The sequence below is a fragment of the Gabonia massiliensis genome, assembly GCF_001403595.1.
Classification (GTDB): Bacteria; Bacteroidota; Bacteroidia; order Bacteroidales; family Coprobacteraceae; genus Coprobacter; species Coprobacter secundus.
The window spans coordinates 1,604,711-1,662,381 of record NZ_LN877940.1 but is presented as its reverse complement, the minus strand read 5'-3'; the positions used below and the strand labels follow the sequence as shown (position 1 = coordinate 1,662,381).

General features: G+C 46.0%; 34 protein-coding genes, 2 tRNA genes, 3 rRNA genes, 2 pseudogenes and 1 riboswitch (1 of these 42 cut by a window edge). Of the genes and pseudogenes, 3 read left to right on the top strand and 38 right to left on the bottom strand.

The window, feature by feature from the left end; genetic code table 11:
- The 11 genes from BN2628_RS16260 to BN2628_RS16205 all read right to left on the bottom strand — a co-directional run.
- On the bottom strand, positions 1–1,405 hold the 5' portion of the coding sequence (locus tag BN2628_RS16260; RefSeq protein WP_021929341.1) for an alpha-L-fucosidase. 503 nt of this gene lie to the left of the window's left edge; the window shows 1,405 of its 1,908 coding nt (coding positions 1–1,405); it begins with the start codon at positions 1,403–1,405; its stop codon lies beyond the left edge, outside the window.
- Positions 1,406–2,031: 626 nt separating this feature from the next.
- Positions 2,032–2,412: a GxxExxY protein gene (locus BN2628_RS16255; protein ID WP_021931575.1), complete on the bottom strand. Its 381-nt coding sequence runs from the start codon at positions 2,410–2,412 to the stop codon at positions 2,032–2,034.
- Between the two features lie 377 nt (positions 2,413–2,789).
- Entirely contained in the window at positions 2,790–5,891 is a 3,102-nt protein-coding gene (locus BN2628_RS16250; RefSeq protein WP_154668504.1) for a glycoside hydrolase family 2 TIM barrel-domain containing protein, read from the bottom strand.
- A gap of 40 nt (positions 5,892–5,931) precedes the next feature.
- A complete protein-coding gene (locus BN2628_RS16245) occupies positions 5,932–7,482 on the bottom strand; it encodes a sulfatase family protein (RefSeq protein ID WP_021931577.1) in 1,551 nt (516 codons plus the stop codon).
- 112 nt (positions 7,483–7,594) lie between these two features.
- The gene (locus BN2628_RS16240) at positions 7,595–9,907 is read right to left on the bottom strand and encodes a beta-N-acetylhexosaminidase (protein WP_055100095.1); all 2,313 of its coding nucleotides are present in this window, start codon (positions 9,905–9,907) and stop codon (positions 7,595–7,597) included.
- A gap of 13 nt (positions 9,908–9,920) precedes the next feature.
- Positions 9,921–11,498 carry a sulfatase family protein gene (locus tag BN2628_RS16235; protein WP_055100093.1) on the bottom strand — a complete coding sequence of 526 codons (1,578 nt, stop codon included), beginning with the start codon at positions 11,496–11,498 and terminating at the stop codon, positions 9,921–9,923.
- Between the two features lie 231 nt (positions 11,499–11,729).
- Entirely contained in the window at positions 11,730–13,562 is a 1,833-nt protein-coding gene (locus BN2628_RS16230) for a RagB/SusD family nutrient uptake outer membrane protein (protein ID WP_055100090.1), read from the bottom strand.
- A 12-nt stretch (positions 13,563–13,574) separates the two neighbouring features.
- Positions 13,575–16,787 carry a SusC/RagA family TonB-linked outer membrane protein gene (locus BN2628_RS16225; RefSeq protein WP_055100089.1) on the bottom strand — a complete coding sequence of 1,071 codons (3,213 nt, stop codon included), beginning with the start codon at positions 16,785–16,787 and terminating at the stop codon, positions 13,575–13,577.
- 18 nt (positions 16,788–16,805) lie between these two features.
- On the bottom strand, positions 16,806–19,058 hold the full coding sequence (locus BN2628_RS16220) for a LamG-like jellyroll fold domain-containing protein (RefSeq protein WP_055100085.1): 2,253 nt from the start codon (positions 19,056–19,058) through the stop codon (positions 16,806–16,808).
- 315 nt (positions 19,059–19,373) lie between these two features.
- A complete protein-coding gene (locus tag BN2628_RS16210; RefSeq protein ID WP_021931583.1) occupies positions 19,374–20,360 on the bottom strand; it encodes a hypothetical protein in 987 nt (328 codons plus the stop codon).
- Positions 20,361–20,538: 178 nt separating this feature from the next.
- Entirely contained in the window at positions 20,539–24,495 is a 3,957-nt protein-coding gene (locus BN2628_RS16205) for a hybrid sensor histidine kinase/response regulator transcription factor (protein WP_021931584.1), read from the bottom strand.
- Positions 24,496–24,799: 304 nt separating this feature from the next.
- Between BN2628_RS16205 and BN2628_RS16195 the strand changes: the two genes are divergently transcribed.
- Positions 24,800–25,546 (top strand): nitroreductase family protein, encoded by a 747-nt coding sequence (locus BN2628_RS16195; protein ID WP_021931585.1) that lies wholly within the window; start codon positions 24,800–24,802, stop codon positions 25,544–25,546.
- A gap of 903 nt (positions 25,547–26,449) precedes the next feature.
- Here the strand turns inward: BN2628_RS16195 and BN2628_RS17835 are convergent.
- From BN2628_RS17835 to BN2628_RS16185, 3 genes and pseudogenes are all read right to left on the bottom strand, one after another.
- Positions 26,450–27,007 (bottom strand): XAC2610-related protein, encoded by a 558-nt coding sequence (locus BN2628_RS17835; RefSeq protein ID WP_407065492.1) that lies wholly within the window; start codon positions 27,005–27,007, stop codon positions 26,450–26,452.
- Positions 27,008–27,457, bottom strand: a pseudogene (locus BN2628_RS17685) (WG repeat-containing protein); the annotation flags it as partial.
- 628 nt (positions 27,458–28,085) lie between these two features.
- The gene (locus tag BN2628_RS16185; protein WP_044230994.1) at positions 28,086–28,754 is read right to left on the bottom strand and encodes an HAD family hydrolase; all 669 of its coding nucleotides are present in this window, start codon (positions 28,752–28,754) and stop codon (positions 28,086–28,088) included.
- Positions 28,755–28,841: 87 nt separating this feature from the next.
- On the opposite strand from BN2628_RS16185, the gene BN2628_RS16180 reads away from it, so the two are divergent.
- A complete protein-coding gene (locus BN2628_RS16180; RefSeq protein WP_021931589.1) occupies positions 28,842–30,209 on the top strand; it encodes an MATE family efflux transporter in 1,368 nt (455 codons plus the stop codon).
- Between the two features lie 788 nt (positions 30,210–30,997).
- Here BN2628_RS16180 and rrf read toward each other — a convergent pair.
- The 16 genes from rrf to thiD form a co-directional block, all read right to left on the bottom strand.
- Positions 30,998–31,108: ribosomal RNA gene (rrf, locus tag BN2628_RS16175) — 5S ribosomal RNA — on the bottom strand.
- 99 nt (positions 31,109–31,207) lie between these two features.
- Positions 31,208–34,086 (bottom strand): 23S ribosomal RNA (locus BN2628_RS16170).
- A 125-nt stretch (positions 34,087–34,211) separates the two neighbouring features.
- Positions 34,212–34,285, bottom strand: a tRNA-Ala gene (locus BN2628_RS16165).
- 15 nt (positions 34,286–34,300) lie between these two features.
- Positions 34,301–34,377: transfer RNA gene (locus BN2628_RS16160), tRNA-Ile, on the bottom strand.
- 146 nt (positions 34,378–34,523) lie between these two features.
- Positions 34,524–36,051: ribosomal RNA gene (locus BN2628_RS16155) — 16S ribosomal RNA — on the bottom strand.
- Together the 16S, 23S and 5S rRNA genes with 2 tRNA genes alongside form the textbook arrangement of a ribosomal RNA operon.
- A gap of 515 nt (positions 36,052–36,566) precedes the next feature.
- Positions 36,567–37,124 carry a DJ-1/PfpI family protein gene (locus tag BN2628_RS16150; RefSeq protein WP_055100070.1) on the bottom strand — a complete coding sequence of 186 codons (558 nt, stop codon included), beginning with the start codon at positions 37,122–37,124 and terminating at the stop codon, positions 36,567–36,569.
- A 244-nt stretch (positions 37,125–37,368) separates the two neighbouring features.
- Positions 37,369–37,815: a large-conductance mechanosensitive channel protein MscL gene (mscL, locus tag BN2628_RS16145; protein WP_021931775.1), complete on the bottom strand. Its 447-nt coding sequence runs from the start codon at positions 37,813–37,815 to the stop codon at positions 37,369–37,371.
- Positions 37,816–38,110: 295 nt separating this feature from the next.
- The gene (locus BN2628_RS16140) at positions 38,111–38,812 is read right to left on the bottom strand and encodes a HesA/MoeB/ThiF family protein (RefSeq protein ID WP_021931774.1); all 702 of its coding nucleotides are present in this window, start codon (positions 38,810–38,812) and stop codon (positions 38,111–38,113) included.
- Entirely contained in the window at positions 38,809–39,939 is a 1,131-nt protein-coding gene (gene thiH / locus BN2628_RS16135; RefSeq protein WP_021931773.1) for a 2-iminoacetate synthase ThiH, read from the bottom strand. Before thiH ends, BN2628_RS16140 begins: the two co-directional genes overlap by 4 nt.
- Positions 39,940–40,003: 64 nt before the next feature.
- A complete protein-coding gene (gene thiC, locus BN2628_RS16130; protein ID WP_055100061.1) occupies positions 40,004–41,728 on the bottom strand; it encodes a phosphomethylpyrimidine synthase ThiC in 1,725 nt (574 codons plus the stop codon).
- 23 nt (positions 41,729–41,751) lie between these two features.
- The gene (locus BN2628_RS16125; protein ID WP_055100059.1) at positions 41,752–42,519 is read right to left on the bottom strand and encodes a thiazole synthase; all 768 of its coding nucleotides are present in this window, start codon (positions 42,517–42,519) and stop codon (positions 41,752–41,754) included.
- 149 nt (positions 42,520–42,668) lie between these two features.
- Positions 42,669–42,872, bottom strand: coding sequence for a sulfur carrier protein ThiS (thiS, locus tag BN2628_RS16120; protein ID WP_021931769.1), 204 nt, complete (start codon positions 42,870–42,872; stop codon positions 42,669–42,671).
- 9 nt (positions 42,873–42,881) lie between these two features.
- The gene (locus BN2628_RS16115) at positions 42,882–43,508 is read right to left on the bottom strand and encodes a thiamine phosphate synthase (RefSeq protein WP_021931768.1); all 627 of its coding nucleotides are present in this window, start codon (positions 43,506–43,508) and stop codon (positions 42,882–42,884) included.
- A gap of 20 nt (positions 43,509–43,528) precedes the next feature.
- On the bottom strand, positions 43,529–44,119 hold the full coding sequence (locus BN2628_RS16110) for a thiamine phosphate synthase (protein ID WP_021931767.1): 591 nt from the start codon (positions 44,117–44,119) through the stop codon (positions 43,529–43,531).
- Between the two features lie 134 nt (positions 44,120–44,253).
- Positions 44,254–44,454 carry a sulfur carrier protein ThiS gene (thiS, locus tag BN2628_RS16105; protein ID WP_021931766.1) on the bottom strand — a complete coding sequence of 67 codons (201 nt, stop codon included), beginning with the start codon at positions 44,452–44,454 and terminating at the stop codon, positions 44,254–44,256.
- 30 nt (positions 44,455–44,484) lie between these two features.
- Positions 44,485–45,330 (bottom strand): bifunctional hydroxymethylpyrimidine kinase/phosphomethylpyrimidine kinase, encoded by an 846-nt coding sequence (gene thiD / locus BN2628_RS16100; protein WP_055100659.1) that lies wholly within the window; start codon positions 45,328–45,330, stop codon positions 44,485–44,487.
- An 84-nt stretch (positions 45,331–45,414) separates the two neighbouring features.
- A riboswitch (TPP riboswitch) is annotated at positions 45,415–45,505 on the bottom strand.
- Between the two features lie 934 nt (positions 45,506–46,439).
- Between thiD and BN2628_RS16095 the strand changes: the two genes are divergently transcribed.
- Positions 46,440–48,596, top strand: a complete 2,157-nt coding sequence (locus tag BN2628_RS16095) for a S46 family peptidase (RefSeq protein WP_055100051.1) — start codon at positions 46,440–46,442, stop codon at positions 48,594–48,596.
- A 476-nt stretch (positions 48,597–49,072) separates the two neighbouring features.
- Here the strand turns inward: BN2628_RS16095 and BN2628_RS16090 are convergent, their stop codons facing one another.
- From BN2628_RS16090 to dnaA, 8 genes and pseudogenes are all read right to left on the bottom strand, one after another.
- Entirely contained in the window at positions 49,073–50,182 is a 1,110-nt protein-coding gene (locus BN2628_RS16090; protein WP_055100046.1) for an ABC transporter permease, read from the bottom strand.
- A 7-nt stretch (positions 50,183–50,189) separates the two neighbouring features.
- Positions 50,190–51,236, bottom strand: a complete 1,047-nt coding sequence (locus tag BN2628_RS16085; RefSeq protein ID WP_021931760.1) for an ABC transporter permease — start codon at positions 51,234–51,236, stop codon at positions 50,190–50,192.
- A 21-nt stretch (positions 51,237–51,257) separates the two neighbouring features.
- A pseudogene (locus BN2628_RS16080) lies at positions 51,258–51,986 on the bottom strand (ABC transporter ATP-binding protein); the annotation flags it as partial.
- 7 nt (positions 51,987–51,993) lie between these two features.
- Positions 51,994–52,908, bottom strand: coding sequence for an ABC transporter ATP-binding protein (locus tag BN2628_RS16075; RefSeq protein ID WP_021931758.1), 915 nt, complete (start codon positions 52,906–52,908; stop codon positions 51,994–51,996).
- The gene (locus tag BN2628_RS16070) at positions 52,905–53,792 is read right to left on the bottom strand and encodes an HlyD family secretion protein (protein ID WP_021931757.1); all 888 of its coding nucleotides are present in this window, start codon (positions 53,790–53,792) and stop codon (positions 52,905–52,907) included. The genes BN2628_RS16075 and BN2628_RS16070 overlap by 4 nt, the downstream gene beginning before the upstream one ends.
- On the bottom strand, positions 53,789–55,072 hold the full coding sequence (locus BN2628_RS16065) for a TolC family protein (RefSeq protein ID WP_055100039.1): 1,284 nt from the start codon (positions 55,070–55,072) through the stop codon (positions 53,789–53,791). Before BN2628_RS16065 ends, BN2628_RS16070 begins: the two co-directional genes overlap by 4 nt.
- Before the next feature lie 2 nt (positions 55,073–55,074).
- The gene (locus BN2628_RS16060; protein ID WP_021931755.1) at positions 55,075–55,707 is read right to left on the bottom strand and encodes a TetR/AcrR family transcriptional regulator; all 633 of its coding nucleotides are present in this window, start codon (positions 55,705–55,707) and stop codon (positions 55,075–55,077) included.
- A 400-nt stretch (positions 55,708–56,107) separates the two neighbouring features.
- Positions 56,108–57,505, bottom strand: coding sequence for a chromosomal replication initiator protein DnaA (gene dnaA, locus BN2628_RS16055; protein WP_055100031.1), 1,398 nt, complete (start codon positions 57,503–57,505; stop codon positions 56,108–56,110).
- Between the last annotated feature and the right edge of the window lie 166 nt (positions 57,506–57,671).

Below are 57,671 nucleotides of genomic sequence, written 5' to 3'. Positions count from 1 at the left end.
GGGCAGACGTTACGCACACCCTCAACGCCGAAGCCTCACATTCAGGAAAACGCAACAGCCTCTTATATCCGACCGTCGTCCCTTCGGCCACACGCTTCCACTCGCCATTCACTTGGGCATCCACAGCAAACGCCTCCACGCGCTGCCCCTTAGCCACATCCTCGCACAACATCACCGTATTCACCGTAGCACCCTTCCCCTGCACTTTATACATTTGGGGCGTCCCCACAGTCAGCACCCTGTACTTGTCACCGTCAGCAAGCAAGCTTCGCGACAAGTTCCGGGACACATAAGCATTCAATTCCCGGATACGGGCCGCGTCCGTCTCATGTATCAGCCCCCTCTTATCAGGAGGAATATTCAAGAGAAGCACCGAGTTCCGCCCCACCGAAGTAAAATAAATATCCACCAGTTTCGACAAAGACTTCACCTGGCTGTCCTCCCGGTCATGGTAGAACCACCCCGGACGTATCGACACATCCACCTCCGACGGATACCAGAACAACTCCTTCGCCTTCGCTATCAACTCTAAGCTTCCCAGCTCCTTCGCTGTCCCATATATGCCCAGCCTTTTGTTCTCGGCATCAGCACGCTCATATCCGCCCGGTACAAGAGCCGTTGCACTCCATTCCGTCTCACGGCCTTCACCCTTCTCATTACCTACCCAGCGCACATCATCACCCATGATAGCAGTCACGGCATTAGGCTGTAGCCGGTGTATCGTTTCATAAAAACGGGCCCAGTCATACACCTGCTTCTTCCCGTTGGGACCCTCGCCGCATGCCCCGTCAAACCACACCTCATGCACCTCACCGTAGTTGGTCAGCAATTCGGTCAACTGGTTTACAAAAAAGTCGTTATAACGAGGCGAGTCACCATAACACTCCGCATTACGATCCCACGGAGAAAGATACACCCCGAATTTCATCCCGTATTTGTCACAAGCATCCCTCAACTCCCGCACGACATCGCCCTTGCCGTCTTTCCAAGGAGAAGACGCCACCGAATGAGCCGTCGTCCGAGTAGGCCACAGGCAAAAACCGTCATGATGCTTCGCCGTAAGAATCACCATCTTAAAGCCGCCCTCCTTCAACGTCTTCACCCACTGCTCCGCATCGAGCTCCGTCGGATTGAACAACTTCGGGTCTTCCGAGCCATCGCCCCACTCCCGTCCCGTAAACGTATTGATGCCGAAATGCAGGAAAGCCGTCATTTCCAGCTCCTGCCAAGCCATCTGGCGGGCATTGGGAACCAAGCGCGAAGCCATATCTATCTTCTCGGGAATAGTCGCCCCCGGTGGGAAAGCCAAATGCTTCACATAGTACTTTTCGCCATTCTTCGCCACCGTCAGGCCCCCCAAAGAAAGCAAGATAAATAAAGACAAAATTCGACTGAAATATTTCATATTTAACAGGTATTATTTTAACAAAAACAGGTACAAACCTCTGAATTCCAAATCTTAACTAATTTATAAACAAACACTTTAAAAAACACTCGCACACAGCCATACGCACCATGTCGCCTCCATTCATCACCAGCACCCAAAAGATGTTACCACCTGCCCACAAAAGGCCTCCGGCCCTTTCCGCCAAAGCTCAACCACCTTTCCTGGCTCTACGCTACAAAGATAATATTTTTATTAACAATTAAAAATTTCAGCCCCACTTTCACACTCCCCCACCGGACAATACAAAAACAAAGCAAGTTTCTATTATCTTTAGACAGAAGAACAAAAGAACATAAGATTTATTTATACCAATCCTCCTATTCTAATATCCTCTTTTGTCCTTGTGTTCTTCTGTCCCAAAAAAACAGTTCGCGACAGACAAATTCTTATTATCTGTAGACAAAAGAACTGAAGAACAAAAAAATTTATTTCTACCACCCCCTCTAATTTCTATATCCTTCTCTTTTGTCTTTATGTTCTTATGTCAAAAAAATAATACCCCTTTTGTCCTTGTGTTCTTCTGTCTGAAAATATATGTCCTTCTCTCCAAAAAATTATATCTGAAAAAAACAACATATTCGTTCCTATGCATTATTTTTATACTCTCTGAATTTCCTTTTTATCTCAATACGTTCACCCCCGAAATTTATTAATAAGCCGTGGTCTGTATGAGTAGCAGTCAAATAATTTACCAATTGAGTCTCATGTATAGGAAGAAGATGCTGTACCGCTTTAAGCTCAATGATTATTTCTCCCTCCACGATAATATCCGCCCTGAATTCGCCCACAATTTCATTTTTGTAATACACATTTATAGGCATTTCCATATCTGCTCGAATACCCTTTTCCTTTAATTCTATCAACATTGCTTTCTGATAGACACTCTCAAGAAAACCCGCAGAAAGCTGAGTCCTCACATCATAAGCACACTGAATAACAGCCTTTATCAGACTCTCTATCTCCATACCTATCCTATATCTTTATGTTCTTCTGTCCAAAAAAATAAGACAAAAACAAAAAAGCAACCCACCTGATATCAATAGACAGAAGAACATAAGAACAAAAGAACAGTTTTTACCAATCCTTCCATTTCCATATCACCTTATGTTCTTCTGTCCAAAAATAAAACAACAAACCCCTATCCTCAAAATATATATCTTTTGTCCTTTTGTTCTTCTGTCCAAAATTTACCTGTAAGTCGTTATGCAGGGCACATAAAACCGTCCGGTAATCCTCGGTCATCCACCTTGTACAAAAATAGCACTTTTCCCTCTATTTTCCGCTATATTGCTCCAAGATTTCTATCCGGTTTTACCGCAAAAATAAACAAAAGCAATCGGTGCTATTTCACAACCGGAACAAAAGTAAAGTCAAAACGATACGTTTCCAGAGGCAACCGGTACGAAGGCAATACTCCGGGCCCGCAAGTAGCAGTGCCCACACCCGTTTGGGCCGCATCCACATGTACCGTTATCGACCCGTCGGCAACCAGTTCGTTGAGATGCGTAGCCGCATCGAGATTCCTGTCCGAATAAGGGGTTGCACTGAACTGGAACGGACGCTTGGCAACCACCTTCCAGCCACAGCCGTCCTCACCGGTCAACGTCACCCATCGGGTATCTATACGGTTACCCGTAGCTTGTGGCACCACATAACAGTGGAACATCTCATCCGGAGAAGTCTTGTAAATACCTATCCGCCCGGCGGCCCGGTCTGTATAATTCTCGAAATCGCCCCGGCCCAAATACGTCACATTACGGCAAGCCGTCTCAGGCATACGGAAAGTCAGGCCCACACGCGGCAACGATTTCACAACACTCGTATCGGGAGTAAACACTGTATTTACATTCAGTACCCCCTTCCTATCCAGAGTATAAACATAACTGGCAGTACCTATCACTTTTCCCTTGGCATTGGTAAGAGAAACATGAGCCGTAAATCCGTTCTTGGAAGCCTTCACCGACGTCACGTTCTGAGTCACCCCGTCCAGTCCGGCCTTTTTCCATAACTTCGCACCATACTTGTCCTTCTTGTCATTCTCCGTCACAGGACGGTACAAGGACAATTGCAACGGCTCACTCAACAACTCCTTTCCCTGATATTTATACGATACCAAAGCTCCCGTTTCGGTCGAGAACGTAGCCGCTACTCTATCATTCGACCATGTATATCCATCCTTCTTCAACGAAGACCCCGAAGGCAAATCCACCTTCTCCGCATACTTCCGGTTAGCCTCCAGTACAAACTGGTCATAAGCCACCTCATCGCCCTGACCTATAAACGCTGACGCACGATTCGGCGTCCAGCTCAGATTCAGATAAGCCTCTCTCGCATCACGAGACAATTTCACTTTGCCCAGCACGATATCCACAGTCTGGTGCGGAGCACAAGACACAACCTTCTCCCCTTGCGCCAATACAGTCCCGTTATCGGCCGTCACATTCCAGTGCAAAGTATAATCCGCCAGGTCAGTAAAGTCATACCAGTTCTTCACCGATACCGTCAAGTTCTCCGCATTCGTCAGGCGGGCCTTGATATACTGGTACACCTTCTTCACCTCAAACAGATGAGGATGAGGCTCGCGGGCGGCATTCACCAGACCGTTACAACAAAAACTCCCAAACGAAGGAATACCCTCGGGCCCATAATCCCCGCCATAACTCCAATACCATTTGCCGTCGGCATCCACCTCGCGGAAAGACTGGTCTACCCAGTCCCATATACAACCACCCTGCGCCATCGGTTCAGACTCGAAAACATCCCAGTAATCCTTCAGTCCCCCCACGCTGTTGCCCATGGCATGAGCATATTCGCAAAGAATAAAAGGCCGGTAAATATCCGGCTGTGCAAGGTACGCCTTTATCTCATCTATGCTGCGGTACATACGGCAATAAATATCCGTATTGAAATTCTGTTCCGCACGCTCGTACTGTACAGGGCGGTTTGTCTCCACCGACTTTAGCCATTTGTATGTCTCCTCAAAATTGACACCGTTACCGGCCTCATTGCCCAACGACAATACCGACACCGAAGGATGATTCTTGGTCCGCTCGTACATCCTCTGCGTGCGGTCCATATGGGCTTTCAGCCAAGACGTATCCTTAGCCAGTGTCGCCGGGCCGTAACCCATTCCGTGAGACTCTATATTCGCCTCGTCTATTACATACAAGCCATAACGGTCGCACAACTGGTACCAATACGGATGGTTCGGATAATGAGCACAACGCACGGTATTGATATTATTCTGTTTCATCAACTGTATATCTTTCAGCATCAGCTCCTTGCTTACCGTACGACCCCGGCTCGAAAACTCATGCCGGTTTACCCCCTTGACCAATACGGGCACTCCGTTTATACAAAAACGCCCCTCCTTAATCTCCGAAGTCTTAAATCCCACCGGACAGCCCGTCGTCTCTATCACACCCCCCTTGTCATCCTTCAAATACATGACCAGAGTATAAAGATAAGGATGCTCGGCACTCCACGGTTTCACATCGGAAATCACCCTTTTGAAAGAAACAGTGCTGTCCTGTCCCTTCAACGCTCTCTCATCACGCGCCACGATACGGTTATCGGCATCGCGCAACTCATAATATACTGCCAATTTTCCCTTTCCGTCCAAGCCTCCGACATGTACGTCGAGAGAAAATTCGCCATCCTTATACTGCTTCCTGTCAAGTGGAGATACGACCTTATAATCAGCGATAAACTCCTTGGGAGTACTGTAAAGATACACATCCCGTTCTATCCCGCTCAACCGCCACATATCCTGGCATTCCAGATACGAGCCGGCGCTCCAGCGGTACACCTCCACCGCCAAGACATTCTCACCCTTCTTCACTTTATCCGTAATATCCCATTCGGCAGGAGTCTTGGAACCCTGGTTATATCCCAAAAGCTCCCCGTTGAGCCACACATAATAAAACGACGTGACCCCTTCGAAACACAAAACGATGCGCCGCCCGTCCCACGAATCCGGTACGGCAAACGTACGCCGGTAAGACCCTACTTCATTCTCCTCATAAGGAACCAGAGGCGGGTTCTTTTTGAAACGAAACATCGGGTCGTCAAACTCGTACGTCTCATTCACATAAATAGGGACACCGTATTTCTGGCACTCCCAGTTGCCCGGAACCTCTATATCATTCCAATTTCCCGTATAATAATCAGGACGATAAAAATCCGTCGGACGCTTGTCCGGATTACGCACCCAGTTAAATTTCCAAGTCCCGTTCAAGCTCATATAATAAGGCGACTGCTCGTAATTCTGTTCACGAATGCCATCTATATCACCGTTCTTATACGGCCATACATACGCATGAGGTTTCAACTTGTTCAGCCCGATGGCATACTGGCTCTGCCACTCCGGTTGTTTCGTTTCGGCATGAGACCATCCGAACGGTAACAACAACAGACAAGCACAAAATAGAATGTTATTTTTCATCATCTAATATAAGTATGGTTAACAAATTCACGTTCATTTATCATTCGAGCGGAAGCCCCACCCGGTTGTCCTTTATCTTCTCCAACTGCCTCGAAAGCTTTTTCACCTGCTTCGGGTATTTCTCGGCAACATTCTCCTTTTCCCCCAAGTCCTTATACAGGTTATACAACTGAGGATACGGGCTGTTTCCCGTCTCGATACCCACATTCTTGTTAAACGGTTGCCCCTCGCCGGGCTCTATATACTTCCACTCCCCGGTAATAATAGACAAATTGTTTTGGGCATTCTGTTCCACCAGATACGAGCGTCCTTGGGTATCCTTGCCCAGCCACGCATCCAGACAATCCTCACTGTCGGGAGCAGCCCCCTCCGGTAGGTCGATACCCAGCAACGAAGCGAAAGAAGCCATCCAGTCGATTTGGCAGACCAGGGCATCCGTAACCGCAGGTTTCACCCGCCCGGCCCAGCGGAGTATACAAGGTACACGCGTACCGGCCTCGTACGAACTATACTTCCCGCCCCGAAAAGGGCCTCCGGGCTTATGCTCACCCAATAACTCCACTGCATTATCCTTATATCCGTCATCAACGACAGGCCCGTTGTCGCTCGACAAAATCACAATCGTATTCTTATCCAGTCCCAAGCGTTTCAATGTAGCCATAACCTCGCCTACGCTCCAGTCAAATTGTAACAACACATCACCTCTGGGGCCCATGCCCGACTTCCCGGCAAACCGCTCGTTCGGTACACGAGGCACATGCGCATCCTGCGTAGCAAAATAAAGGAAAAACGGCTGGTTCTTATGTTCCTCGATAAACGATACCGCCTTATGCGTCAGTTCATCGGCAATCTGGTCATCCTTCCACAAAGCCGATTTCCCGCCTTTCATAAATCCGATACGGGAGATGCCGTTCACTATGCTCTGATTGTGCCCGTGGGAAGGTTGCATCACCAACAGCTCCGGATTGTTCTTGCCCGTAGGCTCACCCGGAAAGTTTTTCTTATAACTGACATAAATCGGGTCATTCGGACTCAGATTCACAACCCGGCCATTCTCCACAAACACACACGGAACCCGGTCGCCCGTAGCCGCCATGATATAAGAATAGTCAAACCCTATATCAGACAAGCAGGGCTTCAGTTGTCCGTTCCAGTCCTGAGTCCCCGTCTGGTCACCAAGCCCCAGATGCCATTTGCCGATAGCCCCTGTAACATAACCCGCCTCATGGAACATATCCGCCAACGTATATCTTTCGGGACGGATTATCATCCCTGCATCACCGTCGGCAATACCCGTTCCCTTCCTGCGCCAGGCATACTCCCCGGTAAGCATCGCATACCGGGCAGGAGTACTCGTAGCCGCAGCACTATGGGCATTCGTAAATCGTACCCCCTCGGCTGCCAGCCGTTCCACATGAGGAGTACATATTGTTTTAGCACCGTTACAGCTCAAATCGCCATAACCGATATCATCAGCATAAATAAATATGACATTCGGACTTTGAGGCATCTCCGCCTTCTCCCGCTTTTCGGCATGCACCAAAGAAAGCGGGACAGTAACTAAAGGTAATATAAACGGTATCGATTTCATCTCGTTCTCATTTTCATTTATAAATCAAAATTTTTCATCCTCCGCCTCTCCCCCGAAAGAAAAACCAAGGAAAAGGCAACTTCGGGCAAGGTTACACAACCACCCGCAAAAATCATTCGACCATCAACTCGTCAAAATACATCCATACTTTCTGCCCCTCTCGCACATCACCCGCAGGACAAACCCCGGGATTTTTCATCTCCAGCTTCAAATAACGGGCATTCACATCCAGACCTTCAAAAACAGCGTCCTCTACAGCAGTCCGGTTTCTAAAAATATCCTCCGGAGCATACACAATCTCCCCAGCCGGAACAAACTTTTTCCCATTATTCGAGACGGACAAACGAATGGAAACAGGCTTATGAACAGCCATCCCCGAATTGGTAATACATCCCAGCCTTACCTTGCTTACCGATGTCTTCTTGCCCAAATCCAGTACAAACGAAGCATCCTGGTCGTACCAACCGGCCCACTCAAAATCCGTATGGCGCAAGCTGCCCCGTATTCCGTTTGTCAGTACATAACCCTTCTCATTCGAGGTCAGCACCTTTTTCCCCGTAGCCTTATTCCACGACATATCCAGAGACAAAGTCTGTCCCATTTTCTCACTGCCTGCAAAAGTCGACGCCTTTATGCAAGTCGTACCCTCCACCGTCAGCGGAGCAGTATACAACAAGGACGATGCATCCGGTTCCGTCCCGTCGGTCGTATATCGTATCTCTACATCAGGACGGATGCAAGACAACTCCACCGACAACCGGTTCTTCATCGGAGTAACTGTATGGTCGATATTATACATCGACCGCGCACAAGTAATGCCCATCTTCTCGATATGAGGCAATACACCATCTATCCTTTTCAGAAAATCCGGCCAGTCTTTTCGGTTCTTCTGTCCCCAAGCAATATCCGACAGAGCCAGCAAGCGGGGAAACAATTGATACTCCACATCCTCCGGTTTGCTGCAAAACTCCGTCCACATTGAAGCCTGCACACCCAGCAACAAATTCTCATAAGCCGGATTCCACTCCTTCTGTACCGGCTCATACATATACACATCCTTCAACGTATTATTTCCGAAATAAGTCAAAGGTTCGAACCATTGCGGTCCCTGATAACGAATCAGATACAGGATTCTCGCAGGAGTCATGACAAACCGGTGTCCCTGCTCGGCAGCTTTCAATGCAGCCTTGCCCAGCCCTTGCCAGCCATATATGATAGCTCCTTCAGGCAAAGTACTGTTCGTCAACTCATCCCAGCCCATTACTTCCTTGCCTTTGCTCTTTACATAACTACTCATACGAGTCATGAAATAACTCTGCAACTCCTCGATATGTTCGATATGCTCGGCTTTCATCCGGGCCTGGCATTTAGGACACTTCGCCCAATTCACTTTCGAAGCCTCATCGCCCCCCAGATGGATATACCTCGACGGAAACAACTCCGCCACCTCATCGATAACTCCCTCTAAAAAAGCAAACACGCTGTCGTTTCCGGCACAGTAGACTATCTCCGCATTTTTTCCGCCGCCACCCGGCAGCACCCCGATAAAACGGTCTACCACCGGACAAGCCAGCTCAGGATAAGCCGCCAGAGACGAATTGGTATGCGCCGGCATCTCTATCTCCGGGATAATCTCTATCTGACGCGAAGCCGCATAGCGGATTATTTCCTTCATATCCTCCTGAGTATAATATCCCCCTACCGGTACAGGCTCACCCCTCTCCGGATTCCTCCGGTTCGGAAAAGGCTCGTCACGTTTCACCCGCCACGCACCCACCTGAGTCAGTCTGGGATACCTCTTTATCTCCAGCCGCCAACCGTTGTCGTCCACCAGATGCAAATGTAACTTATTTATCTTCAAGAACGATGCTGCATCTATAATCCGCAGCAAATTTTGCTTCGGCATGAAAAAGCGGGACACGTCCACCATAAGTCCCCGATACCCGAAACGCGGGCGGTCACTTATCGTTACGGCCGGAACCCGGCAATCCATCGCCATATCCAGCCCGTCCCCCTCTACCGCAGGAGGCAATAACTGCCGAAGCGACTGCAAAGCGTAAAAAAATCCGGCATCGCTCGACGCCTCTATCCTTATCTTTTTCGTCGTCACTGCCAGATGATACGACTCGTCCGGCAACGACACATTCGTCACCATCCGCACATCAGCTCTGTCATCCCCAATTTTGACCCCGGGTACAAAACCGGCAGCCCTGAACAGCGACACAAAATCAGAAACCATCCGCAGTTGTGACTCGTTTTCGATACCGAAAGTCGTCTCCGGACCGAAGATGAAATACCCCTCACCGGCCGAGTACTCCGCAGGACACGGCACCACCGGCAGAAAATCCCCCTTCTCCGGGACTCCCGCATATATCGAAAAACAAAACAAAAAATTAAATGCAATCAGTATACACCTCATCTTCATAATACAAACTCGCTTATTCGTTAATTGGATACTCTTTCAAAATAGGGTCATCGTATTGCACTTGTAACCGCTTCAGTTCCCGCATCAAATCAGAAGTTATCTCCTCAGTCCCCTTCTGCCCGAAAATATTGTGCATTTCGTACTTGTCATTCTGCAAATCATACAACTCCCACTCATCTATATCATTATAAAAATGAATCAGTTTATAACGGTCGGTTCTCACGCCATAATGACGCTTCACCATATGCTCTGCCGGAAATTCGTAAAAATGATAATACATCGACTTTCTCCAGTCCGCCGGCTCCTCGCCCCTCAACAACGGAAGCAAAGAAACACCCTGTATATCCGACGGTACGGATACTCCAGCCAGTTCGAGAAAAGTCGGAGCATAATCGATGTTCTGTACCATTTGGGAAATATCCCCCCGCTTGTCAAAACCCTTTGGCAGACGCATTATCAAAGGCGTATGCATCGATTCCTCATACATAAACCGTTTGTCAAACCACCCGTGCTCACCCATATAAAACCCTTGGTCAGAAGTATACACCACAAGAGTATTGTCGAGCAAACCCTCCTTTTCCAGATAGTCGAGCACACGCCCCACATTATCGTCGAGCGACTTCACCGTCTTCGCATAATCGCGCATATACCGCTGATACTTCCAGCGGACCAGCTCCTCACCCTTCAAATTATCCTTATAAAACTTGTCTATGATAGGCGTGTAGAACCTGTCCCATGCAGCCTTTTGTGCCGAGTCCATACGTCCGTAAAACTGTTCGTACAGAGACTTCAGGCGGCTATTCTTATCCGCACGCAACATCTTCAAGTCATAAATCAAGTCCATGTCCCTCCCTATGCTCATTTCTTGGGCAGCGGCAGCCGGACGTCCCTCGTACGTATCGAAGAAATTGTCTGGATAAGCAAATTCCTTATCCTCATACAACGCCAGATGGCACGTATCCGCCATCCAGTTCCGGTGTATCGCCTTATGGTGGATAAAGAGGCAGAACGGTTTACTCTTGTCCCTCTTGTTCTGCAACCAGTCGAGACTCTCATCCGTGATGATATTGGTCACATACCCCTCTTTACGCACAGTGTCGTTTGTCTCCGTTATAAAATCAGGATTATAGTAGTCGCCCTGTCCCGGCAGAATCTCCCAGAAATCAAAACCCGTAGGCAATGTTTCGAGATGCCATTTTCCCACAATAGCCGTCTGGTAACCCGCCTTTTGCAACAATTTGGGCATCGTCTGCTGAGCCCCGTCAAACTTGCAAGTCGTATTATCGGTAAATCCGTTTTTATGACTGAATTTTCCCGTCAGCATGCAAGCCCGGCTGGGACCGCTGAGAGAATTAGTGACAAAACTGTTGGTAAATCTCACCCCCTCACGCGCTATACGGTCGAGATGGGGAGTCTCTATAAAACGCGAATCATAACAACTCATCATCTGGGCCGTATGGTCATCGGTCATGATATATACGATATTCAGCGGTTTTTGCTCCTCCTTTTTCTTGCTCTGGCACGAAGTGGCAACCCCCAATACAGCAAAAGATGCTGCGGTGTAAAGTAAATTAGGATTTATCGATTTCATAAATAAGCATTATAATAGTGGGACTAATGTTTTCATGTACCGCAAATATAGAAAAGACGTCAAGACCGGCACATTCGATTGCGTCCAAATAATATTCAATATTGTCTAAAACTCTCCCCCGATACTCCGTGACAACAGGAAAATACCGGTTACAATAGATAAATATCTGAAATAACAAAATAATGAATGACAAGCTCCCTGAGTGTCATCCATTATTCTGCATACCGGAAATCAATATCCGTAATTTTGGTCTGCTGCCGACATACCGTCATTCGAACTCAACTCAGAATGAGGAATAGGCAAATGCAAATTCTTTTTCAAAAAGTTCTCATCAGTTACCTTTCCGCAGAACGTAGCATCTGCTCCGAAGTAACGGTCACGGAAACGCTGGTCGGGATTTTGTTTCTGTTTCTCTCCCTCACTATGCTCGTAAGTTATAGCATGGCGGTTCACGATTTCCAGAGCCATTTTCAAAGTCTTCGTTCCACCCCGGCGTATATCGATATACATTTCAGGCTCCGCAGCCAGCTCGAACAGCCGTTCATAGAATATCTTGTCGCGAAGCTCGTCTTTTGTCAGATTACCGGGAAAATCTGCCGGTTGCGCAGCAGCCGGAGTCACCGAAGTACGTGCACGGCTCAACACCTCATTTACAAGACCGATAGCCTTGCCCGTCTCGTTCAATTCATTATACACATCCGCCATCAAGAGCAAAAAGTCGGCATAACGGTACAGGATGATATTGTTATTGCTCTGCTGCGCCTGACAGTTAAAATCGATTTGCTTTTTCCACAAAGGCCATCCTGCATGGTCGCCTACCGACGTCGCAAACTGCCCCACCAAGTCTATCACCTTCTTTTCTCCGGTAGCCGTATTCAAAGTATAGAACTGCTCCTGCAAGGTAGTAAGCTCCTCTACCGTAGGATTGGTCGCATCCGCCACCTGGTCATAAGGGATATATGCGACAGCATCTGTTACACGGCTTGTCGACTTAGACTTATACGACTTATACGGATATGTATACACCGAGTCGCTGACCAAATGATAAGAACTACCCTTCTTCACATCATACCACCGCGTCAGGAAAGTAGCATCATAACGCGGGTCACCCGGATAAGTCCCCCTGAACAGGTCGTGAAACGCCTTGCTCGAACGTATACGCTGGTAAGCCGTACCCTGAGAAGCATTATCGGCAGCAAAAATCCAGTTCAAGCGATTCCATGAATAATCCGACGAAGTCGTAAAATTCAGTTGGAAGATAGACTCCGGAGAATCCTGCACATGATTCACAAAAAGGTCGGCATAGCGAGGCTGCAACGAATACTTGCCATAGACAATATCACACCAATACTTGGCATCATTCAGATAGTCACTCTTATGCTCTGCCAAGTCAGGATTACAAGACAATATCCAGTTCAGTTTGGCAAGATAAGCAGCCACACCCATCTTATCGATATAGCCGTCGGTATGAGTCCCGTCCTCCGGCAGATAATCATAAGCATACTTCCAGTCGGTAAAAATCTGTTCGACAACATCGGTAAACGGAGACTTCGGTTCAGAAATCCCGTCATGTGCCGACGGTTCCGTTCGCAAAGGAACGTCCCCCCACATCATGGCCAAATAATAATAACACAATCCGCGGATAAACGATGCCTGAGCCGTATAGTTCTCTTTCAACTCGGCACTCAACGACCCCTTATTCATATTTACGATAAAAGTATTACACTCCTGTATGGCCTTATATAATCCTCTCCAAGCCCACAGTACGGCATCACCCGCCGGAGTCGCATTCAACGACGCATAACGGTCAGGCTCGCCACCGTTCGTTTGTGACCAGGACAGTCCCGAACCGCCCACAGACATCTCATAAACGCCCTGCCCGAAACAATCTTGCGTAGTCAGATAACCATAGCAAGCATCCAGAGCCTGCTTGGCGGTCTCCTGCGAATCGAACACGACCGTATTGTCCACCGAATATTTGGGATCTTCATCGAGCCAATCCTCACACGAAGACAAGCCCACGCTCACAATCCCCAAAACAAATATATATTTTATCAATTTCATAACTATCCTATATTAAAATGAAACATTCAGACCGAATATAAACGAACGGGCATGGGGGAACGAACTCATATCTACTCCCGGGCGTAAGCCATCGAAAGCAAAAGAGTTTACCTCCGGGTCATAACCGCTGTAATCAGTGATAAGGAATGCATTCTTGACAGATGCAAAGACATTTATCGAATTGAATCCTATCTTTTTCAACGCCTTCTTCGGCAAATTATAAGAAAGAGTAATATCGGTGCAACGCAAGAAGCTCGCATCCTCTACATAACGATCCAGAACCGCCGGAGTAGGCAACGTATAATTGACCCTCGGATAAATATTCGAACGGTTTTCTGCCGTCCATGCACCTTGCCAAGCCTCGGTTCTCAAATTACCACCGGTCCGGCTGGGTATAGCCTGGTAACGCAAATTCGTATTTATCATATCCTTGCCATACACACCGTTGAACTGTGCCGAAAGGCTCAAATCTCTCCATGTAAAACGAGTTTGGAAACCATACGTGAATTTAGGATTCGGATTACCGATAATTACGCGGTCATCGGTATTAATAATTCCATCCCCGTTCTGGTCGATAATCTTTATATCTCCCGCCTGAGGAGCACCACCCGTACTCAAATCCTGAGTTACTGTATACGAACCGCCATTGGCCGGCAAGTCCTCCTCCTGCACAATCCCGTCGGTCTGGTATCCAAGGAAAAGCCCCGGAGCATGTCCCACCCAGAACAGGTGAGCATTGCCGAAATGGTTGCCCAATGAGTTACCCTCATAAGCCAGAATATCCTCATAAACGCCGAAATTACCTCTCGATACACCCAAATCTTTAATCTTCGGATTATTCTTTCCGATATTGCCGCCGAATGTCCATACAAAATCTTTGGTTCGGATAATATCCGCATCCACACTGAACTCGACACCTCGGTTCAACAAGTTCCCCGAATTATAATAAACACTGGAGAATCCCGCAGAAGGCGGTAATATTCTGGAAATCAACAAATCTCTTGTTTCCTTGTTATAGAAGTCAAACGACCCTCTCAATCGGTTTTTCAAAACTCCGAAATCAAGACCCACATTCCACGACACCGTCGTTTCCCATGTAAGACCCTCGTTCTGCAACTTGTCGATAGCCATCGCCAGTACCTTGTCGCCCGTAGCATTGGCATAATCTATAATCTGGCTGTAATTGGAAAAACTGCTATACGGGTCTATCGCCGAGTTACCCGTCTGGCCATAACCCAGTCTCACCTTAAACTGGTCGAGCCAGTCCACATTATTCTTTATAAACTCTTCCTGTTCCATACGCCAAGCAAGCGAGAAAGATGGGAAGTAAGCCCAACGGTGACCCCTTGCAAAACGGCTCGACCCATCGGCCCGGAACGAAGCCGTAGCCAGATAACGCCCGTCGAGGAACGAAAGATTCACACGTCCCAGATAAGAAAGCAACTGGTAGTCTCGCTGTACAGGTTCCAGATAAGAAATCTTCTCGGCCATATGCAATCCGTCAATACCGAAACTCATATTGGAGAACTGGCGTCCCTGTGTCCGCTTGTTCAGATAATTATAATCATCATACGTAACAGCTGCCGTCACATCCAAATCGAGAATATGCTCAAAAGTCTGATGATAATTCAACATATTTTCCACCGTAACATTATACTGCTTCAAATCCGTTATGCCCAAAGAACCCTTGTCGTTATTCCCCCGGAAAGTCTCGGTTCCGAACCAACGGGCACGATACTCGTCCCTCAAATTACCTCCCGCACGCAAACTGTAAGTAAGGCCCTTCCATATTTTCCACTTCAAATCCATCGATGCACGGAACGCATTCTCCGTGGTCTGGTCATCATAGTCGTTCAACCAGCTAAACACCGTAATTCTCTTTTCCATACCGTTTGTTCCGCTCAACGAAGGGTCATCGGCCGGATACTCAAACGGCTGCGAAGTGATGGCTGTCACCGAGACAGAACCCTGCGCACCACCATTGGCATTACTGCCCGACATCATATCATTCTTTTTCAATGAACCGCTCAACGACAAGTCTACCGATACCCTCTTCGACAAATCCATTGACAAGTTAGCACGCAAGTCCCCCTGCTGCAGACCGGTCTGCTTCACAATACCGTTGATATTCTTATATGACGCAGACACGAAATACCGCACCTTTTCGGCACCACCGTTCACCGAAACCGAATAGTTCTGCGAAAATGCCGTACGATAAATCTCCCGTTGCCAGTCCCTTTCCTGCAAAACCCGGTAACTTCCGGGGTCATTCTCGTCATACTTGCCCCCGGAGAAAATATAACGCACCTCGTTGCCCGATTTGAAGAACTGACGGTCGTCAGGACCCGACTGGGCATTCCGGTAATCAGCATAATCACTCAAATTCAACATATCATACAGACGGGTAGCATTCGCTATCGTAAAGTTGGCATTCGCATTGACACGAGGTTTGCCCGCCTTTCCTTTCTTTGTCGTAATCAAGATAACACCGTTGGCACCACGAGACCCGTAAATGGCCGTAGCAGAAGCATCTTTCAACACCTCTATGCTCTCTATATCTGAAGGATTCAAACTACTCAGCGGGTCGGCCGCAGTCTGATAGTCATCATCACCGAAAGCAGAAGAAGCAAACTCTCCGGTAGATGCCTGAGGAATATTGTCTATCACATACAAAGGCTGGTTGTCTCCGCGCAACGAACTGGCACCACGAATGGTAATCGAAGTTGCAGCACCCGGAGTCGTATTGGTAGACCCGACCACCAAGCCGGCCACCTTACCCTGCAACAAATTATCGAGAGTCACACTCTTGGAAGCATCCATTTCATCCGGACGCAAAGAAGCGATAGCCCCCGTAACATCACTTTTCTTGACACTACCGTAACCGATAACGACTACTTCGTCGAGCAATTTGGAATCATCCTGCATTTTTACATTGATGACCGTCTTATTGCCTACCTCGATACTCTGTTTCTGATAACCTATATAAGAAAATACAAGAACCGATTTCTTATCCGGTACGCTAATCGTATAATTTCCGTCCAGGTCGGTCGCCGTAGCCTTCGACGTACCCTTTACCTGTATGGTAACCCCCATCAAAGGCTCTTTGTCGTCACTGACTTTCCCCTTTATGGTTATGCCCTGCGCATACACAACCTGTCCCCCGAACAGGGCCAGCAGTAAAAGCAACAAGGCCTTTCTGAAAATATTTTTTATCTCAATTTTCATTTAACTATATTTTAAGGTTTATTTTTTTATCCGAAATTTAAAAACATCTACCCCTTCGGTCGATTCCACACGGGCAATATACACCCCCGGAGAAAATGTGTCAGCCTGCATGGCATAATACCTCCCCGACACCTTCTCGTCACGCACGAGCATTCCCACAGACGACACCAAAGAGATACGCGACAAGTACGCATCCGAAATCGCGGTCACCACGATTTCTTCCGAACGTTCATTATAGATGAGGGCTGTCGTTTTTTTTTCATCTCTCTTCACAGACGGCAACGAAGTAGGCTCGCTGTCCGTTTTCGTAATAATCGTATCCACATTGGACGAAATCACCGAATTAGCCGCCCGTATCAAGCTCAATGGATTGGAAACCGCAACATCGTTCCCCATATCGAAATACATCACCGTACCGCTGTTTTGTTCCAGAATAAAATTCATTTTATCCTTCACACAATCCACACCGTTAAACGTATACGTAGAACCCGACATCGTAGCCTCATTCAAGTCCGTAGCCAAATCAGGATTGGCAGCCACAATATTCTTATACCCCGATACGACACTTCCCGTAGTCGCCGTTGTAGGATACGACATGCCTATCTTCTCCTTGGGAAATCCCCACTTGATGAAATTGTTGTATGACGAGACATAATTGTTATATGCAAAATAAGTCTTGCTGGGACCATATATCTGGAAAGTATAATAATCAGGCAGATTTATATACTCCGTCGGCAAGAAATATGCCACCGGATGAAGGGATACACTGAATACCTTATCCTCCGGAATAACCTTGCGCAAAGCCTCTACCATAGGACCATACCCCGTTTTCCATCTCTGGTCTCCGCTATAAAGCCACTCGAAGTCCACATCTATACCGTCGCAATAAGGCAGTAACTCAGCCACATCCGAAGCCAACCGTTCGCGCCAGGCTGCATCCGAAATATGAGAAGTCCACAATTTATTTCCGCTCTCATCCTTATCCGAAGAAATCAGGCCCAAACGTATCTTGTACCCCCTGTATCCATCATACATCTTACGTATTTGTGCCAGCATCTCTTTCCAGCTCCGGGTATTCTTGCCCGGATTATCCTTATCGTCAAACTGCCAGTACGACAACAGATAAATAGCTCCGTCCCCTCCGCCGGGAAAAGTAAGGTCGCCCGACGTGCCGGCAGCATCCTGTTTTATCTGGCTATCCGTACGGGAATTTCCCCAGACCATCACCTCATCGATATATCCTTTAAAATTCTCCCCGATAACGGCATTGGCCGAAGTATTCAAGAACGTAAAATCATCTTCAGTAGGAATCGTCGATATATTATTAGCATAAGCAGGAGTGGTACCGCCATTAGTATACAAGCGTATTCTGGCATTTGCCCGGCCGGTAGTCGAAACGATAGCTACCGCAATATGCTCCCATCCCGAAGCCTTTATCGCATTCTCAAAATTATAAGTATACCCGTTTATCTCTACCAGCAGCTCCTTCTTCGACTCGTCACCCAACTTTATGGCAAACTGATGCGAATCATCACTCTTGTTAAAAATCGCAGCTCCGTTTTTCCATTCTCCCACACATATCCAAGCCTCGATAGTAGCATACTTCAAAGCGGGCAATCCTCCTTTATCCTGCAACACCTCCTGCCCGACATTCATGCCGGCACCGTCACCCTGAAGAGAAAGAACTCCACTACGTCCTTCATATTCAGCCATATAAGAAGCATTACTCAACGTACCCTGATTATCCGGATAAGTCAACGATACAGCCCCGGTAGCTCCAGCTACCTGAGCATCGAGAATAATCAAATCATTAGTCATCAAGTGCATATCGCGGTCTATTTGCAGACGGTCGCAATGACGTACAAACGAAGAATAACCCGTAACCACACGATACTTGAAATAATCATTATCAGTAACCGCTTCCCGAGTTACATTTGTAGGTACGCCATGATAAGCCAGCTTGTAATCCACGATATCCTCGCACTGGTCCTGGTCAAATTTATAATAGAAAAGTAAATTCTCATATTTCGGATGAAACTTGTTCACCGTATTGCGGAACATCAGATTTTCCGGTTCGGCACCCGGCATTTCCGCATTCCAGAAACGGAACTCATCGATACGTCCCTTAAAATTCTCTCCGATAACAAACGATGATGTCGACGCCGGTATAACAGCCCCTCCGGCATTGGCCTTCCACACCTTCGTCCCGTTGGTCCAGACATCGATACCATTGGCAAACGCCGAAATCGTAATCTGTGTCCAAGCATTCACCGGAAGGTCTGTAGCAACGACAATCTCCTGAGAAGCAATCTTATACNTCCGAAGGATTTACCAAAAACTGTACAGAATATAAACTCAAATTATCCAAATCCGGTATAACCCCGCAATCGACCTCACCGTCCCCATTGAAACGCAAAGCATAATTCGTACTTTGAGAAAACACCGAACTGACACAAAACAAACTGAAGAAAATAAGTAGGAGATTCCTTGTTTTCATATACATATTAATTTAAAGTATTCACGAAGAAAAAAGAAGATAGAAACCGGGAGCACACATCCCGGTCACTATCCGACAATTTATCTATCTCAAAGGATAACCTTTGATGTTTTATTAGCGTATTTTACAATATAAGCACCACGAGACATCGGTACCTCCATGAACGAATCGGTTACGCTGACTGTCTTTACCAAAGCACCGTTCAAAGAATAAATAGATACCACACTGTCTATATCCATATTATTCAGATAGATATACTGGTTATCCCACGTAACGAAACCTTTTGCATCATTTCCAATGGCATCGATACCCGAAGGAGTAGAGCCGTCAGGAGTATCCCAACCGTCGAACGTAATAGGATTGAATTCGGGACACTCTCCCGTAGGATTGGCTGTAAACTGTATCTTGGCTATATAGATGGCTCTGTTTGCAAGATGACCGCCCGGAATATTGAACCGTATGCGTAAAGGAATCCTGTCCGAACCCGTAATTCCGGCAATATCCAAGTCCGCATATATCGGCCACCACTTCGTATCCACAGCCGTATATGTCGTAGTCTCGGGCAGAGGTACATTAGTTACCGCACCACCGTAATTCCAGATAGAGATTTTATAATCCGCTGTCACAGGGTCTCCGATGACCTTCGATACAAAATGAAAACGTACCGGAGTATTTATCGGGAAATCGGTCTGAGTAAACATATGGATATTCGCATATCCGCCCAAAGCATCAGCCGCACTCAAGTCCGGTTGTTCCGTACTCCCGTTACCCTTTATCAGCAACATATTTCCATATTCCGAAGCGACGATATGGCAGCCCTTGTTCAATATAGCCACACCCGTCTCATCCTTCACCTGTCCTCCGGTAAGCACAACAGTACCGTCCTCTTTCAAATTTTCAGCCGGATAAGGAGAAGTAGGATTAGCTCCCGTTGAAGAATAATGAACAAACTCATACGGACCCGCCGCTTTATCGGCAAATTTCAAATGACCGGGAGTGATATCCTCGTCCGCAGCATACGTAAATAAATGAGCAGAAAAAAACAAAGTCGAAAATAGTAATACTTTTGTTTTCATAATAAAAGAATTTAATTAATGAATTAGTTTTTTCGTGTACTGCAAATGTAAAAAGGGCACAAAAAAAACATGTTCGAATGCGTCTAAACGATGTTCGGAATTGTCTAATTTTGATTACAAACAATATAACTAACTGATTATCTATTAATTAAAAAAAACTCCTGAATAAACTTCTCCTCTACGCTTGTACACCACTCCTGCACCGTTCTTTATACTCCGAAGGCGTCATCGAAGTAAACTGTTTAAAAGAAGTACTGAAATAACGCGAACTGGAAAATCCCGTACGTTCCGAAATCTCTGTCACCGACAAACCCGTATTTGCAAGCAACTGCATAGCCTGCTCTATCCTTATACGATTGATATAATCATTCACACCCAAGCCGGTCAACGCCTTTACCTTATTATATAGAGACGCCCGGCTCATTCCTATCTCCACAGTCAGGTATTTCACATCCAGCTCGGAATTATCCAGATTTTCCATCACCAGGCCATTCAATTTCATCAAGAACTGTTCATCAGCATTACTGAATGTCTGGTCCTTCGGAGCAATAGACACCGGTACGGCATTCCGGTAATAACTCTTTATCTGCTCCCGGTTCCGCAACAGATTACGTATGATAGTCAGAAGCATCTCATTATCAAAGGGCTTCGACAAATAAAAATCGGCCCCCAATTTATACCCCGCCGACAAACTCTCCGGATTATCCCGCGCCGTAAGCAAAATAACCGGAATATGACTGATTTGGATATCACTCTTCAACTCACGGCAAAACTCGAAACCATCCATACGCGGCATCATAATGTCACTTATCACCAAATCCGGCTGCCACTGGCGCACTACATCAAGACCATCCCGGCCATCTTCAGCAGTATACACCTGCTTGAAAATACTTCCGAAAGAATCCTTGATAAAAGAACGTATCTCCCGCTCATCATCGACTATCAAGATAGAATACTGGTGAAGAGGAAAATCCCTCTCCTCGACACACACCTCCATTTCAGTATCGAGATATTGAATATCATTCAGATACGTACCCGGATCACACACTACATCCATATCTCTCTCGGTCAAAGGCAACTCAAACCAGAAAGTAGCCCCCTTACCCTCATTATTATAAGCCCCTATCTTGCCCCCATGCAACTCGAGCAATGTTTTGGAATAAGACAACCCGATACCACTGCCGCTCATCTGATGCTCTCCCTGATAAAAACGCGTAAACAAATGCGTAAAATCGCTGTCACTCAATCCTATCCCCTCGTCCTTGACCGAAACACGCACACAACCGTCCCTCCTCTCCGTAGAGACAATCACCGTAGTACCCTCCTGGCTGAATTTGAGTGCATTCATCAAAAGATTAGACAACACAATTTCACACTTCCCCTTATCGAAAGAAACATTATCCACCCTCTCATCCGCCCGGAAAAAGAGCATTATCCCCTTCGTCCGGAACTCCTCGGCAAAATCACCCACAACAGACTCTATCCATGCATTCAACGGATGAGGAAGCAGATGCAAAGCCTCATACCCCACCTCCATACGGCGCATATCGAGCACCATGTTTATAATATTACGCATCTGGCGGGCCTGCTTGAATATCCGGGTCAACTGCAATTTCAACTCATTATCAGTAAACTTACCCCCCAAAAGCCTCTTCAATGGAGCATAAATCAACGTCAGAGGAGTACGCAACTCATGGCTGATATTAATCAGGAAACGCACCTTATCCTCATACACCTTACGCTCCCGCTCCTTCATCTCGAGTTGCAACCGGTCTTCCTTCTTCCTTATAATATAAGCCATTACCAGATAACATGCCAACGCAATCACCAGTACCAGGACGATAACAAACCACGGTTGCTCCCACCATGGCGGTACCACCTCCAAAGACAGAATACAGTTGGGACGGCTCCAACCTCCATCCTGAGTACTGCACGACGCCATTATCCGGTACTTTCCCACCGGCAAAGAATGCAATGTCAACGTATGGTCATACGACTCTATATCCGACCGGTCGAGCCCCTCGATACTGAACCGGAACATCTTCTTCCGGAACACATCCTTTTCCCTCACCATCGTCTTTACCACCAAAGAAGTATGATCCCAAGGAATACAGAGTCCCCGGTCCGAATCATTAATATCCTTCATTGCCGAGACACCGTCGAGAACAACATCCGTCAGTTCGACAGACAACGGTGACGGCTGCACATATTCCTTATACCTCTGCCCGTCAATACGTAAAAGCCCCGTCACTCCACCCATATAAATATCCCCCGTCCGGGATACCAGTGTCGGTTTGAACAAATATTCATTAGGCGAAGCACCATCAGACTCACCATAAATAAAAAACTTATTCTCCGCTATCGAATAACGGAACAACATCCCCTCGGCACCTATCCATAACCCTTTGTCCGAATACACCATGGAAGTAATCTCCCTGAACATGTTCGTTTTCACACTTCTCAAAGCATGAGAATATACATTATAATATAATAAACCCTGGTTAGTTCCAATCCAAAAATTACCTTTTTCATCACAACACGCAGCATTTATATACGCTTTATACTCCAGCGAAAGAATGCAAAACGCATCATTTTTCTTATTATCGAGCTTGAGAATATAATTACGGCCGAAAAGATACGTCACATCCCTATCAGAATAAAAGCGCTGGACCGTACCATAATAACGAGACGAGTCCGCAACATGAGCCACAGAAAAAGAAGCCGCCCTCTTATCATACATATATATCTTATCAGCAAACAAATGTATCTTGTCAGTATCAAAATAATCCACATTGACCGAGATACCCGAATGGGCAATCTGCTCATTACGTCGCTCATTCAGTAAAATAAAAGGACGCAAACTCCCAGTCCGTTTATCGAACAGGAACAACCCCTTGGCAAAAAAATACACCAACAGCTCACGATCACTATAATACGTTATAGACGCCACCTTACTATCATAAGTACTCGGATAATGCGTAAACTTATTGCTCCTCGTATCCAGCCGGTTCAACCCGCCACCGTCCGTCCCTATCCACACAGAACCGTCCCTGTCCTCATAAAGACACAACACCGTCTTGTCGCTCATCCCGTAACTGCTCCCCGGAGGCACATCACGATAAGTCCTCATATACACCTCTTTGATACCGAACAGCCCGCCACGTATCGTTCCGGCCCACATATTATTATCCTTATCCCGATACAGACAAAACACAGAACTCACCGGAAACGAATACACATCACCCGGAACATACCGGATATTGGAAAACGAATTATCACCCCTGTTCAATATACTGATACCGCCACCATCCGTAGCCAGCCACAACTGGCCGTCCCTCTCCTCTATATCGAGAATTACATTATGAGTCAAATCAGAATTCGACATATCATAATGCACTCGCTTCCTGCCGCCATCCCCATATCCGTCGAGACCCTTTCCATACGGAGAAATCCACAAATTATCCCGGCTGTCCACCTTCACAGCCATAATCTCCCTCTCCCTGCAAAACTCAGGCCTCGTTATCTCACCCGTACGGCAATCCAAAATCCACATGCCCTCCCACCGGGACGACAGTACCCAATAATGCTTACGCCAAGAAGACATATAATTAAAAAAAGCATAAGACCTCTCCTTCCACCGGATAGGAACCGTATCCATGACACACCGCGCATAATCCCAACGATATATCACACCCCGCCCTCCCAAAAGAAGAGCATCGTCCGTCAGCATGTAAGAATGAGCCTGCAAAGCTCTCTTGCCCCACCGAATCCGTTTGAAATCATCACTTTTCCTCTGATACACACATACCCCTTTAGACGTCGAAATCCAGATATTATTCTGGGCATCCTCTACAATAAAATGAATCAGATTATCAGGCAAAGAAGTAGCAGAATCTGGCACTGCCGAATAATTCTTGAACTCATGGCGATCAAAACGGCTCACCCCCCGACTCGTACCAATCCAAAAAAAGCCATTATGGTCGAGCATGATAGAACGCACAAAATTCTGAGGAAGCCCATCCTGTTGAGACAACTGCTTGAAATAAAAATTAGGAGACGCTTGAACGACGAAGGCCAAGCCGGACATAACGCCGACCCACAAAAACAACAAATATGTAAGCAAGTGTTTTCCCATACGAAAACAAAAATACGAAAATGTTTTCACTGACAAAAATAGATTTTTTTCCGAATATACAAGCCCAAACCCCAAATAAACATGATTAACCCCTCACGAAGTTTTTTTCTTTTCAAAATTACGTATCTTTGGATTGATTTTTTTAGAACCTGTCCGAATTTTCCGATAAGGAAATATTGTCCGGGGCAGATTTAGGAATTTCTTTCGAAAATATTTTTCCGTTTTTACAAGAAAAATAGCGGACTGTAAAAACAGGAAATTACAACCCAATACGAAAACCAAAACTAAAAATAAAAACACAAATATGATTATCGAAGATTTAAAACTGCGACGAACCATCAGGAAATACAAAAACGACCAAATTCCTGAAAAAATGCTGAACGAACTATTAGAAGTAGCCTTCAGAGCATCGACAACAGGCAATATGCAACTGTACAGCGTCATTGTCACCCGCGATGAAGAAAATAAGAAAAAGCTCGCCCCCGCACATTTCAACCAACCCACAGTAACGACAGCTCCCGTCGTCCTCACATTCTGCGCCGACTTCAACCGGTTCATCAAGTGGTGCGAATTACGCAAAGCACAACACGGGTACGACAATTTCCAGTCATTCTATACCGCCACCATCGACGCACTACTGGTCGCACAGCAATTCTGCACAGCCGCTGAGTTATGCGGGTTAGGTATCTGCTATCTGGGAACCACCACTTACAACGCCCCTATGATTATCGAAGCGCTCAACCTGCCCAAATTTGTCGTACCGGTCACTACCGTTACAGTCGGATATCCCGCAGAAATTCCGGCACAAGTCGACCGATTGCCCGCAGAAGCACTCATACACGACGAACAATATAAAGACTACACAAGCGAAGACATAGACCGCATATACGCAGAAAAAGAATCCCTTCCCGAAAGCAAGAAATACATTACAGAAAACAACAAAGAAACACTTGCTCAGGTATTCACAGACGTAAGATATCCCAAAGCAAACAACGAGCACTTCTCGGATATCTTCCTGAAAATCATCCGAGAACAAGGATTCCAATTTTAACATTTCCCCCTCCCCCTTCCCGAAAAGGAACCTTTTCCCTTTTTGAGAAGGGTGCATGACGTTAGAGCACTACCATGCAAAACAAAAATAAACACCACCTCAAAAACAGAAAATCTAAATCTTCCCTCTCGATATGAAAGCCTTCAGCACTTGTTTCTTTTTGAAAATGAGAGTATTATACAGGACATTTCCCCTCACCAGAGGGGAGGCCGGAGAGTATCATTTTTGATTGAAAATGAGCGGCTTGAGTATTGTGTCTCCCCTCTCGAGAGGGGATTAAGGGGTGTGTTACAATGAGAGGCGCGGATTAGGCTGAGGTATTATTAATGCTATTAGTTGAGGCAATATCTATCAGCTTTATGTGACCGCTTTTAATTTCAAAAGCCATGCGCAAACATCACACACACCCAGCCCCTCTCAAAAGGAAAGTGACATTTCTAATTGAAAATAAAGGCTTTGAGTGTGTATTTCCCCTCTCGAGAGGGGATTAAGGGGTGTGTTACAGTGAGAGGCGCGAATTAGGCTGAGAAGTTTTTTTGAGGCAATATCTATCAGCTTTATGTGACCGCTTTTGATTTGAGGTGTCTGTGTGTAACGACGAGATAGGCGACCTAGAATGAAATAGTGAGACTATGTTTCTTAGACTTTTGTGATTGCTTTTTCAAATGTATAACACCTGTGTACAGCAATACAAATCAATAACAAGCACTAAACCCCACCTTTATCCCAAAGTGCGACAAACAAATTTTTAAAATTGAAAAAATCGGCTTCCAATAAGAACAAAACCATATCAATTCAGCCTCTCCATACGTATCTGTTCCATCTCCATCCCTAATCCCGAGAAAAGCCGGAAAATGTGTGACAATGAAATAAAATTTTTAAATTCGAAGTCGTTCGACTATACTATTTTAGTATAATCGACACCCAATCACTACTTATCTCATCCTCCACAACATTTTCGTGCAACGTTACCATGCCTTTACCCTCTACATACTGTTTTTCTGTAAAGAGAGGAGGCTGCTCAGAACTTTTAAAAATTTGGGTTAAAGTAGCAACATTGACAAATCGACCATCAATAAACTCAAAACGCTTATAACAGTAAGATGCTGCCGACACACGTGATAAAGAGAATACACATTGTCTTCTCCTATTTATCTGTGGACTCTCTATTTGTTTGAAACTCTCATCTTTACAGTACTGTTTCTCTTTCTCATTCCACATATAGCAATCATAATATTGTACCATCTGATTGCCATATCGACCGAGATTGATGAGTATATCGTCTTTTCCGTCAAAATTGACATCTTGCAAATCAATCCTAACATTTAGATTATTGGCAAATTCGATGTCCGGAGGATAGGAATAAGATATTTCTTGGACTACCTTCTCCTGTGCGTTGAATATGGCTATTTGCAATCCTTTAAGGCTGTCCGTTCCACTTCTAATTCCACTATACCTCATTACCCTATTCCCTTTATGGTCAATAAGTTGCCATTCATCAGATTTCCAAAAACAAAATTCTCGGTCGCTATCTGCCTCTCCGTTTGTTGCCATTTGAGATTTTCCATCCTCGAATGGCGTGGCAAACTTAAACTGAGGTTCTATGGCAACATTCCCCAATGAATCGGCAAAACCTATCAATCCGTTTTCATCCATTATACGAAAAAGCCCTTCTCGTATATAATCGGGACCATTATCATATTTGAACACATAGAACAACTTTTTACCTTTATTATCTATGCAAACAATACGCCCGTTTTGTCCATTCTCATACACAAAACCGATATTCCGAATGGTATCAGTTTGGCAGAACTTATATTTGCCATAAGGCACAATGGTATCACCTTGCCCATTCAAATAGCAGACAGGGATACCAGCCTCAAGATATTTTTCTGACGTGTGCGCAACAAGTATACCATATTCACTACTGACATGCGAACAACCAACAGCTATGGCAAATATTACCGCAAAAAACAATGTATTTTGTAAATGCATATCAAACCGCCTTTCACTTTGTAATTAAATTCATAATGCAAAATTACAAAGATATTATTATATGATGATTCAGACACAAGACTTAAGAATCTCTCGTCTAAATTTTGCACGGGTCAGATTTGAGAATTTTTCAGAAATGTTTTTCTGCTTTTATGAGGAAGATAACAGGCTATCTGACAAAGATATACATCTATTATACCCACAAGACTGAGGTTTGTCATTTTCTCTTTTGGCTGCAACAATTCATCGATGCGCCCCAACAATATATCCTCAGAAAAGCGACCGGTTGTCGGAAAAATAATAACATTTACCAGATTTATATCCCCCGTCCTTCCGTTTCACCTATCATGCAACAAGATGTTTGCCCCATTAGATGTTATCCATTACCTCTTCTGGCATAAACCTATTTGTGAAATCGTGACATCGTGGTGACACTTTTAGAATTCACCCTTTTTATGGACATTTATACATCATCCGTATAGTTATGTATGATTTATAACGATATATAAATAAAAAGCGGTTATATATCAAAAGCCTGCCCCGGTCAATTCAGCCTCTCCATGCGTATCTGTTCCATCTCATCCACCGTAAAACCGGAAAAGTCGGCAATCACATGGTCAGCCAAAGCAGAAATACGCTCTGCCGGATGAGTGGTAGATAATCCGATTACCGTCATTCCAGCAGCACGGCCGGCCGTCAACCCCGCCAAAGAATCCTCAAAGACAAAACAATTCGAAGGAGCACAACCCAGCAACCTCGCCCCCAGCAAAAAACACTCCGGGTCCGGCTTCGATTTAGAAATCATATCAGCCGTTACGATAGCATCAAACATTCCCTTAAAATCAGGATGCACCCCATACAAAATCCCCATCTTCATATCATTGGAGCTGGTCACAACAGCAGTCTTTATACCCTGAACCCTCAAGCTTCCGATAAATTCCATTACGCCATTGATATACTCATAACGCATATGATTCTCAAAATAATCCAATGCTTTGGAAATCTGCTTTCTCACAGACTCATCCGGAAAATACTTGTCATAAATCTGATTCAGCGTATTCCCTTTTATAATATAATTAAAATTCTCAATCTCCGGATGGAACTTCTCACCCACCTTACCCCAAAATACCGAATATTGAGTCTCCGTATCCACCACGACCCCATCCAAGTCGAACAATGCTGCTTGATTCAGCCCCATACACTTTCCTTTCATTTTGTTTAACGCTGCAAAATAAACAAAACCCTTCGGACTACACAAATAATTCGTACCTTTGCACTAGTAAAAAGATTGTGAAATTTTATGACAGATAATACACCCACCGTATTGGGCACCCAGCCCATTGGAAAACTTTTAGTACAATACTCCATTCCGGCAATCATCGGTATGACTGTAACTTCGCTGTACAACATCATCGACAGTATCTTTATCGGTCACGGTATAGGTCCCCTCGGCATCACGGGGCTGGCTATCACCTTCCCATTGATGAACCTTGTCATCGCCTTCTGTACACTGGTAGCCGTCGGTGGAGCCACTATAAGTTCCATCTATCTCGGGCAGAGAAATACAGAACGAGCCACTGATGTACTCCATAATGTCGTACTCCTCTGCATTATCAATGCCGTATGCTTCGGGCTCATCACATTCATTTTCCTCGACCCCATACTCCACTTCTTCGGAGCCAGTGCCGAGACACTCCCTTACGCTCGTGACTTCATGCAAGTATTGTTGCTGGGGACCCCCATTGCCTTCGTTTTCATCGGGCTCAACAATATCATGCGGGCCACCGGTTACCCCAAAAAAGCAATGCTCTCCTCCCTGCTCACCGTAGGAGCCAATATCATCATCGCCCCCTTCTTTATCTTCTACCTCGACTGGGGCATGAGAGGAGCAGCCCTTGCCACCGTACTCTCCCAGACATGCGGAATGCTTTGGGTACTCAAGCACTTCTGCGACCCTAAAAGCTTCATTCACTTCCAGAAAGGGCGGTACAAACTCCAGAAACGTATCATCATCAGTATTTTTTCCATAGGTATGTCACCGTTCCTGATGAACGTATGCGCCTGTGTAGTAGTCATTATACTCAACAATAGCCTGAGAAACTACGGTGGCGACATGGCTATCGGAGCCTACGGTATCGTCAATCGTATGCTCACCCTTTTTGTCATGATAGTTATGGGACTCGCTCAAGGCATGCAGCCCATTGTCGGATACAACTATGGAGCACACCAGTTCCAGCGCGTACGTAACACTCTGAAATATGGAATCATAGCCGGAGTAAGTATCACCACAACCGGATTCCTCTTAAGTGAGATATTCCCACACGCCATTGTCGCCATGTTTACTGATAATGAAGCACTCACCGACATAGCCAATACCGGATTGAGAATCTGTTGCCTGATGTTCCCCTTCGTAGGTTGTCAAATCATTATATCCAACTTCTTCCAGTCCATCGGGAAATCACCCATATCAATATTCTTGTCACTTTCCCGGCAACTGCTATTTCTCATTCCCTGTCTCGTCATATTGCCCCGTTACTTCGGTACCAACGGAGTATGGAGCAGTATCCCAGTCTCCGATTTCGTTGCATTCGTCATAGCCGTTATCACACTCATCATCCACTTTAAGAAAGTAAATAAAAAAGAACAAGAACAAATACAAGTACAATAAACTCACACTTTCCGGCACGCCCCGAAAATTTACCATAAGTCGAATATTCGCAAGGGACACTTCTTCCTTATAAGAAAAGGAACTATCTCCCCTCTCAAAACGCCACACCTCCCTTTTGATAAAAGCCAGAGGTGTGTGATGCTTGTGCACATCATCCCAAATCAAAAGCAAAAAACAAAACTTGATAAACGCTTCTTCGCTACTCCAAACTCAGCAGACTCTACCTCAAAAAAACAATACCATCAATTAACATCCCAACCCAAACCATCCCCCCTCACCGTACACACCCCTTAATTATCTATCCAGAGACTATATAAAAACTGAAATCAAATTTCTAAAAAAGAGCCTGTACAAAGCGTATTTTTTGAATGAAAAAAGCACCTTTTCTTTTATTGATATACGCATTAAGCTTTAAATTGCAAGTTATTTATTTTTGTTTTTGACTTTTTACAGAGTTTCTCAAGAGAGGATAACACAATCATAAAACACTTATTTTCAAATAAAAAGCAACACCATCTCTCAATATCTCTACCCAAACACCATACTTTCCAANAATCAGGGAACATCAATTACCATCCGGTAGGGAAATCCGAGGGTTTCATTGTTTAAGCGTAAATTTTAGCCGGTCCGAACAGAAACAGAAACAAATCCAAATGCCCGAAAAAAAGGGCAGCGGCGTGTCCGGGAATCGGGTCCCGGGGGAGGGGGGGGGAAATGCATCTCCAAGGGGAAAAAAATAGGGAGGAGAGCAGGACCCTGCGGTCTTCTCTCCTCCCTATTCTCCTATAATACGGCAGCTACCTACTCTCCCACTGTGACGCAGTACCATCGGCGCGGTCAGGTTTAACTTCTCTGTTCGGAATGGGTAGAGGTGGAACCCTGACACTATAACCACCTGAATGCCTTCTTTTTTGCCATACAAAAAAAGAAAAGAAAAAGAAAAACACCAACAAACGACAGAACGATACCACGTATCCGGCACTACCGGAATCATACCTTACAGAAAGTCTCGGGTGATTAGTTTTGCTCGGCTTTGGCATTACTGCCTTTACACCTGCAACCTATCTACGTCGTCGTCTGCAACGACCCTCCAGGGAAATCTAATCTTGAGGCTGGCTTCGTACTTAGATGCTTTCAGCACTTATCCAATCCCGGCTTAGCTACTCAGCGGTGCTCCTGGCGGAACAACTGATAAACCAGCGGCCGGTCCAACACGGTCCTCTCGTACTAGTGTCAGAGCCTCGCAAATTTCCTGCGCCCACAACAGATAGGGACCGAACTGTCTCACGACGTTCTGAACCCAGCTCGCGTGCCACTTTAATGGGCGAACAGCCCAACCCTTGGGACCTTCTCCAGCCCCAGGATGTGACGAGCCGACATCGAGGTGCCAAACCGCTCCGTCGATATGAGCTCTTGGGAGCGATCAGCCTGTTATCCCCGGAGTACCTTTTATCCTTTGAGCGATGGCCCTTCCATACGGAACCACCGGATCACTATGCTCTAGTTTCCTACCTGATCGACGTGTCGGTCTCTCAGTCAAGCACCCTTGTGCCATTACACTCTGCGGCCGGTTACCAATCGGCCTGAGGGTACCTTTAGAAGCCTCCGTTACGCTTTTGGAGGCGACCACCCCAGTCAAACTACCCACCAAGCAGTGTCCTCTGCATGCCAGAGTTAGAATTCAAATAATCAAAGGTCCGTATTTCAACAGCGGCTCCTCGGATACTGGCGTACCCAATTCTCTGCCTCCGGACTATCCTACACATCAAGTACCCAAATTCAATGCTAAGTTGCAGTAAAGGTTCACGGGGTCTTTCCGTCCCGTTGCGGGTAATCGGCATCTTCACCGATACTACAATTTCACCGAGCTCACGGTTGAGACAGTGTCCAGATCATTGCACCATTCGTGCAGGTCGGAACTTACCCGACAAGGAATTTCGCTACCTTAGGACCGTTATAGTTACGGCCGCCGTTTACTGGGGCTTCAATTCTACGCTTCTCTTGCGATGACGTCTCCTCTTAACCTTCCAGCACCGGGCAGGTGTCAGGCTGTATACTTCATCTTTCAATTTCGCACAGCCCTGTGTTTTTGTTAAACAGTTGCCTGGACCTATTCTCTGCGCCCAACTTTGACGTTGGGACCCTTTTTCCCGAAGTTACAGGGTCAATTTGCCTAGTTCCTTAACCGTGAATCTCTCGAGCGCCTTGGTATATTCTACCCAACCACGTGTGTCCGTTTGGGGTACGGGTGAATGTAACATATGTTTAGCGGATTTTCTTGGGAGTCTGATTACCATCGCTATCCGGTTGTCCGAGGACGCCCGGTACTGTCAAGTTCGACTATCCCGGCGGATTTGCCTACCGAAATATTATCTACACTCTTTAACCTGCTATTCCGTCTGCAGGCGGATGTGTCACTGCTCCGTCTCCGCATCACTCTTACATTCAGTAACGGAATATTAACCGTTTCTGCCATCGGCTGCGCCGTTCGGCTGCGCCTTAGGGCCCGACTTACCCTGATCCGATTAGCGTTGATCAGGAACCCTTGGTCTTGCGGCGAGGAGGTTTCTCGCCTCCTTTATCGTTACTTATACCTACATTTGCTTTTCCACTGTCTCCAGCCTGTCTCGAGACAGGCCTTCTGCGACCCGTGGAATGCTCCCCTACCAATATTTGCATATTCCATAGCTTCGGTAAATAGCTTATGCCCGATTATTATCCACGCAGAATTCCTCGACTAGTGAGCTGTTACGCACTCTTTAAATGAATGGCTGCTTCCAAGCCAACATCCTAGCTGTCTTTGCAATTCTACTTCGTTAATTCAACTTAGCTATTATTTCGGGACCTTAGCTGATGGTCTGGGTTATTTCCCTCTCGGACATGGACCTTAGCACCCATGCCCTCACTCCTCGGGTAAAAGTTGAAGCATTCGGAGTTTATCAAGACTTGATAGGCGGTGAAGCCCTCGCATCTTATCAGTCGCTCTACCTCTTCAACTCAGCCCCGAAGGCTGCACCTAAATGCATTTCGGGGAGTACGAGCTATCTCCAAGTTTGATTAGCCTTTCACCCCTACCCACAAGTCATCCGAAAACTTTTCAACGTTTACCGGTGCGGTCCTCCAGTTGGTGTTACCCAACCTTCAACCTGCTCATGGGTAGATCACTTGGTTTCGCGTCTACTCCTGCCGACTATCGCGCCCTGTTCAGACTCGCTTTCGCTTCGGCTCCGGGCCTGAAGCCCTTAGCCTCGCCGGCAAGAGTAACTCGTAGGTTCATTATGCAAAAGGCACGCCGTCACTCCTTATAGAAGCTCCGACCGCTTGTAGGCGCATGGTTTCAGGGTCTGTTTCACTCCTCTGTTCGAGGTTCTTTTCACCTTTCCTTCACAGTACTGGTTCGCTATCGGTCTCTCGGGAGTATTTAGCCTTACGGGATGGTCCCCGCGGATTCATACAGGATTTCTCGTGTCCCGCACTACTCAGGTGCCGCCTCGGCTTCGCTTCGGATTCGTCTACGGGATTGTCACCTTCTTTGATCCAACTTTCCAATTGGTTCGACTTCCTCCGCTCTTGCCTTTATCGGCGGTCCTTCTACCCCGATCCTGCCGAAACAGGAACGGTTTGGGCTATTCCGCGTTCGCTCGCCACTACTGGCGGAATCATTGTTATTTTCTTTTCCTGTGGGTAATGAGATGTTTCAGTTCCCCACGTTTGCCCACTGCTTTGCAGTGTGTCGCCTTCCGACGACGGGTTGCCCCATTCGGAGATCTACGGGTCAGCGGATATTTGCTCCTTACCGTAGCTTTTCGCAGCTTATCACGTCCTTCTTCGCCTTCGAGAGCCTAGGCATCCTCCATGCGCCCTTGCTTACTTTCTTTCCCCGGACATGTCCGTTGTTGTATAACGGACATCCGGTGTGATGTATACCTGGTTCGCTTTTTTGTTGCTAGGTTTTTTTTGTTTGTTCTCTTCTTTTTTCAGTATGTCAAAGATCTTTTTTCGTGGAGAATAACGGATTCGAACCGTTGACCCCCTGCGTGCAAAGCAGGTGCTCTAGCCAGCTGAGCTAATCCCCCAAACTTCTGCCAGTTTGGTAGTCCCAGGCAGATTTGAACTGCCGACCTCTACATTATCAGTGTAGCGCTCTAACCTACTGAGCTATAGGACTGTCAATTCATCCCTCTGCCGGGCTGCTTCTTCTCTTGTATCTTGTTACAATAGACCGTAGAAAGTAAACGGGGTCGTCAACGCCTCCATGGCCGGCATCGGACGCCTGTGCCTTCATCTCGGCGGACATATTCTCTTTTACTCCAGAAAGGAGGTGTTCCAGCCGCACCTTCCGGTACGGCTACCTTGTTACGACTTAGCCCCAGTCACCAGTATTACCCTAGGACGCTCCTCGCGGTTGCATACTTCAGGTACTCCCGGCTCCCATGGCTTGACGGGCGGTGTGTACAAGGCCCGGGAACGTATTCACCGCGCCATGGCTGATGCGCGATTACTAGCGAATCCAGCTTCACGGAGTCGGGTTGCAGACTCCGATCCGAACTGGGACAGGGTTTCGAGATTGGCGCGGCATTGCTGCCTGGCTACTCGCTGTCCCTGCCATTGTAACACGTGTGTCGCCCCGGACGTAAGGGCCGTGCTGATTTGACGTCATCCCCACCTTCCTCGCAGCTTACGCTGGCAGTCTCGATTGAGTCCTCAGCTTGACCTGGTAGTAACTATCGATAAGGGTTGCGCTCGTTATGGCACTTAAGCCGACACCTCACGGCACGAGCTGACGACAACCATGCAGCACCTCGCAGGCGGCTATTGCTAGCTACGTACTTTCATACGTATTCCCCCTGCGTTTGAGCCCGGGTAAGGTTCCTCGCGTATCATCGAATTAAACCACATGTTCCTCCGCTTGTGCGGGCCCCCGTCAATTCCTTTGAGTTTCACCGTTGCCGGCGTACTCCCCAGGTGGAATACTTAACGCTTTCGCTGTACCGCTTACTGTATATCGCAAACAGTTAGTATTCATCGTTTACGGCGTGGACTACCAGGGTATCTAATCCTGTTCGATACCCACGCTTTCGTGCTTCAGCGTCTGTTTCACCCCAGTATGCTGCCTTCGCAATCGGGGTTCTGCGTGATATCTATGCATTTCACCGCTACACCACGCATTCCGCATACCTCTTGTGGACTCTAGCTCTACAGTTTCAACGGCAGTTTCCCGGTTGAGCCGGAACATTTCACCGCTGACTTATAGGGCCGCCTACGCACCCTTTAAACCCAATAAATCCGGATAACGCTCGCATCCTCCGTATTACCGCGGCTGCTGGCACGGAGTTAGCCGATGCTTATTCGTATGGTACTTGCAATAGCCCACGCGTGGACTCTTTTACTCCCATACAAAAGAAGTTTACGACCCGTAGGGCTGTCTTCCTTCACGCGACTTGGCTGGTTCAGGCTTACGCCCATTGACCAATATTCCTCACTGCTGCCTCCCGTAGGAGTCTGGTCCGTGTCTCAGTACCAGTGTGGGGGACCTTCCTCTCAGAACCCCTATCCATCGTCGCCTTGGTGGGCCGTTACCCCGCCAACCAGCTAATGGAACGCATGCCCATCTGTAACCGGAAAACCTTTAGATGACCGCCCATGCGGACAGACATCCTTATGGGGTATTAGGCCGGATTTCTCCGGGTTATCCCCCTGTTACAGGCAGATTGCATACGCGTTACTCACCCGTGCGCCGGTCGCCAGCGTATCAGCAAGCTGATACCTGATGCCCCTCGACTTGCATGTGTTAGGCCTGTCGCTAGCGTTCATCCTGAGCCAGGATCAAACTCTTCGTTGTAATATTTATTCCTTTTATATTTTCTTACTTCACGTAAAAGTTGTACATCCCTGTCCAGGTGTCCGTCTTTCCTGCTTCTATCTTGACGTGGACTTATTCCCCCTCCGGTTTCCCGAAAAGGGCCCGTCTCTTTCTACATTTCTCTCTGTCTATCGTAATACTTTCAATGACCTCTTGCATTTCCTTGCTCCCTTAGAAGCGCGAAAGTTTTGCAAAGATAAAACTTTTTTCGTTTCCGCTCCAAATTTTTCCAAATCTTTTTTTGAACTTTTCCAGAACTATACTCTTGTGTCTTTCTTCGCTATCTCTTTACTATCTCGCTCCCCTCGCTCGAAAAGCGGTGCAAAGATAAAACTTTTTATTTATAATACACAAATCTTTGAAGAACTTTTTTTATCTTTTTTCTTATATCGCCTCTGTTTCTGACTATTACATCATACAAAAATCCAATTCGGAAGTAATATATAATACACTTCCAAACTGGACTATTCTGCCAAAACCCGAAAAATCTTATCTTACCCCATAATCAGTAGCAACTCTTTCGATACTTTATCGGCAGCATCTTTTCCTTTGAGCATCGAAACTATACCGATAGCAAATTTAAAAGAATCTCCTGCACCTCTACCGGTAATCACATTATCTTGAATCTCAACAGGCAGCCCTGTATAAGTCGCTCCCTGCAAAAAATTCATATAAGCCGGCTGAGCCGTAACATTCTTGCCATTCAACATGTCCAGTTCTCCCAGAATAGATGGAGCCTCCCCTATTGCACCCACATAACGACCCTGATTATAATGATTCAATAAGTTCATTTTGAAGTCATCATTCATAAAAAGATTTTTAGTTCCCTCTACCCCACCGGGCAAAATATAGAATCCTTCAACATCATCAGATTTTACGCTTTCATAGAGTACATCGGACACCACCGCTACATTGTGTGCACCGACCACAGTCTTCTCTCCTGTCATAGAAACAGACTTCACCTCAGCACCAGCTCTGCGTAATATATCCCATACAGCAACAGCCTCTATCTCATCAAAACCCTCTGCCAAAAATAAAAAAGACGTTTTCATACCAAAAATATTTGAAGTTTCCAATTACCCCTACAACGCCCGTACGACTATTATTGTTCTATGTAATCTTGACACGAACAACATAAAAAACTAAATTTAACAGCCCGAACATACCAATTAAGAAAGAGAACAGTCTTCACTCCTGCTTCGAAGTTCAAAACTGCTCTCTCTAAAAAATGAATACTACGAAAAACTCTCGATTTCGACATTCAAAAAATACTAAACATCCCGAACCAAAAACAAATCATTTTTTCTCTGAGCTCTGCTTTTCCATAATGTCCCTTATTTGAGTAAGTAACTGTACTTCGGGCGAAGGGACAGGAGGCGCAGCCGCAACCTCTTCCTTCTTTTGTCTTGAAAGCTTTGCTATCAATTTTATAATCAAAAATATAGCGAATGCAATAATAATGAAATCGACACTCACCTGGATAAAGTTACCATAATTCAATGTCACCGCCGGGGTTACCACCTCTCCCGCCGCATTGGTTACTGCTTCATGTAAAGTCAATTTCAAATCCGTAAAATTGATGCCTCCCAGTAACAAACCAACTATCGGCATAATCAAATCTGAGACTGCCGAAGATACAATCTTGCCGAAAGCAGCACCGATAATGATACCTACCGCCATGTCTACAACATTACCACGCATGGCAAACTGCTTGAACTCTGTCAAAAATTTACTCTTTTTCATACGTATCGAATTTATATATTAAATAATCAGAAAGACACCCTTTTTGTTCACCCTACCCCTGCTATTTGTAATACTTTAGAACCCTAATTTTGCTCGAGTCTGTCTTGGGAACTTCTTTTGAGAATAATAATGGGACTATTTGCCCAATGAAAACGAAAAGAAATTCCATCTGAATTCCGTCTATCGGAAAATACAAACCTGCTCTTAGTGCCATATACAACCCGACACAGCCCCTCTTTCCGAAATATAGAAAAGAAGCTGTGTCGGAATTTTTCTATAAGAAAAGCGACAACACTCAAAACTCAAGTATCTCGGTTTTCAAAGTAAGTACATCAATGGTAAAAAGCCGGTTACGCAAAGGCTCTCCGCTATCCGTTATTATCTTAATGGTTTCCGCTGCTTCTATACTTCCGATAATACCGGGTACTACCCCCAACACACCTCCAGGCTTAGAAGGACTGGCAGTAAGCTCCATCTCATCAGGATAAAGGTCTCGATAGCCGATACCTCCCCGGTAGTTGAACACAGAGGCTTGCCCCCGAAATTCCCCGATAGTACCATACACATAAGGCTTTCCGGTCTCACGGCAACAATCGTCAATAAGATAACGCGTCGCAAAATTATCACACCCGTCTACGACAATATCATAATTCTGTATGATACTCAGAGCATTATCCCGTGTCAGAAAATAAGGATATACATCTATCTCTATCGTAGAAGAAAGAGCCTGCAACCGTCTCCGGGCACACTCTGCCTTCGGCCTGCCTATCTCCTCTTCCGTATAGAGAACCTGACGTTGCAGATTACTCTCCGAAACGACATCCCCGTCGATGAGCCCCAGCCGTCCGACACCGGCTCCGGTAAGATAAAGAGCGATAGGAGACCCCAGTCCTCCTACCCCTACAAGGAGTACCGAAGCTTGAGAGAGCTTTTTTTGCCCGGCTTCACCGATAGGTTCGAGCATGATTTGCCGGCTATATCGTTCAGAGAGATTCATACAGCCTGCTGAGCTTTACGGTCAAACGACTCATCCCAATCTTTCCACACCGGTTCACGACCCAGAGCCTTAAGGTCCCTTTCTACCTGCACGGCAGTGCGCTCGTCACTGACATGAAACTGTTCGAGAGACTGAGGATAAGTAAAATATCCTCCGGGTTCGGTCTTGCTCTCAGCACTCATCGTTGTCACGCCCAGCGTAGCCATATTATTACGGAACTGGGCACTTTCTCGGGTAGAGTAAGAAATATCCACATCATGGTCGAAGATACGCATGGCAAAAGTCACCTGAGCAAGTTCCCTGTCGCTCATAACGACATTCGGCTGGAAGTGCCCTTCACTCGGACGCATACGCGGAAAGTTGACGCTATACTTCGTTTTCCAATAATGCTTCTGCAAATAACGCAAGTGATAAGCCATCATCGTAATATCGGTACGCCAGTCTTCCAAGCCGATAAGTACCCCCATTCCTATTTTATGTACCCCGGCTTGTCCCATACGGTCGAAAGCATTGACCCTCCAGTCAAATTTAGACTTCATCCCTTTAGGATGATAGATGTTATAATTTGCTTTGTTATATGTCTCTTGAAAGCAAATCACCCCATTAAGTCCGGAATGAGTAAGCCGTTCATACTCCTCCGCTTTCAGAGGCATTACCTCTATCTGCAAATTAGAAAAGTAAGGCTTGGCCAATTGCAAAGCCCGCTCAATATAGGGGACCCCAGCTTTTGCAGGATTTTCCCCGGTCACAAGAAGCAGGTTCTCGAAAGGAGCAAGCTTTTTTATAGCCTTATATTCGTTCACAATCTCCTCTTCAGTCAAGATAATCCTCGACATGGGATTATTATGATTGAATCCGCAATAGATGCAAAAGTTCGTACACGAATTTGTAATATAGAGAGGCACAAACATCGATATAGTCTTGCCGAAACGTTGCAAAGTGTACTGTTGACTAAGCCTCGCCATGACTTCGAGGTAAGGCTGTGCAGCAGGCGAGATAAGCGCCTTGAAGTCTTCCACATCAAGATACTCTTTGTGCAGAGCCGCTTCCACGTCGGCTGCCGTTTTAGAATAGATGTCGTTCGTAGTTTTTTCCCACGATATTTTTTCAAGTTCTTCTGAAAACATCTTCTTATTATTTTTGATAATTTTACTTCTTCATCACCCTTTCTCGACAAAAGAAAAGATGACATCATTTCCCCTCCTGAGCAGACTTCCCGACCATATCGCATGTATCGATATCCTGCGAGAGGCGCATAGCACAGAAGTTCGGGCCACACATGGTACAATAATCGCCATCATGTTTCGAGCCTTCTTTATAATATTCGAGGGCACGTTCAGGGTCGAGAGAGAGATTGAATTGGTCTTTCCACCGGAATTCAAAACGGGCCTTGCTCAATGCATCATCACGCACTTGTGCACCGGGATGCCCCTTTGCCAAGTCGGCTGCATGCGCTGCGATTTTATAGGCGATGACCCCATTACGCACATCCTCACGATTGGGTAGTCCGAGATGTTCCTTAGGCGTGACATAACAAATCATTGCCGTACCATACCAGGCAATCTGCGCCGCACCGATAGCCGAAGTGATATGGTCATACCCCGGAGCTATATCGGTCGTCAACGGTCCCAACGTATAGAAAGGAGCCTCGTGGCAGGAGCTCAACTGACGGTCCATATTTTCCTTGATTTTATGCATGGGAATATGGCCGGGCCCCTCTATAATGACCTGAACATTGTGTGCCCAAGCTTTTTGGGTAAGCTGTCCCAACACATCGAGTTCGAGGAATTGCGAACGGTCATTGGCATCATGTATCGAACCCGGCCGCATGCCATCTCCCAACGAGATAGCTACGTCATATTGTTTGAGTATCTCGCAAATATCATCGAAATGTGTATAAAGAAAACTTTCACAATCATGCATGACACACCACTTTGTCATGATAGACCCTCCGCGCGATACAATACCGGTAAGCCGTTCTTTGACCAGCTCGGCATGCTCCTTCAGTACCCCCGCATGTATGGTGAAATAGTCCACACCTTGCTCACATTGTTCTATAAGCGTATCCCTATACAACTCCCAAGTAAGATTTTCCACTTCCCCGTTTACTTTCTCCAAAGCCTGATAAATAGGAACCGTACCCACAGGCACAGGACAATTCCTGATAATCCACTCCCGAGTCTCATGTATATTGGCCCCGGTCGAGAGGTCCATAAGCGTGTCTCCGCCCCAACGGCAGCTCCACACAGCCTTATCCACCTCCTCTTCTATACTTGAAGAAAGAGCCGAATTGCCGATATTCGTATTCAGTTTCACCAGAAAATTACGCCCGATAATCATCGGCTCAGCCTCCGGATGATTGATATTGGCAGGAATGATAGCCCTGCCGGCGGCAATCTCGTCGCGTACAAATTCAGGCGTTATATGAGTCTCTATACCCAACTTCTCATTCTGGAGATTCTCACGTATAGCCACATATTCCATTTCAGGCGTAATAATACCCTGCCGGGCATAGTACATCTGTGTTATCTCTTTGCCGGCCTTAGCCCGGTAAGGTGGTTTCATATGCTCAAAACGCAAAGAATCAAGAGAGTGGTCGGCAAGTCGCATACGTCCGTACTGGGAAGTAATCTGTGGCAACTGCTCCACATCCCCCCGAGCCGTAATCCACTTTTCGCGCAAGCGCGGAAGACCCTTTTCAAGATTAATCTCGATATCCGGGTCTGTATAAGGGCCGCTCGTATCATATACATACACATCATCATTATGCGTAACCACGCGTTTACCGTCTACAATTTTGACAGTATCCGTCAACTTTACCTTGCGCATGCCCACTTTTATATCATGCAACTTGCCATCGACATAGACTTTTTCAGATGCGGGATACGCATCACGTATTGTTTTTTCTGTTTTCATATTGTCCTTTTCATTGGAGGTAATCAATCGAGAAATGAAGTAAGCGGACTACTCGCTGCCGCATGCCGTGCCTGTGCACCGAGACCGGCCCGATAAGCCCTGCGCCCGGCAATCGTCGCCTCTTTAAAAGCAAGAGCCATCGCTTCTGGGTCCGGAGAAATAGCAATAGCCGTATTTACAAGTACAGCATCGGCACCCAGCTCCATTGCCGCCGCAGCATGCGAAGGAGCTCCCAGCCCTGCATCCACCACCACAGGGACATTACTCTGTTCAATGATGATTTCAAGGAGGTCTTTCGTACACAAGCCCTTGTTTGTACCGATAGGAGCAGCCAGCGGCATAACCGTTGCCGCCCCGGCCTCTTCAAGCCGCTTGCAGAGCACAGGGTCGGCCTGCACATAAGGAAGCACGACAAATCCCATCTTGACAAGCGCCTCCGTTGCCTTCAACGTTTCCACCGGGTCAGGTAACAAATACTTAGGATCAGGGTGTATTTCCAGTTTGAGAAAATTCGTCCCGAAAGCCTCCCGTGAAAGCTGAGCCGCCAGAATAGCCTCTTCGGCATCACGTACACCCGATGTGTTAGGCAACAACTGTACATCCTTCTGATTGATATGCACAAGCATATCATCCTCAGCATTATTCATATCGATACGTTTCATGGCAACAGTCACCATCTGTGTACCGGATGCAATAATAGCCTTCCTCATAAGCTCGTTCGAGCTGAATTTTCCTGTTCCCACGAACAGACGGGAAGTAAACTCCCTCCCCCCGATAATAAGTTGATCCATATATTTATCTTTTTATGTTGTTATATCCAATATATCTTTTATCACTATTCCATACCGGCATTACCTCATCTCTCCCATTCCCCGAGAAGAATCTGGGAAGATATACATTATCCGGCAAAACAATTCCTGTAAAAACAAAGATGAGCACATTATCCGCCGCAAGTCGCACGTATGACAGTAACTTTATCATTATCATTGAGCAAAGTAACATCCCAGTCTTTACGAGGTATAACACGATTGTTGACAGCAGCAGCAATACCGCCCCCGTTCAACCCCTTATCTTCAAGCAGCCGGGCCAGTGTACAATCCTCCTGTATCTGCATTTCCTGATGGTTAAGCGTAATTGTCTTCATATAATCATATTATTTGTTTTGTCGGTCTATAATCTGTATAATGTTCCGGGTCTCCTCCGCAGGGTCGGGAGCATTAAGTATAGTCCCTGAGAGAGCAATACCCTGCACCCCCGCATTATAAAGAAGCGGAATATCATCAGCAGTAATCCCTCCGATAGCCACTATCGGTGTAGTTATATTTTCCTTTCTACACTGTATCACAATATCCCGGTAGCCCTGTATGCCGAGTATGGGACTCAGATTCTTCTTCGTCTCCGTATAGCGGTACGGGCCAAGCCCGATGTAATCTACCCCCATAGCTACCAGACGACGGATGTCCTGGAACGTGTTGGCCGTACCCCCGATAATATAGCCGGAACCCAGCAGCTGCCTGGCCATATCCGGTGACATATCATTCTTGCCGAGATGCACTCCATCAACCCCGGTCTCGATTACCAAGTCAGCCCGGTCATCAAGGACCAATGTAGCCCCGTACCGTTTGCATACAGGACACAAGTACTTCGCTGCAATCTTTATCTGTTGCGTCGTAGCATCTTTCATACGCAACTGTATCCACTTGCATCCCCCGTCAAGAGCCTGCAATGCCGATTCTATATAACTGTAACGGTCGTTGGTATGTGTTATGAATTGAAACATAAAAGTCTGTATATTATATATTAATGAGAATTATACCGTATCAATGTCTGGAGATTATTACGCAACTCCTCCTTATTATGAGCCTGCCAGAGATACCCCAAAAGAGCAGCTCCCCCGAAACCATATCGGCTCAGAAGCGGAAGATGCTCAGGCGTAATGCCCCCTAAAGCGATAACAGAACTGTTGATAACACCCTGGCGAGCAGCTTCAGAAAGTTCCCGGTCTGTAAACCGTGCTGTATACCCCTGCTTGGAAATGCTATCGAAGATAGGACTGAGAAACCGATAATCGAGTCTTTCGGCAGTAGTAAGTTCCTGCAAGTCATGGCACGAACGCCCTACATATCCGGTATACCCCTCAGGGGGATACGGATGGCGTCGGTTGAGATGTATCCCTTTCAGATGAAAGTCTCCCAGCAAGTCAAAGTGGTCATGTAATATGATTTTAGAATGCAGATACGAAGGAATCCTCTCGAGCAAAGAACGTATACTGTCGGACAATACATTCGGCTTGCGTATATGCAACGCATCCATCCCCTCCTCCAGAAGCAAAGTTATGTACTCTTCCTCCCTTTCGAACACATGTTCCCGTGTAATCCCAATCAACTTCATATTCCTTTTATTCTTTTGTGTTTGCGGTGTCTGAAAAACATATATTTATCATTAGAAGAGTTGCTATAAATATATTACCTATATTATTTCTCAAACACCGCTTTCCAAATAATCAGTCCCAGACAAGAGTAATGTTATTTGATTCCTACAGATTTGATTACTGTTACTTTGTCCCCATTGGCAAGGAAAGTCTCTCTCCATTCTTCCTTGTCAACGATCCGGTTGTTCACTGCTACGGAGGTTCCGTCTCCTGTCATGCTTCTTCCGGCCAACAAATCTCTCAATGTCACTCTACTCCCAACACAGATTTCTTGGTGGTTTAAAAATACTTTCATACAATCTCAAATTTTTGAATATTTCAAAGTTCAGGTAATGGTTATATCTGTTATTAAAGGTTTTCCTGTTAGAGGTTTCGGATTGAAAAAGTGATTCAATGGTCCATGGCCTTTTCCTGTGCAGATACCGACCCCGGCTTGCAATGCCGATGTAATATAATCCTTGGCCAGTGTTACTGCCTGATAAAGCTCATGTCCCAATGCCAAATAAGAGGCTATGGCAGAAGATAAAGTGCAGCCGGTACCATGAGTGTTGTCTGTTACTATTTGATCGGCAGATAGTATGAGAGGTTCATTTTCCTGACTAAACAAAATATCGGTCATTTTATGGCCTTTTAGATGCCCACCTTTCATCAGTACATTCCGACAGCCGTTTTTCAAAAATATTTCAGCCGCCTTGTACATGTCCTTTAGGTCGATAATATCAATTTTACTCAACAATATTGCTTCATCGATATTCGGGGTTATTACAGTCACCCGACCGAACATTTCCGAGCGGATAAGCTCTATCGTCTCATCTTCGATAAGCTTATGCCCGCTGGTCGATATCATTACCGGGTCGAGTACCGTATAACGAGGGGTGTATTGATCCAACATGTCAATGACCGTCTCCACAATACGGGGAGAGTGCAACATACCTATCTTTACAGCGTCGGTTCCGATATCTGACAATACAGCTTCTATCTGCGCTCTTACGACAGGTGCCTCGATAGGTTGTATGGCCGACACCCCGCATGTATTCTGCGCTGTAATGGCCGTAATGACCGACATGCCGTACACACCTAATGCCGACATGGTCTTCAGGTCCGCCTGTATACCGGCCCCTCCTCCGCTGTCCGACCCTGCAATGGTCAGACATTTTACATATTCCGTCATTCCTTGAGCAACTTTATATATTATTATTGTGTGACCCAAAGGGATGGAGGATATCTGATTTTAATATCAGCACATAAATAAAATATGTCTACTATGAACAAATTCCTACGCCGGCATTATCCGTACAGGTTCATAGGGTATAATCTCAGCCTATCGGGCACCCCTTTGTCTTTCTTTGCAAAAGTAGGAAAAAAGTTTGCTTTTGCACTCAAAATAGATAAAAAATATAAAGTAAATAAAAATAATAAATCCGCCTGAAATTTTCTCTAGAGTCAAATACACCCCAAAAACCTGTTCCCTCATCCCAAGTCACCCTCCTCATCGTTACACACCCCTTAATCCCCTTTTGAGAGGGGAAACATTATACTCAAACCTTTTATTACCAAGAAGGAAACAGCATCCAAAGCTCCCCTCTGGAGAGGGGCCGGGGGTGTGTGACGTCTGCGTACAGCCACCTAAAATCAAAAGCAACCTCTCAAAACCAATAGATACCTCCTCACCAAACAGCAGCAAAAATTATCTCAACTCAACCCGCGCAATCTCTCCGTAACACACCTCTTAATCCCCACTCGAGAGGGAAAACATCATACCCAAACCTTTTATTTTCAAAAAGAAAAGCTGTATTTAGAGCTCCCTTCTGGAGAGGGGCGGGGGTGTGTGACGCCCGAGCATAGCCTCCTAAACCCAAAGCAACTTCTCAAAGCCGACAGATACAACCTCACCAAACAGCAGCAAAATAATCTCTGCCCACACTGCACTCTTCACCGTACCCCCCCTTTATCCCCTCTCCGAAAATGGAAATCCTCCATCACAGAAAACTCCAAAACAAGCTCTGAAAAAGTATCACATACAGCAGTCTACACAACAAAAAAATCATTCGTACCAGACAGCCTCTTATAAAATTATTCCTATCTTCGCCCCATAAACAATAGCCTGGTTACATTTTCAGGGTTTATGAAAAATCCTTTCAAATATATTTTCAGGATTTTGTCTATCGGTAGCCCCCTACCTTCCTCACAAAATCAGGAAAAACAAAAAGGATATCAAAAAACCCAGCAAAAAATTCTATCAGGAGATTTAAACCGGTACTAACAAACCAAAACCATTATATGAAAAATAAACACATTTTATCTGGGCTGATAGCCTTATCCACCTTGTTTACCACATCAGCCGATGAAGGCATGTGGGTATTACCGTTAATCAATCAACAAAACATATCACAAATGAAAGGGCTCGGCCTCGAACTCTCCGCTGAAGACATATACCACCCAGACTCCATATCCCTTAAAGACGCTGTAGTCATTTTCGGTGGAGGATGCACCGGCGAAGTCATATCCCCCGAAGGTCTTGTACTCACCAACCATCATTGCGGATACAACTATATACAACAACACAGCTCGGTCGACAATGACCTGCTCACCAATGGATTTTGGGCAAAAAGTAAAAAAGAAGAACTTCCGAACCCCGGACTTACAGTGACCTTTATCGACAAAATAGAAGACGTCACCGGATACGTAAAACACGAACTCCAAAAAGATACATCCGACTACATCCTCAAATTTCTATCCGCAAAATACCTTAACAAACTGGCCGAGAAACGGGCAGGAAAAGACTTTCTCGACAACAATCCCGGCACGAAAGTAGAAATAAAACCCTTCTACGGAGGTAACAAATACTACATGTTTACCCAAAAAATATACTCCGATATACGTATGGTAGGAGCACCACCCTCTTCTATCGGAAAATTCGGAGCCGACACCGACAACTGGATGTGGCCCCGCCATACCGGTGACTTCTCCATATTCCGCATCTATACCGACTCCTTGGGCAATCCGGCACCTTATTCCGAAAACAACGTTCCACTGCGTCCCAAAAAGTATTTCAGCCTCTCTACCGGAGGGATAGAACAAAACGACTATGTCATGCTCATGGGTTTCCCCGGACGCACCAATCATTTCTACACCCCTTCCGAAGTCAGAGAACGCCGTGATATCGAAAACAGCATACGTGTCCAAGTACGCGACTTGCGGCAAAAACTCATGCTTGAAGAAATGCTCGCCGACCCCAAAATCAGAATTCAATACGCCGGGAAGTATGCCTCATCGACCAACAGCTACAAAAGCTCCAAAGGCATGAACAAAATGATAGACCGGCAACAACTCATAGAACAGAAGGACCGGGAAAAAGAGAATCTCGTCACGTGGGCAAAAGCAAACCAGCTCCCCCAATACTTACAGGCAATACAGACCATAGACAGTGTCATTGAAAAACGAGCCGGCCTGAAAAAGCGTCAGTTCTACCTCACCGAAGCCCTGTCTACCGGAATAGAATTCAGTAAAGTAGCCACACACCGGGCACTCATCGACTCCCTGCGGAAAAACGGAATCAAAACCGTACCTGCTGCCGAAATAGAAAAAAGCATCCGAAAATTCAGAAACAAAGACTATGCCCCCGAAGTAGACAAAAAAATCGCCAAAGCTATGTTGAAACTCTATGCCGACAACATAGCCCCTGACGAACGCCCTGACTTCTTCCGTACCATTGAGAAAAAATACAAAGGAAATACAGACCTCTATGTCGACGACCTTTTCGCAAAGTCCATTTATGGCAACCCACAAAAAGCTGAACGTTTCATAAAACATCCTACACTCAAAAACCTTGAAAACGACGGAATGATACTTTTTGCCCAATCCGTAGCCAATGAACGCAAAAACATCGCAGCCCGATTGCAAGAATTCGACAACCGGTTAGAAACCGCTCACCGCACTTATATCGACGGCATTATGAAAATAAACGAAGGTAAACCCACCTATCCCGACGCAAACTTCACAATCCGGCTCACTTATGGACAGATAGCACCTTTCAGTCCCTCCGACGGTATCGATTACCTCTACTATACTACACTCGACGGTGTAATGCAAAAAGAAGACTCCACCAACTGGGAATTCGTTGTAGCTCCTAAACTGAAAGAACTCTACCACAACAAAGACTTCGGTATATACGCCCGACCCGACGGGAAAATGCCCGTAAACCTTATTGCCAATACCCACACTACCGGTGGCAACTCCGGCAGTCCTGTCATGAACGCCAAAGGACAATTGGTCGGTATCGGATTTGACCGCAACTGGGAAGGCATCACAGGGGACATCCAATATCAAAAACAGTACCAACGTACTATCATTACCGACATACGTTACATACTGTTTATTATCGACAAATTTGCCGGAGCGACACATTTGATAGAAGAGCTCAACATCGAAAAATAAAAGCCAAAGGGTATTTTAGTATCTGTATGTTGTCCTTCTGACAATCGCTCTGAATATCTATCGGATAACTTTTAGAAGCCAAGCAAATATCGCTATTTTAGAAATAAAGTTCCGAATTGTTTGGGAGTTCAGGATAACTTTACTATCCCTGCAACATTAGGACCTGCCAAGCCTCTTAGCAATGCTCAAATCGGCAGGTCTTTTCTTATTACTCCTGTATGAAAGCACGTTTTACCAAACCATATTCATCCCCTAAACAAATCGTGCAAATATTAAAAACAACACGGTATGTTTACAAACGACAGCAGAGTTATTTTCCCATTTATGACCCATTGCTCGACCAATGGAAGCCGTTCTGCAAAATTCAGCCCGCTTTTCTTTCAATTCCATCAAAGAAAAGTTCTGCTCCCCTTCGACTGCATTCCACATAACCTGTTCCGTATCATCTTTTGGTATTTCCTTGAATCGACAATAGTTTACACTCTCTTCCTGTATGTCATGGCCGCCACGAGACTGAACAGGATAGCAAAGCCTGACAACGCCGCATATTGTCCCCAAAGGTCTGCCACGGTAGCACCTTTCAAATAGACGGAACGCATGATTTCAATGAAATAACGCGGTGGAATGGCATAAGTGATATACTGTGCCCACCGAGGCATAGAAGCAATGGGGGTAAACAGTCCGCTCATCAACTGGAAGATGATGATGAAAGCAAACATCATAAATATGCTTTGCAGGATAGTAGCAGACTTATTGGCAATGAACACCCCCAACCCCGACATGACGAGGCTGAACAAAATAGCCGCAAGATAGATATTTACAATATTCCCTTCCGGTACCAGTCCATAGACCAGCCAGCCGATAAGCATCCCGACCGTTACGACCAATATGCCAACAACCCAATAGGGTATCAACTTCGACAGCACAAACTCAAATCTTCCTACCGGAGTGACGTTCATCGCCTCAATGGTTCCGGACTCCTTTTCGCTGACTAAGTTGAGGGTCGGAAGAAAACCGCAAATGATGATGAGCAGTACCACCATGAGAGCCGGTATCATGTAGTTCTGGAAGTCGAGAGTCGGGTTATACAAATTCACTGTAGCTGATGCCGACAAAGGCAGACTGGTACCTTGTTCCGTCTGCCATCGCAAAACAGTCTTCGCCACGGACATGGTGGCATATTGCGCACCCAATGTTCCTTTCGTCGCATTCACACCGTTCGCCTTCAAGTCCAGTTCGGGCCTCTTTCCGTTGGTCAAATTCTTCTGGTAATCTTTCGGAATAGTGACAATGGCATCCGCTTTCCCGTTCTCTATTTGCCGGAAAGCTTCGTCGTAATTGAAATAACAACCTGTCACAGACAGGTACTCCGATGCATCCATGTCCGCTATCATCCGTCGCGACAGCTCTGTCCGGTCATTATCCACCACAGCCACCCCCACGTTCTTCACGTCGAGTGTCACTACAAGGGGGACTATCAGCATTACCAGAATCGGCATGGCTATTATAAGACGTGGTATAATCGGATTCCGCCTTATCAGCGACACTTCTTTCTTGAGTAATATCTTCAATATACTTGCATTCATACATCCTTTATTTTTTAGCGTTAAACTTCTTGACGGCCAAGACCAGCACGGCCAATGCCATTCCCGACAAGACCAGAACCTCTGTCAGCACATATCCGATGGGAAGCTGCTGAATCATCAGCACACGCATAGCCGAAATATACCAACGTGCCGGGATGATACACGAGAACCATTGCAAGGCCAACGGCATATTTTCTACCGGGAAAATCATGCCGGACAACAAAACAACGGGAATCATAAACATTACTCCTGAAACAAGTAAGGCAGATACCTGTGTGGAAGCGATGGTGGAAATAAGCAATCCCAATGCAAGGGCAAGAACCACATACAGGATAGTTACCCATATCACATGGATGACACTGAAAGAGAAAGGTATGCCCAACACGGTATAGCTCAACAACAGCATCAATATCAATATGATGCACGACAACAGGAAGTAAGGCACCAGCTTGCCCAGGATAATCGTCCGAGGACGTACCGGCGACACCAGCAACAAGTTCATGGTCCCCGTTTCCTTTTCGCTGACAATCGACACGGAAGTCATCATTGCACAAATCATGATGAATATCATACCCATAATGCCCGGAACAAAATTGTATGCACTTCTCAGTTGTGGATTATAGAGCGTATCGGTCACGACCGGAATGCTCGCCCCGGAACGGATGACACTCTCCAAATAAGCCGTGGATGTCTGTGCCATATTGGTATTGGAAGCATCCACGACAATCTGATGCTTCAGTTTCCCGTCCTCTGTGCGGAACACGACGGCAGCATCCGCCCGCCCTTTCCGTAAAAGACTTTCCACTTCATTGTAAGTAACAATACCTGCAAACGTAAAGTAGGAATTGGTGCGGAAGCGGTCTATAATCTGTTTGGTCTCGTCCGTATGTTGTTCCACCACAGCGACAACTCTTACATCGTTGACCTCGGTAGATATGGCAAACCCGAACAGCAACAGCAGTATGACGGGCATGACCAGCACCACCGTTACCGTACGGAAGTCGCGCAAGAGATGCAGTACCTCTTTCTTTATGAGTGATTGAAATATCGACATAACATTCGCTTTTTAGTTTACTTAATCCGACCTTTTCGCATCTTTGGCCACTATGCGGAACACTTCGTCCATTGTACCGGCACGGTATTGCTGTTTCAATCCTGCCGGACTGTCCAGTGCCTTGATACGCCCATCTACCATAATGGAGATACGGTTGCAATACTCAGCTTCATCCAAGTAATGGGTAGTCACAAAGACCGTCATGCCTTCTGACGAAGCCCGATAAATCATCTCCCAAAACTTACGCCGGGTGAAAGGGTCGACACCTCCGGTCGGCTCATCCAGAAAGACGACATCCGGCGAATGCAGGGTGGCAGTTGTAAACGCCAGTTTCTGCTTCCAGCCGAGAGGGATTTCCTTTACCAGAACATCCCGCATGTTTTCCATGCCCAATGTCTTGAACACGGCATCTGTCTTGTCCTTGATACTCTTTGCAGACATACCATAGATAGTGGCAAAAAGATTCAGGTTCTCCCACACGGTCAGCCCCTCATAGAGCGAAAACTTCTGGCTCATGTAGCCGATGTGCCGTTTGATTTCCTCTGCCTGGCGGACGATGTCATAGCCGGCCACCGTTCCGGTGCCGGATGTAGGCAAACTAAGCCCGCACAACATACGCATGGCAGTGGTCTTGCCTGCACCGTTCGCCCCCAAGAATCCGAATATTTCACCCCGACGGACTTGCAGGGTGATATGGTCTACCGCAGTAAAATTTCCGAACTTCTTTGTGAGGTCTTTGACCGATATTACCGTCTCCCTATCCATCATTATCAGCCAATTTAATGAATAAATCTTCTATATTTCCTTTTGCCGGCCATATCCGAGCATCCTCCAGCCCCTTTTGCCGAAGTTTGCAGACAGCATCGTCCGGGTCGAATCCGCCATCTGTTACGATATGCAACGTGGCCCCGAAAGTATAGCAGTCCTTCACGTACGGCAACGTGTGCAACGCTTCCAAAAGCGGATACATATCCTTTGACGATGCATTATAAAGATTCTTATCCATGCCTTCAATCAGTCTGCCGGGGGTATTCACATCAAGAATCTTTCCCTTATTTATTAAGGCGATACGTTCGCAACGCTCGGCTTCGTCCATATAAGAAGTAGAGACAAGAATCGTGATACCCTTTTCTTTCAGCGTGGCCAGCATATCCCAGAATTCACTTCTCGACACAGCATCCACTCCGGTAGTAGGTTCATCCAAAAGCAGCACTTTCGGGCGGTGTATCAACGCACACCCCAAGGCGAGCTTCTGCTTCATGCCTCCGGACAAAGCTCCGGCCATGCGGTTCGGAAACTTCTTCAACTGGTCGAATATAGGAGCTATCAAGTCGAAATTGTCCTTTACGTCCACTCCGAACAACGAGGCGAAGAAATGCAGATTCTCGTCTACAGTAAGGTCAGGATAAAGGGAAAACTTCTCCGGCATGTAACCTATTTCGGTACGCAGTTTCTTGTAATCCTTTACCACATCCAAGCCGGTCACAGTAGCAGAACCCTCATCGGGACTGAGCAAAGTAGTCAGAATCTGGTATAGCGTGGTCTTTCCCGCACCGTCCGGACCGATAAGACCGAACATGGACCCTTCAGAAACAGAAAGGCTCACATGATCGAGAGCTACAAGTGTCCCGTATCTTTTCGTCAGATCTTGAATCTCAATCGCATTTTTCATAAGCGCACCTCTCCATACTGCCCGAGTTTCAGCCTGCCATCATTCTTCACCGCAATTTTTACGGCATATACAAGGTTTGCCCTTGAGTCTTGCGTCTGGATGGACTTTGGAGTAAACTCGCTTTCTTGTGCTATCCACGTGATTTTACCGGGATACTCATATTGTTCATCTCCACCAAAGTCAGCGATGACAGTTACTTCCTGCCCAATCTTGATGTAAGCCAGTTGGGAAGCCGTGAAGTAGCTGCGGAGATAAATGTCGTCGAGGTTTGCCATCTTGAAGAGTGGTCGCCCGGGAGTGGCATACTCGCCCTGCTCGGCATACTTCTGCAAGACAGTGCCGGTTATCGGTGCAGCAATACAACTCTTGCGTATCTGCTCCTCTATCTGCTCCTTTTGATATTGCAGGGCAGAAGCACTTTCCGTGATGGAACTGCGGTTCTTGTCAAGCGTAGAAAGCAAGCCCTCCAATTGCCCGCGCAACGTTCTCAATTGCGCATTTGCGTCATCACTCTGTTTCTGTGTAGCTGCTCCACTGGTAAGCAGGCGGTCTATGCGGTTGCACTCATTCTGTTGGTGGGCTATTTGTGACCTTAATGCCGCAGCTTGTGCCGCAATGTCAGGCGATGATTTCTCAGTAGACAACTGCTGGCTATGAAGCTGTTTCTGTTGCAACGCCAACAAAGTGGTATCCACAAGTCCGACTTGTTGTCCGGCTACAAGGCTGTCTCCCTCGTCGATGTCAAACGATATAAGTTTTCCGCTGGTTTCAGAAGACACGGTCACAGTATTGGCCTCGAAAATGCCGGTGGCATCATACTTTTCTTTATGCTGGCAAGAAGCCAGTATCATAACGAACACGGAGAATAATGCTATCTTTTTCATTTGTTCAATGTATATTTAAGTTGATAAATGCTTTGGAGAAGCTGGATTTCATGATAAGATGCGGTGAGACGGGCTTGCTTCTCGTCCGTCAGCTTGGTCAGCAAAGATGTAGCGTCGATCACCCCGTTGTCAAGTTGGGATTCGGCCGCTTTCCGTACATTAGCGCGCAATTCCACTATCCGGTCGTTCTCTTTCATGACAGCCTTCAGTTCGTCGATATGGTCTAGTTGCGACCGGGTCTGCATATTCGTGTTGAACAGGAACACATCTCGTTCTACAGCTATATTGTCCGACGAAAGGCGCAGTTTCTGATTGTTGTTTTTCTTTGTATATAATGCTCCTATGTTCCATGAGACTTTCACCCCTGCAAGAATGTTGAAGGAGAGGTCACGGTTCATCATGCTCTCAAAATAATCGAATCCCGGATAGCCATAATAAGCTTGGGCAAACAGTCCGATTTTAGGCATCATACTCGCAGTGATGCTTGCACTTCTTGCCTCATTAGCTTGCAATTGTGCTTCAAAATGCCTTAATTCGGGACGGTTGGGCATCAAATCTTGAGGAACGGATGCCTCCGGCTTCATCAGCTCTTGCTTGACAAAACTTTTTCCCGTGAATATCTCAAGCAACATCCGATAACTCCTCGATGCACTTTTCGCCTGAGTGAGCTGTTGGGCAGTGCTGAGGTATTGCGCTTCCACCATATCTACGTCGCTTTGCATGGCTGTGCCGTTTTCATGCATGGTCCGCAGCTTGGCAAGGTTGCTTTGCAACAATGCCTGCATATTCCGTATCTGCTCGACCTGTTCCTCAATGAGCAATATCCCGAAATACAAATCTTCCACCCGTTCACGGATAGCATAAAGCTGGACATCCAAGGCAGTCTGCCGTTCCGCGTCCTCAGCACGTTCTATTTGTCGACCGGTCTTCGATACGCCGCCGTCCCAGATGTTCTGGCTGATGTCCGCACCTATTTTATATTGCCATTCATTCAATCCGGAAATGGAGGTGCCGGTCTGGCTGATAATCCCTGCCAATGACTCAGGGAAGGAAGGCGTCTCATTCTGCACGGTTCCCTGTCCGTACACATTGATTTGTGGCAACCAGCTCTTGTTAATATTCGACAAGTTCACCTCTTTCGTCCGGTTCAGCAAATCATACTTCCGGATAAGCGGATAATTGTCCTGCGCAAGCGCAACACACTCTTCCAATGTCACTTGAGCAGATAGATGGATACCCGTAGACAATGACAATGCCAGGAACAAATACAGTTTCAACATAATCAATAAATTTTAAGTTTTCTCAAAACGGTTTCTACATTCTCTTTTTTGCGCATGGCCAGAAATTCGTCATAACTTTCATAAAAAGACCCAATTGCCCCTTCAACAATCGGAGCTGCCATAAACGGAAAAACATTGAGCGACACGATATCAATCAGCAGCATGCGTGCATCAATCTGTCTGCATTGCCCTTGTGCTGCGCATTCGTCAATCTCGTGCTGGAGATTGTCTAACAGAGCGCTTGCTACACTTTGCATACCTGACACCATCGCCCCGATACGTTCCGGGCGTACATAGACTTCGTTCACGAGAAATCTTGGCAGTTCCCGGTTGGCCGCAATGAAATCGAAATGATGTTCCACCCCCTGACGGATTCTTTCTGCCAAGGGCAAATTGCTGTCTCCGATGGCACTTAGCACAATATCCCCGAGCTTATTTATTTTTTCCGATACAATCTGTTCAAAAAGCTTGTCTTTTGTTCGGAAATAGTAATGGAGCATAGCATGGGTCACACCGGCTGCCTCTGCGATAGAAGCTGTCCTTGCTCCGGCATACCCTTTCTCAAAGAATTCCTTTTCAGCAGCCTGAAGGATTCTCGTCTCTGTGTCCTGTAAGTGATTATCTTCCTTATCCATACTACAAACTATTTTGTTTAACTAATCAAACTAACAATTTTGTTAATACAAAAATATGGCCTTTCTTTGAAAAGACGAAACAAATAATTGGAAAATGCAAGAATTTAGTAAGTATTTACAGAATATTAACAGAACAAAACGTTGTCATAGTCTATATCAACATCTTGGCTTTCAATATATTCACCCAATACAAGCACCGAAAATAAAAACTCCCATTAAAACCTGACAGAGATTTCCCAGCTACACCAAACTCGATAAACTACGCCTCAAACAATATCCCAACCTAAATAGCACTCTTCGCTGTCACACCTATACACAATCACGTCAATATAAGATAAAAAAAACGTTACCATCTATTCCGATGACAACGCCATTCCTATAAGTCAAGTTTCAAATTTCCTTATTTCCTCAACAATTGCTCTATCTCAGCCACATTGGCACGCAAAGTCTTATCTGTCTCTATCTGGTCTGTAATAGTCTTACAAGCATGCAAAACCGTGGCATGGTCTTTCTTTCCGATAGCACTGCCTATAAATGACAACGAACTGTCGGTATATTTTTTGGCCAAGTACATGGATATCTGACGAGCCTGTACGATTTCACGTTTGCGAGTCTTGGCCTGCAACAACTTCGGATCCATATCATAAAACTCACATACCGTCTGTTTGATAGAATCTATCGTAATCTGTTTTTTCTCAATACGCACGCACGTACTCAAAACCCGTTCCGCCAATTCGATAGTTATATCCCGGTTGAAGATAGTAGAATGAGCCATCAACGACACAATCACACCTTCCAAATCACGCACATTATCCGTAATATTTCGAGAAATATACTCAATGACCTCATCCGATATAGCCAAGCCGTCATGATGCACCTTATTGAGCAATATATTTTTGCGCAACTCATAATCAGGACGCTCTACTTTAGCGGTCAATCCCCACTTGAAACGTGTAAGCAAACGCGGAACCATGCCTTCCAAGGATACGGGCGGACGGTCCGAAGTAAGCACCAACTGCTTATTGTTCTGGTGCAAATGGTTGAATATATGGAAGAATGTATTTTGCGTCTGTATCTTCGATGCCAACTCCTGTATATCATCTATCAATAAAACATCGATACTCTGATAGAAGTTGATAAAATCATTGACTGTGTTGCTACGCACGGCATTCGTATACTGCACCTGGAACAAATGAGAAGATATATATAGAACCCGAGCTTGCGGATTCTGCTCCTTGATACGTACACCGATGGCCTGTACCAGATGAGTCTTTCCTACCCCCGACTCCCCGAACAGGAAGAAAGGATTAAAAGCATTTTTCCCCGGTTTGTCGGCAATAGTCATACCGGCAGTACGGGCCAATTGATTACTTGGGCTTTGGCAATAATTATCAAAATTATAATTCGGATTTAACTGAGAATCTAATTCCTCATATACATGACGCTTGAATGGGTCTGGTATCTGCACAGCTGGAGCTGTCTTCTTCACTTCCACACTTACCGGCTTGGTAACAGTCTCTATGTCGACCTCAGTCTTGGGGTCGCTTACCATCATGATTTTATATTTCAGCTGTATACCCTTTCCAAACACTCGGAAAAGAGCCAATTGCAGTATCTTACGGAAATTCAATTCCAGATACTCATAGAAAAAGTGTGTAGGAACCTGAATGATCAACACATTATTTTCGAAGCTATAAGGCACAATCGGTGCAAACCAATTTGTGTATATCGCCTCCGGCACATTGTCCTTAATAATGGTCAAACAGCGGTCCCATAGTGAGACGTGATCAGAACTCATTTCTAATAAATCAAATTTTTTCAGTCAAAATTATACTTCCCGCAAATCTTTTTACGGGTTCTTTTTATACCCAAAGCGACTACAAAATTTCAAAACTTTTTTTTGAAAAACAAATCGCTTTTTACTTGTTTTTTATGGAAAGAAAATAAAATACTGTATTTCAGCA

What these genes read in the sequence shown, in the direction of transcription:
- BN2628_RS16255 (WP_021931575.1), bottom strand. Translation starts at nt 2,412, where the DNA reads ATGGAGATAGAGAGTCTGATAAAGGCTGTTATTCAGTGTGCTTATGAT.
- BN2628_RS16250 (WP_154668504.1), bottom strand. Translation starts at nt 5,891, where the DNA reads ATGAAAAATAACATTCTATTTTGTGCTTGTCTGTTGTTGTTACCGTTC.
- BN2628_RS16245 (WP_021931577.1), bottom strand. Translation starts at nt 7,482, where the DNA reads ATGAAATCGATACCGTTTATATTACCTTTAGTTACTGTCCCGCTTTCT.
- BN2628_RS16240 (WP_055100095.1), bottom strand. Translation starts at nt 9,907, where the DNA reads ATGAAGATGAGGTGTATACTGATTGCATTTAATTTTTTGTTTTGTTTT.
- BN2628_RS16235 (WP_055100093.1), bottom strand. Translation starts at nt 11,498, where the DNA reads ATGAAATCGATAAATCCTAATTTACTTTACACCGCAGCATCTTTTGCT.
- BN2628_RS16230 (WP_055100090.1), bottom strand. Translation starts at nt 13,562, where the DNA reads ATGAAATTGATAAAATATATATTTGTTTTGGGGATTGTGAGCGTGGGC.
- BN2628_RS16225 (WP_055100089.1), bottom strand. Translation starts at nt 16,787, where the DNA reads ATGAAAATTGAGATAAAAAATATTTTCAGAAAGGCCTTGTTGCTTTTA.
- BN2628_RS16210 (WP_021931583.1), bottom strand. Translation starts at nt 20,360, where the DNA reads ATGAAAACAAAAGTATTACTATTTTCGACTTTGTTTTTTTCTGCTCAT.
- BN2628_RS16205 (WP_021931584.1), bottom strand. Translation starts at nt 24,495, where the DNA reads ATGGGAAAACACTTGCTTACATATTTGTTGTTTTTGTGGGTCGGCGTT.
- BN2628_RS16195 (WP_021931585.1), top strand. Translation starts at nt 24,800, where the DNA reads ATGATTATCGAAGATTTAAAACTGCGACGAACCATCAGGAAATACAAA.
- BN2628_RS17835 (WP_407065492.1), bottom strand. Translation starts at nt 27,007, where the DNA reads ATGAGGTATAGTGGAATTAGAAGTGGAACGGACAGCCTTAAAGGATTG.
- BN2628_RS16185 (WP_044230994.1), bottom strand. Translation starts at nt 28,754, where the DNA reads ATGAAAGGAAAGTGTATGGGGCTGAATCAAGCAGCATTGTTCGACTTG.
- BN2628_RS16180 (WP_021931589.1), top strand. Translation starts at nt 28,842, where the DNA reads ATGACAGATAATACACCCACCGTATTGGGCACCCAGCCCATTGGAAAA.
- BN2628_RS16150 (WP_055100070.1), bottom strand. Translation starts at nt 37,124, where the DNA reads ATGAAAACGTCTTTTTTATTTTTGGCAGAGGGTTTTGATGAGATAGAG.
- mscL (WP_021931775.1), bottom strand. Translation starts at nt 37,815, where the DNA reads ATGAAAAAGAGTAAATTTTTGACAGAGTTCAAGCAGTTTGCCATGCGT.
- BN2628_RS16140 (WP_021931774.1), bottom strand. Translation starts at nt 38,812, where the DNA reads ATGAATCTCTCTGAACGATATAGCCGGCAAATCATGCTCGAACCTATC.
- thiH (WP_021931773.1), bottom strand. Translation starts at nt 39,939, where the DNA reads ATGTTTTCAGAAGAACTTGAAAAAATATCGTGGGAAAAAACTACGAAC.
- thiC (WP_055100061.1), bottom strand. Translation starts at nt 41,728, where the DNA reads ATGAAAACAGAAAAAACAATACGTGATGCGTATCCCGCATCTGAAAAA.
- BN2628_RS16125 (WP_055100059.1), bottom strand. Translation starts at nt 42,519, where the DNA reads ATGGATCAACTTATTATCGGGGGGAGGGAGTTTACTTCCCGTCTGTTC.
- thiS (WP_021931769.1), bottom strand. Translation starts at nt 42,872, where the DNA reads ATGAAGACAATTACGCTTAACCATCAGGAAATGCAGATACAGGAGGAT.
- BN2628_RS16115 (WP_021931768.1), bottom strand. Translation starts at nt 43,508, where the DNA reads ATGTTTCAATTCATAACACATACCAACGACCGTTACAGTTATATAGAA.
- BN2628_RS16110 (WP_021931767.1), bottom strand. Translation starts at nt 44,119, where the DNA reads ATGAAGTTGATTGGGATTACACGGGAACATGTGTTCGAAAGGGAGGAA.
- thiS (WP_021931766.1), bottom strand. Translation starts at nt 44,454, where the DNA reads ATGAAAGTATTTTTAAACCACCAAGAAATCTGTGTTGGGAGTAGAGTG.
- thiD (WP_055100659.1), bottom strand. Translation starts at nt 45,330, where the DNA reads ATGACGGAATATGTAAAATGTCTGACCATTGCAGGGTCGGACAGCGGA.
- BN2628_RS16095 (WP_055100051.1), top strand. Translation starts at nt 46,440, where the DNA reads ATGAAAAATAAACACATTTTATCTGGGCTGATAGCCTTATCCACCTTG.
- BN2628_RS16090 (WP_055100046.1), bottom strand. Translation starts at nt 50,182, where the DNA reads ATGAATGCAAGTATATTGAAGATATTACTCAAGAAAGAAGTGTCGCTG.
- BN2628_RS16085 (WP_021931760.1), bottom strand. Translation starts at nt 51,236, where the DNA reads ATGTCGATATTTCAATCACTCATAAAGAAAGAGGTACTGCATCTCTTG.
- BN2628_RS16075 (WP_021931758.1), bottom strand. Translation starts at nt 52,908, where the DNA reads ATGAAAAATGCGATTGAGATTCAAGATCTGACGAAAAGATACGGGACA.
- BN2628_RS16070 (WP_021931757.1), bottom strand. Translation starts at nt 53,792, where the DNA reads ATGAAAAAGATAGCATTATTCTCCGTGTTCGTTATGATACTGGCTTCT.
- BN2628_RS16065 (WP_055100039.1), bottom strand. Translation starts at nt 55,072, where the DNA reads ATGTTGAAACTGTATTTGTTCCTGGCATTGTCATTGTCTACGGGTATC.
- BN2628_RS16060 (WP_021931755.1), bottom strand. Translation starts at nt 55,707, where the DNA reads ATGGATAAGGAAGATAATCACTTACAGGACACAGAGACGAGAATCCTT.
- dnaA (WP_055100031.1), bottom strand. Translation starts at nt 57,505, where the DNA reads ATGAGTTCTGATCACGTCTCACTATGGGACCGCTGTTTGACCATTATT.